The following is a 56433-nucleotide window of genomic DNA, read 5'->3' on the forward strand; positions in this document are numbered from 1 at the left end:
GAGATTTCCCATTACATTTGTAAGTAAGATCCCTCAAAGAAGATGAGGTGGATAGGTCCGGGGTGGAAGCGTGGCGACACGTGCAGCTGACGGATACTAATCGATCGAGGACTTAACCTTATAAGTTAATCTAGTACAGTTGAACTTGATGAAGTTCCGTAACAATGTTGGTTTTATCCGGTTTTGAACGAACAAACATCGTTCAAACAAGTTTTTTTAAAAAAAGACTTGTAAATTTCTACAGAATTGGTATAATCAATATTGTCTTGATTGAGAAGCCAATTGGTCTGGTGACGATGGCGAAGAGGTCACACCCGTTCCCATCCCGAACACGGAAGTTAAGCTCTTCAGCGCCAATGGTAGTAGGGGGCTTCCCCCTGTGAGAGTAGGACGTCGCCGGGCCAGCCAATTTCATTACATAAGTAAGAAGTGTACAAGCATACACAACTGACGGAATGAATGCGGATGACGCAGTAATGCGAAGCTTATCGCAACTCCCGTTAAAATTGGGAGAAGCGAGTAGAACAAGGAAGCGATTGAGAGAAGGAAGGAACGTACAAAAGTACGTGACTGACAGATCGAATGAAGCTGACGCAGTAATGCGAAGCTTATCGCAATTTTAACACGGAGGATTAGCTCAGCTGGGAGAGCACCTGCCTTACAAGCAGGGGGTCGGCGGTTCGAACCCGTCATCCTCCACCATAAATATCAATATTAATGATTTGCCGGTGTAGCTCAATTGGTAGAGCAACTGACTTGTAATCAGTAGGTTGAGGGTTCAAGTCCTTTCGCCGGCACCACTTTTTGAGCCATTAGCTCAGTCGGTAGAGCATCTGACTTTTAATCAGAGGGTCGCAGGTTCGAATCCTGCATGGCTCACCATTTCTTGACTCTCTGTCTTGATACAATATGCGGGTGTGGTGGAACTGGCAGACACGCTAGACTTAGGATCTAGTGCCGTAAGGCGTGGGGGTTCGACTCCCTTCACCCGCACTCTTAATGCGGAAGTAGTTCAGTGGTAGAATACGACCTTGCCAAGGTCGGGGTCGCGGGTTCGAATCCCGTCTTCCGCTCCATATAACTTGCCGGGGTGGCGGAACTGGCAGACGCACAGGACTTAAAATCCTGCGGTAGGTGACTACCGTACCGGTTCGATTCCGGTTCTCGGCACCAATTTAATTATTATAGAATGCGCCCGTAGCTCAATTGGATAGAGCGTCTGACTACGGATCAGAAGGTTGTGGATTCGAATTCTTCCGGGCGCGCCATTATTTTATGAGTAACGGGAAGTAGCTCAGCTTGGTAGAGCACTTGGTTTGGGACCAAGGGGTCGCAGGTTCGAATCCTGTCTTCCCGACCACTTCTTAACTTATGGGGCCTTAGCTCAGCTGGGAGAGCGCCTGCCTTGCACGCAGGAGGTCAGCGGTTCGATCCCGCTAGGCTCCACCAATTCTTTAATACTTTTCCCGGCGGCGTAGCTCAGCTGGCTAGAGCGTACGGTTCATACCCGTAAGGTCGGGGGTTCGATCCCCTCTGCCGCCATCCTAAAGGACCTTTAGCTCAGTTGGTTAGAGCAGACGGCTCATAACCGTCCGGTCGCAGGTTCGAGTCCTGCAAGGTCCACCACTATTTGAATAGTTATTACGGAGGAATACCCAAGCCTGGCTGAAGGGATCGGTCTTGAAAACCGACAGGGGTGTTAAAGCCCGCGGGGGTTCGAATCCCTCTTCCTCCGCCATTATTTTAAAACAACTATAGTGATTATGTTTAGGAATTAAATATTATTATCGCGGGGTGGAGCAAATCACATCACGTAGAATGTGATTTGTGTAATTTCCTAAAAGGAAATTACAACAAAGTCCCAAAGCAAAACTAAATGCGTAGGATTTAAACTTCCTATAATAATTATTATCGCGGGGTGGAGCAGTGGTAGCTCGTCGGGCTCATAACCCGAAGGTCGCAGGTTCAAATCCTGCCCCCGCAACCAAATGGTCCCGTGGTGTAGCGGTTAACATGCCTGCCTGTCACGCAGGAGATCGCCGGTTCGATCCCGGTCGGGACCGCCATCTTTTATTTATTACATATACATGTGGCTCAGTAGCTCAGTCGGTAGAGCAAAGGACTGAAAATCCTTGTGTCGGCGGTTCGATTCCGTCCTGAGCCACCATTCCTTGCGGGTGTAGTTTAGTGGTAAAACCTCAGCCTTCCAAGCTGATGATGAGGGTTCGATTCCCTTCACCCGCTCCATGGGCCTATAGCTCAGCTGGTTAGAGCGCACGCCTGATAAGCGTGAGGTCGGTGGTTCGAGTCCACTTAGGCCCATCATCATATTCCGCAGTAGCTCAGTGGTAGAGCAATCGGCTGTTAACCGATCGGTCGTAGGTTCGAGTCCTACCTGCGGAGCCAATTTTTATACGGGGAAGTACTCAAGAGGCTCAAGAGGCGCCCCTGCTAAGGGCGTAGGTCGCGAAAGCGGCGCGAGGGTTCGAATCCCTCCTTCTCCGCCATACTTATTGGCCCCTTGGTCAAGCGGTTAAGACACCGCCCTTTCACGGCGGTAACACGGGTTCGAATCCCGTAGGGGTCATACTACTAAGGAATCTGGAATAGATTCCTATCAAGAAAAACAGTTTGAGAAAAGAAATTTTTCTCAAACTGTTTTTTTGTTTTTTAGAAACACGTAACATAATGGAAGGTGCTCTTTGGACGTAGGAAAGCCTACATTGGTCGCAAGAAGGTCCATATTGGACGCAGAAGGTCCGATATTGGACGCGGGAGTGCGCTGCCCGTATTTGGCGCATTCCCGTCTACCTGGACGTCGAGAGATGCTCTTTCAGCCTTTCGCTGAGATAGCCAATTATAGTTAGACCGAACGTAATCTGGTATTCAAAATTCCTTTCCTGTATAGCTATCCTTTCGTCGATATGGAATATCTCCGATCGGTGATTCCAGCCCTTCATCATCCAGTGTCTCTTCATACTCCTCGGACGTTTCTGATCGAACGAATCCTCTCGTTTCTCCGGTGATGTCTGTACTCACGAATTCCTCCATCTCTTCTGTAGCGCCATCCATTAGTTCATTGTCATATAGGGTATTATAATCATGACGGTCTCCAAAGAAATCAGCAGGTGTCTCAGACGTACCGAATTTAGCTATTTCCTGAAAGCTGTCTTCACTGTCTCTTTCATTATGATCACGATCAGTGGCTTCTCTTCTTTCCGCGAAAGTGTTAGGGTTGGCCATGATTAAAACATCCTCTTCCGATGGTCGGTCGTTTGGCACATCCCGTTCCGGCGTATGCTCAATGCAGTATGTCGTGTAAGGAAGTGCTTCCAGCCTTTCGTATGGTATTTCGCTATTACATACTTCGCAATAGCCGTAAGTGCCATCCATCAAAGCATTTAACGCATGCTCTACTTTATCGGATTCATCACCTGCATGTGTATGCAATGCCAAGTCCTTCTGTCTTTCAAATAGCTCCGTACCCATATCCCCGGGATGATTGTCATACGTTGATAATTCTCCAACTTCTTCCCGTGCGGCGTCTCTTATATCCGTTTGACTTTCCGTTTTCTGAAATTGTGATTTCATTTCCAGTAGACTTGTCTTAAGCATTCTCTTCTGTTCAGCCGTTAACATGATCAGCACATCCTTTTATGTTAGTTACGTTAGTATGCTCATTGACTGATGACTTCATCATAGAAGCATTGTACCTTCACAATTCCTTTTGAATGGAAGAACTAAACATGGAATACAAATACAAAAAAATGAACTTGCCAAAAGGGCAAGTCCATCGAAGTAATTATAGTATGTGACCAATTAGGATGCTGATACCTAACAATAAACCGAATAATGTATTTGTAATTGCTGTGTTCTTCATAGCAGGCATTACTTCCAATGGAAGCAGATGTGCCCGGAATGTTCTGATCGCTTGTATCGGTTTACCAATACTTAGAAAGACGAGCAATGCCCAAGGTGTTACAATTCCTAAAACAATCAGTATGATAATCCAGACATACGCTACGATAAAAAATGAAGCGAGGATTGTAATTGCGTTGGATCTCCCGACAAGAATGGCTAACGTCTTCCTGCCACCTTCTTTATCACCCTCCAAATCGCGTATGTTGTTCGACATCATAATCGCAGCAACGAGAAGCATACTTGGAATGGAAATCAGAATAGCATTTGTCGTCACTTCGCCAGTTTGAATATAAAACGCGATAAGAATTAGTAGCATTCCCATTACAACGCCCGATATGAGTTCCCCGAATGGTGTGTAGGCGATTGGAATCGGGCCACCGGTATACAAGTAGCCGATGAGCATTGAGACGGCTCCTACGACAGCTAGCATCCAAGAAGTTTCCATGCAAATATATATTCCAATTAAAACCGAAATGGCGTACAATGCCAAAGCGATTTGAAGTACAGTTTTTGGCTGAACTCCATTACGGACAATTGTGCCGCCTATTCCAACAGAATGTTCTGTATCAAGTCCGCGTTTGAAATCATAATACTCATTGAACATATTTGTTGCCATTTGAATTAAAAGGCTCGCTACGAGCATTGCCAAAAATAGCGGAAAGTGAAGGTTTCCGTAAGTTAGGGCGATCATTGTTCCGAGGAAAACCGGAGCGAACGCTGCTGTAAGTGTATGTGGCCGTGTGAGCTGCCACCAAATGCGCCATCCGGAATCAGCTTTAATAGTTTGTTGCATTTTTTTCTCTCCTATCGTCATGTTTCCGTAATCCATTGTACTCTAAATTAGGAGAAAGAGGTATCCTTCCTGCATTATCTATGTCAGATTGCCGATATTCCGGTATAATGGAACTAAGAACTCGTTCTTCTAAAGTAAAGATAAAAACATCACATGGCAATCGATTATGAAGGAGAGAAAATGATGGGTCACAGAATGACGGATATTCGTGAAATGCAAAATGCGATCATATCCCCAAGTACTCGTTTTTTCACGGAAACAGTAGAAGTGGGAAGAATATCGCCTTTGTCATTTTTTGAAGCAGGCGCTTCCTTATATAGAGATAAACGTTTCTATTGGCAAAATGCTGATAAGACGTTGACGTTAGTAGGAGTAGGACATGCCTACATATTGGCGAACAGCAAAACAGACGACCGTTTTAAAGATATTTCGGAGAAATGGAAACAGCTATGCTCCATTTTAATTAAAGAGGAAAAGGATATTGCACCTGTCATATTCGGCGGGTTTTCTTATGACGAGAAAAATAGAAAAGAATCAGAGTGGAGTGGTTTTCCATCCGCATACTTCGTGATCCCTTCCTTCCAATTGAAAATCGAGGATGGCAGGACGATGGTATCGATCAATATGATTACAGACCAGAAGGAAGCTGCCGCTGATTTTGAAAGGCTTCGTGAGGAACGTGACAGACTCATTCACGTTGCACAGGTTGAGGAATTTGACTTTTCAAACCAAAATAACATTCTTTCTATGAATGAACGAGGAAAAGCGCAATATTTGAGTGCAGTCGAAAACTCAACCGAATTAATTCGAAGAGGCAAGGCGGATAAAGTTGTCATAGCCCGTGCCCTTGAGCTCTCATTCGAAGATGAAGTAAGCAGTGTTAATGCATTACATGCAATCACGAATGAACAGCAAGAAAGTTACCATTTCGGTCTCCAAAAAGGGAAATCACTCTTCTTTGGAGCAACACCAGAGCGGTTGATTGAAATTAGCAACGGAAAAGCATATTCCGCCTGTGTCGCGGGGTCCATCCGTCGAGGGAAATCTGCGATGGAAGATCGTCAACTTGGCGAAGAGCTTCTTGGTGACAGGAAAAACAGAGAAGAGCATCAGCACGTTGTCGACATGATTTCAAATGTCTTCAACAGCTACTGCAGTGAAGTGCACATACCGAAAACACCGAGATTAATGAAAATCCGAGATATCCAGCATCTTTTCACTCCTGTCGAAGGGACGCTCGCAGAGGAAATCGATATTTTCTCATTCGTTGAGGCTTTACATCCTACACCTGCATTAGGAGGTGTTCCTACGAACGTTGCTTTGGAAATTATCAGGCAAGAAGAAGGGATGGACCGTGGGTATTACGCAGCTCCAATCGGCTGGACAGATGCTGTCGGCAACGGGGAATTTGCAGTGGCGATCCGTTCTGCCTTAATTAATGAAAACCGTGCCTATTTGTATGCTGGCGGCGGAATCGTTGCGGATTCCGACGCGGAGCTCGAATATGAGGAAACTTGGGTGAAGTTCAGACCTGTATTAAGGGCGCTTGGAGGAAAGTTGAATGGATGAGCGAAGAATTTTGACAGACCATGTTTTACGAATGACGGACTCTTTATTGCAAGCAGGTGTCGAAAAAGCCGTCATTAGCCCTGGGTCGCGATCCACACCCTTGGCATATGCATTCGCTTCGTCCGACAAACTCGAAACGTATATGCAAGTCGATGAAAGGTCTGCAGCGTATTTCGCGCTTGGATTGGCAAAGGCATCCGGGAAACCGGTCGTTCTCTTATGTACATCAGGGACAGCTGCATCGAATTTCCATCCTGCGATCACCGAGGCTTATTACGCACGCATTCCATTGATCGTGCTCACTGCCGACCGGCCGCATGAACTGCGAGGCGTCGGTGCTCCTCAGGCGATCGACCAATTGGATATGTACGGCAAGCATGTGAAGTTTAGTGTGGATCTGCCTTTGGCGGAAGATAATGAAGAACTTGATTGGTTCTTGGAGCGGCATATTAGCCGTGCAGTTTCTGTTGCGATGACGAAACCGATGGGACCGATTCATTTGAATATTCCATTGCGGGAGCCTTTGCTCATTGATTTTGATAGGAAACCACGGACATCCACTTTTGTGGAAAGAGTTCATGGTGAATTGGAGCTGACAGCAAGCCAACAGCAATCGCTTGCAACTCTTTTATCGAAAGCGGAAAAAGGATTACTCATTGCAGGGGAATTGCCGATTGGATTTGATAAGGCTGCATTTTGGAGTTTTGCAAGGAAACTTCAGTGGCCTGTGTTGTGTGATCCTTTATCCAATTTGCGCTCAGAAGTACCGGATGACTGCAAGTCGTTATGCATCGTCCATTATGACGCCCTCTTGAAAAGCGGACAGTTCCAGTTGAAAGCCGTACCCGATACTGTCATCCGTTTTGGTGCACAGCCGGTTTCAAAGCCATTGAGTTTATTTTTGAAAAAATATCGGCCTAAAGTGTTCATCGCCGTCGATGAATCACCGGAATTCCGGGATTCGCTTGGCGTTGTGACACACCATCTTCAACTGTCTCCAGAGGCCTTGTATGCCGTTCCAAATGAGCAGGAAGCCACTCCTTATAGTCTAATATGGTCTTCAGCAGAGGACATCGCAGAAACTGCAACTCGCCGTTACGAGGGGATGGCAGGGGACGAAGGTGTCATTGTGAAAACATTATTCGAAATGCTTCCGGATCGAACAGATTTATTTAGCGGCAGCAGCATGCCAATCCGGGATGTCGATACATTTTTCTGCAAGACGGATAAAGACATCACGATATTTTCAAACAGAGGGACGAATGGAATTGATGGTGTCGTCTCCACGGCATTTGGAATTGATGCGGCGAGAAAAAGAACGACGTATCTACTAATCGGGGATCTATCTTTCTTGCATGATGTGAATGGGCTGATCGTATCCCGTTTTCACGAAACAAATTTGACGATCATAATTGTCAACAATGATGGAGGCGGCATCTTTTCTTATCTTCCGCAATCGACGGTTGAAAACCATTTTGAGGAGCTGTTCGGCACCCCGACAGGCTTGACTTTCGAGCATATCGGCGCCATGTATGACGCTCAATATGCAGCCGTACATTCAGTTGAGGAATTCAAAAAGGAATTCCAGAAGGAAAAGACGAAAGATGTCCGGATCATAGAAGTGTTTACGAGTCGACCGGTGAACGTTGAAGCGCATCGGGCGTATTGGGCTAGTGTCGTTGAGGAGCTGGAACGAAATGAATGAACTTCAAATTCCCGTTCGCGGGCTGTCAATTCATGTCGAGATGGAGGGTGAGCCGCATTTGCCGGCTGTCGTCTTTCTACATGGTTTTACAGGAACCTCAGCTACTTGGAAGGAAGTTCGAAACGAATTAAAAGGGAAATACAGGACGATTACCGTAGACTTGACAGGTCACGGAAACACAACTGTACCAGAATCACCCGAGCGCTATTCGATGGAAGAGCAGATTGAAGATCTTGAAGCGCTTTTCGTGCAACTTGGCTTGGATACGTTTTACGTAGTTGGTTATTCAATGGGCGGTCGCATCGCCCTGGCTTACACGATTCATTATCCAAAACGGGTGAAGGCATTGTTCCTTGAAAGTTCGTCTCCTGGCCTAAAGGAAGAGCGGGATAGAATAGAACGGCGAAAAGCTGACAAATTGCTTGCGCAAAAAATTATGGAGAACGGCATCGTTTCATTCGTTGATAAGTGGGAGAATATCCCCCTATTTGAATCTCAAAAAAGTCTTCCCGCTGAAAAAAAGCAGGCGGTTCGGAATGAAAGATTACAGCAAAGTGAAACCGGACTTGCGAACAGTCTGTTGGGAATCGGTACCGGCAGCCAGAAATCGTATTGGGAATCGCTTCATTCAATTCCAAATCCCGTTTTACTAATGACAGGGGAGCTAGATGCGAAATTTGTAGGAATTGCCCGGGAAATGCAAGCACTTTCTCCAATGTGGCGACATATTGTCGTTCCGGAGGCGGGACATGCAATTCATGTGGAAAAACCACGTATCTTTGCTACAATGATTATGGAGTATATGCAACATATTCAACAATTGGAGGAGGAAGAAAATGGCTCGTCAATGGGAAACAATCCGTACATATGAGGATATCAAATATGAGAAATACAACGGCATTGCAAAAGTGACGATTAACCGTCCAGAAGTGCGCAATGCATTTCGTCCGAAAACTGTTATGGAATTAATCGATGCGTTCTCACGTGCTCGCGATGATAACAGCATCGGAGTTATCATACTGACAGGTGAAGGTGAGAAAGCATTTTGTTCAGGTGGAGACCAATCTGTCCGCGGACACGGTGGTTATGTAGGGGATGACGAAATTCCACGTTTGAACGTACTTGACTTGCAAAGGTTGATTCGTGTCATTCCGAAGCCTGTCGTTGCGATGGTGGCAGGATACGCAATCGGTGGCGGTCATGTATTGCACGTCGTTTGTGATTTAACGATTGCTGCAGACAATGCACGATTTGGACAAACAGGACCTAAAGTTGGTTCATTTGACGCGGGTTATGGCTCTGGCTACTTGGCTCGTATCGTCGGTCATAAGAAAGCAAGAGAAATTTGGTACCTATGCCGCCAATACGATGCTCAACAAGCATTAGATATGGGTCTGGTCAACACAGTTGTCCCTTATGAGCAATTGGAAGACGAAACGGTCCAATGGTGCGAAGAGATGCTCGAAATGAGCCCGACTGCACTTCGTTTCCTGAAAGCGGCTATGAACGCTGATACAGACGGACTTGCAGGTCTTCAACAAATGGCTGGAGATGCAACATTGCTTTATTACACGACAGATGAAGCGAAAGAGGGAAGAGATGCCTTCAAAGAGAAACGTAAACCTGACTTTGGTCAATTCCCACGTTTTCCTTAATATTTCGAAGGCTGCTTATTCTAATAGACTGCTCAGATTGTAGACAAAGTCGTTTTTTGACTTTGTCTACAGTCAATTTTAAGGGGAAACACGATAAATAGGGATATCCTCAGCCTGATTGAAAACGCTTGTCAAGGAAGGCAACCTAAGAGCGCCACGTCCTGTGGCGACGGTTGCATGACTCGCCGCCTGCGAGCCCGCGCGAAGTGGAGCGAAGACGCGAATAGAACTAAAGTTCATGAGCGGACAAGCGACACGAGCAACAACGGATGCGAGCGTTTGTCAACAGGCTGAGGCAGCTTTTTTAATAGGAAGAAGGGTGTATCTATGATACCTAATTGGTTACTCCAAAGAGCTTATTTGACACCGGACAGGATGGCTCTTTCATTTGGCGATAAACGATGGACATTCCAGGAACTTTCAGAAGAAGCAACGTCGATAGCCCGGAAATTGAGATGGAACGGTTTACATGAAGGTGATCGAATTGCCTTGTTAGGACCGTCCACGCCTGAAATGGTCTTCGTTATCCATGGCTGTTTGTTGGCGGGGCTTGAAATCGTCATGCTGAATAGCAGACTAACGTCTAAAGAAATATCTTGGCAATTGAATGATTGCGATGCATCGATGTTGATTGTAGAAGATGAATTACTGAATCGAGTCAAAGGATTACCTAAGTCGAAGCTGACGTTTTCTGCAATTGATGCAAGCGGCGAACAACACTTCGACATAACAAAAATGTGGAAACCTTTCAGGACAATGACCATTATGTATACATCGGGGACTACCGGTTATCCGAAAGGCGTCCGTCAAACAGCAGGCAATCATACGTCTAGTGCAATATCCTCCGTATTGAATCTTGGACTTTCGGAAGATGATATTTGGCTATGTACGATGCCGTTATTCCATATAAGCGGTTTCTCGATTCTTGCGAGATCCGTCATATATGGAATGGGTGTAAGGTTATATGAAAAATTAGATGCCGAATCGGTCGTTGCGGAAATTCAAAGCGGTACAGTTACGAGAATATCTGTCGTTGCGACAGGGTTACATCGGATTCTCGAGCAGTTTGAGAAAAACAACGCTATGGCCCATCCTACATTTCAGTCGATGTTGGCTGGAGGAGGTCCAGTGCCGGATGATTATTTGCGCCGGGCGGAAATGCGGCGGTTGCCTGTTTTGCAGACGTATGGCATGACGGAAACGAGTTCACAAACAGCAACACTGTCCTCCGAGGATGCATTGCGGAAATCCGGTTCTGCAGGCAAGCCGTTATTTTTCAATCAAATTAAAATAAGGGATGCAGAGCACCCGGGACAATACGGAGAAGTGCTCGTTGCAGGCCCACATGTCACGCCTGGATACATTGGTCACGCCGCCGATAAGGATCCGCTAGAAAACGGATGGCTGCCGACAGGGGATATCGGCTATTTCGACGAGGATGGCTATTTATTCATCGTTGATCGGCGGTCCGATCTGATCATTTCAGGTGGTGAAAACATTTATCCTGCTGAAATCGAAAACGTGCTCATTTCACATCCTGACGTAAAAGAGGCGGGCGTGTGCGGAGTGGAAGATGCTGAATGGGGCAGTGTGCCGGTCGCTTTCATCATCGGCAATGAAACGCTGACAGCTGCTGATCTTGAACAATATTGTAAACAACAGCTTGCGGGCTATAAGATACCGAAAGTATTTCATTTTGTAGATGAATTACCGCGCAACGCTTCCAATAAGCTGCTACGCCGGGAATTGAAACAATGGGCTTCTGAAAAATAAAAAAGAGAGCGGCCCCTTGAAAAGGGGCCACTCTCTTCGTTATTTACTAAGCGCACGTTCAAAAACAGTCAAGTTTCGTTCCATCAACGTGAAGTATGTTTCTTCATTTTTAATATCTTCCTGGGTAAGGACTCCTAAATTATGAAGCGTCAATGATTCTGCGCCGACTTCATTTTTAATCACTTCGGCTAACTTCGAAGAAACATTTTGTTCGAATAAAATATATTGTACATTTTCGTCTTTTGCCTGTTCGACAATTGCTGCGAGTTGCTTTTGAGACGGTTCACTTTGGGAATTCAGTCCAGCAATGGCTACTTGATGTAGCCCATATTCATCCGCAATATAGCCAAATGCCGCATGCGAGACAAAGAAAGTCTTTGTCGCAGCTTGGTCGGCCATTTCCTTAAATCGTTCATCCAGTTCGATCAAATCATCTTCAAGAAGGTCAAAGTTCTTGACAAACGTTTCTTGCTGAGCAGGCATTTTTGAAATGAGCGCTTCCTTTATGGAGTTTGCGAGTTCGATGCTCAATTTTGGAGAAATCCAAACGTGCGGATCGAATTTTGAATGATTGTGACCATGTTCATCGCTGTCTTCTTGATCATTCTCATGTTCATCTTCATGCTCATCTTCATGCTGGTGCCCTTCTAGCTGCTCCTCCGAAATGGACGCAGCAGTCGCAACGAATTCAACATGCTCATTCTTTAACGTCTTTCCTGCGTTTTCGACGAAACCTTCCAGACCGAGCCCGATGTAAAAGAATAGATCGGCATCTGAAAGGGCGATCATGTCTTTCTGGGTAGGTTCAAATGAGTGTTCATCTGCTCCTGCTGGATAGATCGATTGGACGTTAACGAGATCTCCACCGATCCGTTCAGTAAAGTATTGGAGTGGATAGACTGTCGTGTACACGTTCAGTTTTTCACCTTCTCCAGCTTTCGTCTGTTTATTAACTTCCTTGTTCCCGCAGGCGCTGACAAGTAACATCAAAAAGAGTGCCAGAAAAACGAGTGATTTCTTCTTCATATTATAATTCCTCCACTATGGTAACAGTAATGATTACGATTTAATTGCTTTACCATAATACAAGATATAATTGTTTTTCGCAACATAAAAGAAAAAACCGGCACGATTGCCGGTACCGATTATTTCTTTTCATTCAATTTGTCCGGTACGGGATCGAAGCCGCCTTCATGGAAAGGGTGGCATTTTAAAATTCGACGAATCGTCAACCAACCGCCTCTTAACGTACCATGCTTTTGAATCGCCTCAACGCCGTAATGTGAGCATGTCGGATAAAAACGGCATGATGGCGGAGTGAGCGGAGAAATAACTTTTTGGTATATCTTTATCATACTAATTAATATTGTTTTCAATCATGAACACCTTGCTTTCTGCTATATGTTTATTTTATTTCTTCCAGTGGTAAATTAACAGGGAGAAGCATTATAAATATGAAAGAAGAGGGGTTTTTTTATGTCTAAGGAATTAATGGAAGAGTTAAATGTACAAGTATCCACTTGGTCGGTCATGTATGCCAAGTTGCATAATTACCATTGGTACGTGAAAGGAAAACAGTTTTTCACCTTGCACGCAAAATTTGAAGAGCTTTACAATGAGGCTACGGCTCATATGGACGAGATTGCAGAAAGGATTTTGACGCTAGGTGGGAATCCTACAGCAACATTGAAGGAGCATTTGGAGCAGTCCGTCGTAAAAGAGGCGAACGGTGATGAAACTGCCGAGGATATGGTGAAAACGATCGCTGACGACTTCGGCCGCATTATGAAGTCCTTGAAAAAGGGGATGGAAGCGGCAGCAAAAGACGGCGATGATATGACAGAGGATTTACTGAATGCGACATATCAAAGCATTGAGAAGCATCAATGGATGTTGAATGCATTTCTCGGTGAAGACAATAAATGATCATGAAGTATTGAATTAGTGTTTTTTTCTCCGATAATACCAGTGTAAAGGAGGAATCGTTTATGAACATGAACTCCATCATGGCGAGCCAATTGAGAAGTTTACAATCTACTGTCCAATTGAGCGTCATGAACAAGGCATTATCGGTGAATGCGACGGCAGTGACAGATATGCTGCAAAGTATGCAGGATCAACCAGCGGCACATCCTTATAAAGGCGCTGCTGTAGATATCAAAGCATGATTCAAAAGAGCGGGAATTCCTTGTAAAATAAGGAATTCCCGCATTTATTTTGTTGCTGGCGCTCGATACGTGTAAAATGGGGTACGGGAAGTAATGAGAATCATAGGAGGTACATTATGTCACAAATCCAATTCATACGGAATTTAATTATTGAAACGCCATCGTCGCCAGGAAACTTTGCAAAAGTTGCATCGGCAATCGGTGATCTGAAAGGTGATATAGGAGATATTCAAACAATCAAGGTTGGTACGTTATCTACGATTCGGGATGTGTCCATACAATGTACAAGCGTGGAGCAATTGGAGAGTATTGTATCTTCCATTAATGCCATCGGTGACGGCATTCAAGTACATGCTGTAACGGATGACGTTTTACATGCACATGAAGGCGGCAAGATTGGGATGAAGAGCCGTGCAGAAGTTCGTTCGTTAGGAGATCTCCGTAGGATCTATACGCCTGGAGTCGCCAATGTTTGTAAAGTGATTCAAAATGATCCGGTACAAGCGAACTATTTTACAGGGATTTCAAACACCGTTGCAATCGTGACGGACGGCACTGCCATTTTAGGACTAGGCAATATCGGTCCGGTCGCAGGCATGCCAGTAATGGAAGGGAAGGCTGTCTTGTTTGATCAATTCGCAGGCATTAGCGGAATTCCGATTTTGCTCGATACGAGTGATCCCGATGAGGTTGTGGAAACAGTTAAACATATTCATCAAAGTTTCGGTGGGATTTTGCTCGAGGATATCGGGTCGCCGCATTGCTTTGAAATTGAAGAACGGTTGAAAGCGGAATTGCAAATTCCGGTTATGCATGATGACCAACACGGGACAGCAGTCGTTACTCTCGCATCAGCTCTTTCGGCTTGCCGTCAATCCGGTGTGGAATTATCGAAATCCGTTGTCGGGCAAATTGGATTAGGCGCTGCAGGTCTGGCCATTAGCAGGATGTTCATGGCATATGGGGTGAAAGAAATGTATGGGGTCGACCCGAATCCGGCAGCTGTCGAAAGACTGACACAACATGGCGGAACGGCTTTGGATTCCATTGAAGAGATTATGCAAACTTGTGATATCGTCATTGCAACGACAGGTGTTCAAGGATTGATTAAACCAGAGATGGTCCGTAAAGGGCAAATAATCTTGGCATTGTCCAATCCGAATGCTGAAATTGAACCGGAAGTCGCTTTAAAAGCAGGGGCAGCATTTGCGGCAGACGGCAGACAAGTGAATAACATACTCGGTTTCCCTGGAATTTTCCGTGGTGCTTTGAATGCTCATGCAAAAGACATTACATATACGATGTTAATCGCCGCAGCACTCGCCATTTTGGATAGTACAAAACCGGGGGATCTCGTGCCGCATCCATTAGATCCCGCAGTACATGAGAATGTAGCAATTGCTGTCGAGCTCGTTGCAAACGAAGAAGCGAATTCCATCTAACCGGCGCATCGTTTTTCCAAAGTGACCTATACTACGTGAAAAAAGGATGGGACACATGGAAAATGAAAAAGTAAGAATGTACGTTTCGATTGCCAATCAACAAATCTACCCGTATAAGCATGACTCCCCATGGGAATACGAGGTTGAGATGAGCCGGGAATTCCTGCCGGTTTTCCAACGATTGTTTAGACAAATGGACCAGCAGGAATTCCGTAACTTTCTAAGATCTCATTTGCCTTACGTCCCTTATCATTATGATAGGGATAATGACGACATCGATCGTAGTACGATGAAAGTGTATGCTTTGATTCACGAATTTTCGGATGATGAAACGAAAAGATTTATTGAAAAGTTGCCGTATTTCTCAAGGCCGGCAAGTCAATAAGACTGATCAGTCACGAATTTCATCCAGAATTGAATGAAAGGGCGTGATGTCTAATGGTAACGACATTTAAGGATTTACAAGGAGCCCATGTTGAGCTGACATTCGGAGAAAATCGGATGGGGATGGAAGCGAGGCATGTGCTCGTTGTTTTGAAACATAAAGGAAGATGGCTCATGACACGCCACTCCATACGCGGTATCGAGTTTCCCGGAGGCAAAGCGGAGGATGGGGAAACGATTGCGGAGGCGGTGGTTCGCGAAACGATTGAGGAAACGGGTGTAACCATTACGGATCTTGTCAAGTTTGCTGAATACGTTGTCGTTAGTAATGTGACGTTTTGTAAAGCGGTATTTACAGGAAAGGTCCATTCCATCGAAGAAAATCCACAATTGTTCGAGACGGAAGGCGCACTGTGGCTGACGGATGAAGAATTGGACAACTGCACGGAGCTAAGCTTTCATATGAAAGATACCGGGATGGCAGAAATACGGAAGTGGGTGGATGTCAATGTTACGTAACGGTGAAATATTGCATCGAAAGGATTATCCATCCCCGAATCCCCATATCCGACTTGAAGAAATAACCTACTGGTCGGATGGATTCAAGGTCAAAGGAATGCTGGCTGAACCAGTCAGTGGCGGGAATTATGATGGAATCATATACTTACGCGGAGGGATCCAACATGTCGGCATGGTCCGACCTTCTAGAATCGCTCAATTTGCCTCACAAGGTTTTGTCGTATTTGCGCCATATTACCGTGGGAACAGAGGCGGGGAAGGGCGCGATGAGTTCGCCGGTGCCGATCGGCAAGACGCCGTCAACGCTGTGGAAATCCTCAAGCAGAATCCGAAGGTGAACAAAGAACGAATCCATCTCTATGCTTTCTCCCGTGGAGGCATCATGGCGCTTTGGACCGCAATATTGCGAGAAGATATTACGTCTGTTGTCACATGGGCCGGCGTCTCAGATGTCATCTTTACATATAATGAACGGAAAGATATGCGCAGGATGATGAAACGGGTCATAGGAGGAACTCCGAACAACATGCCCGATGCGTACAGAGAACGAACTGCTTTATTCCGTGTGGATGAAATCAATGCTCCTGTTTTAATTATCCATGGGATGAAGGATGAAAATGTTTCTTTCGAGCAAGCGATATTGCTTGAAAATGCACTGAGGCAGAAGGATAAACAGTACGAAACATGGTATTTCCCTGAATACAACCATTATTTCCCTCCAGCACATAATGCACAAATCGTGCGGGATTTATGTGATTGGATGAAGCAGCAGGGGGAATGAATAACAGCATGTAAAAAGTCGTTCAAAGAGCATACTTTGAACGACTTTTTGTTTATTATTCCTGAACACTACAAACAACTAATCCTACAGCTTTTGCTGCGACGAGGAGTGAATCTTCATCGATATCGAATTTTGGATGGTGGTTAAAATATGGTTTTTCCACACCTTTAGGAGTACAGCCGATATAGAAGAAACAAGCAGGGAATTTCTCCGCGTAATAGGCAAAGTCTTCGGAAGGTGCCATTGGAGGCACTTCCTTCACTTCTGTAATTTCCTTTACATTCGCGTTTTTAAGCGTTTCCGCTACTTTTTCCGTAACCTCAGGATCGTTGTACAATGGTGGATAATCCGGAGTATACGTCAAATCACATTGCACATCGAACTCTTCTTCGAGTCCTTTCACCATACGTTTGACTTCCCGTTCAATGATTTCTTTCGTTTCTATCGTCATATAACGGATATCACCTTCAAGCTCCACACTATCCTTAATGACATTAAACGTGCCCGCTCCATCAAACGATCCGATTGTTATAACACCAACGCTAAAAGGACTGAGTCTCCGGCTGATAATCGTTTGGATAGCAGTCACGAAGTGAGCACCCGCAACAATTGCGTCGTTTGCTAAATGAGGGGACGAACCGTGTCCGCCTCTACCTTGTATTTTCAGCTTCATGTATGCCCGTCCATTAAAAGCGTAGCCTTTATTGTAACCGACCATACCGGCAGGGGAAATCGGCAGCAAATGAATGCCATACACTTCATCCAAATCATCCAACAGTCCAGATTCTACAATGCTTTTTGCTCCGCCAGGCGGAACCTCTTCCGCATGCTGATGAATGATTTTAATCGTGCCGGATAGCTCGTCTTTCAATTGAATTAAGCAATCTGCAAGGACTAACAAATAGGCTGTATGCCCGTCGTGTCCACATGCATGCATGACGCCTTCATTTTTAGATTTGAACGGCACATCCGCTTCTTCCACAATCGGAAGTGCATCAAAATCTGCACGCAATCCAATCGTTTTTCCGGGCTTTCCACCTTTAATCGTAACGATGATTCCGTACCCATTCCCGACATTCGTTTGGATATCAACGTCCTTGCCTTTATAGAAATCAGCAATATATTGAGCCGTTTTCTCTTCCTCAAATGATAATTCTGGATTTTCATGTAAATAACGGCGAATTTCAATCATTTCATCTTTACGCTCATCAAGCATTTGCATTAGTTTTTCTCTCACGAAATCCACACTCCCTTATTTAGCTTCGCTTTTACCAGCATTATTTGGAACCATGAAGATAATGGATACCAATGCAATTGCCGCGAAAATGACATTAGCAATGATCCCTCCAGTGGCAGCTGCGTGTACGCCGATATTATCAGAAATCATGGCATAGACAGTGGCTGAGATGGCAACCCCAAAAGCTGAACCGAGTGAACTTGCCATTTTATAGATTCCCGAAGCTGCACCAATTTTTTCGTCCGGCGCATTCGAAACGGCAGTGTCTGTAGAAGGTGTTGCATAGATCCCTAACCCAAGTCCGAACACAGCGAAACCTAAAAATACTACGACTGTATAAGCGAAATCCGGTAAAAACGTTAGACCCATAACACCAACTCCGATGAGTGTGAATAAAGTACCCCAAACCATTGGTTTTTTTGCACCGACCTTTTGAAGAATCTTTTCTCCGACGCGGATCATGGAGAGTACGACAACTAAATAACCGATGGAAAGCATACCTGATTGGAAAGATGTAAATCCTCGTCCTTCTTGTACGTACGTATTTGCAACGACAAGCGTTCCAGCCACAGCATTTAGCAAGAAGTTTGAAATAGTTGCCCCTGTATAGGGCATGTTTTTAAATAAATTAAAATCGATTAAAGCGTTTTCCTTGCCATTCTCTACTTTAATGAAGGCAAACGCCCCAATTATTGAAACGGCAATCAAGATAATCGTAACCCAGTTTGTCCAACCTAGTTGGTCACCTTGTGTGATAAAAATATTCAACGCTAACATTGTGATGATGAAGACAATCAGACCGCTAATATCAAACTTGGAATTTCCCGTTTGTTTTGCTTTACTTTCTGGTGTGTCCTTAATTAGCCATAAAGCAAGTATTGCAAAGATAATGGAGAAAATAAAAATCCATTTCCATCCCATATATGTTGCAACTGCTCCACCGAATAACGAACACACTCCAGATCCACCCCAGGAACCGATTGACCAGTAACTTAGTGCCCTTTGACGTTCAGCGCCTTCAAAATAATCTTTCATTAATGCAATCGTCGCAGGCATAATGCAAGCAGCAGATACTCCTTGAATGATCCGACCAACAATGAGTAAAAATGAACCTGTTGCTAAAACTAAACATAGAGACCCGATAATACTTAAAAAAAGTCCGATATTTGTCAGTTTTTTTCGTCCGAACTTATCGGCAAGGCCACCTGCCGCTACGATAAAAATTCCGGAAAATAATGCAGTTAAACTAATGGCGATGTTTAATGTCCCTGACGAAACGCCTAAATCCGTTTGTACCGCAGGAACAACGTTCACCATTGCTTGAGCGAACAGCCAAAATGTCAATACCCCGAATACAATCCCGGTAATTAATTTATTTGTACCTTTGTAGGCAGTTGTCATAATATGCTCTCCCTTATTTTTATTTCTTGATTTATTGTTTGCAGTGCTGTTGAATCTATGCACAAATGAAAATGGACGAATAGAAGGGAAAGGGGATATGACTGTGGGATTGTAAGGAAAAAAGGAAGAAATAAAAAAATCCAGATGCCTTTCAGCACCTGGATTGCAATTTATTAAGCGATGGGTCCGCCTTTTTGAGTGATTTCTTCAGAAACATGACCGAATTTCTTGAAGTTCTCGCGGAAGAGATCTGCCAATTCTTTCGCTTTTTGATCGTACGCCGCCGGATCGCTCCATGCATTGCGAGGGTTCAACACTTCAGTCGGCACGCCCTCTACTGCTTTTGGCATTGCAAGACCAAAGATTGCGTTCTCCTCGAATTCGACATTATTCAATTTGCCAGCAATTGCTGCACGAACCATTGTGCGAGTATGCTTCAATTCCATACGTTTGCCGACTCCATATTCGCCGCCAGTCCAACCTGTGTTGACGAGGAATACTTGCGCGTTGTGCTCATCGATTTTCTTCCCGAGCATTTCAGCGTAAACTGTCGCTGGAAGCGGAAGGAACGGAGAGCCGAAGCATGTCGAGAATGTAGCTTCCGGTGAAGTGACACCGCGCTCAGTTCCAGCAAGCTTCGAAGTGAAGCCGCTGAGGAAGTGATACATTGCTTGTTCCTTCGTCAATTTAGAAATCGGAGGCAATACGCCGAATGCATCCGCAGTCAAGAAGACGATTGCTTTAGGATGTCCTGCGACAGAAGGCGTCACAATGTTATCGATATTGTGAATCGGATATGCTGCACGTGTATTTTCAGTTAAGGAATTATCATCATAGTCCGGTACGCGTGTTGTTGGATCAAGCACAACGTTCTCAAGAACAGAACCGAATTGGATCGCTCCAAAGATTTCAGGCTCTTTCTCCTCGGATAAATTGATGCATTTCGCATAGCAACCGCCTTCGATATTGAATACGCCGTTATCTGACCAGCCATGCTCATCATCACCGATCAGCTTACGGTCTGCATCCGCAGAAAGTGTCGTTTTTCCAGTACCGGAAAGACCGAAGAATAATGCTACGTCTCCATCTTCACCAACGTTTGCAGAGCAGTGCATTGGTAGAATTCCATGCTCTGGGAGCAAGTAGTTCATGACGGAGAAAATTGATTTTTTCATTTCTCCAGCATATTCCGTTCCACCAATCAACACAATTCGCTTCTCAAGTGATACAATGATGAAGGTTTCGGAATTCGTTCCGTCTACTGCCGGATCCGCTTTGAATGTCGGAGCAGAAATAACCGTGAATTGCGCTTCATGCGCTTTCAGTTCTTCTGCTGTCGGACGGATGAATAGATTGTGAACGAATAGGTTTTGCCAAGCGAATTCATTGATAACTTGGATAGAGAGCTGTGAGTGTTTATCCGCGCCAGCAAAGCCTTTGAAAACGAAAAGCTCATCTTTTGTTTTTAAGTGGTTAAGAACTTTCTTATATAATGAATCAAAGATTTCAGATGAAATCGGGCGGTTCACTTTGCCCCAGTCAATTTTGTCTTTAGAAGAATCTTCTTCGACAATATATTTGTCCTCGGGAGAACGACCTGTATACTTTCCTGTCTCCGCAGAGAGTGCGCCGTCTGCAGAAAGTTTTGCTTCTCCACGTGAAGTCGCTTTTTCAACCAGTTCTGCAACAGAAAGTTGGATGTTGACATTGCTGCCTGAAAGTAACTCGTGTAATCCGTTTTCAATTTTAGCTGAAATCATTTATCGTACCGTCCTTTGCATGTAATCCCATTTGATGGGTAACAACACATTTCGTAAATAGTATAACACATTTAGAATAATAATCTATACTAATTAAAAACTCAAGCATATATGTCAAAAAAGATTTGACAAAGTGCATATTATTTCGTAGGATTGTTTATTGAACGGATACTCTTATCCCGAGCTGGCGGAGGGACAGGCCCTATGAAGCCCGGCAACCTGCGCATAATACTTGCGAGAAGGTGCCAAACCTGGAGCAAGGTGAACTCCTTGGACGATAAGAGTGAAAGGTGCTGCTTTTGAAATTCTGCCTTTCCTCATGTATATTTACGTGAGCGAAGGGCTTTTTTATTGATTTTATTTGGGCCCTTAATCCTTGTGTATGTTGACGTCGACTCTCTAGGCGCTAAACTGACTGGGACAAACAGAGTACCGTATCAATATTTGCAAGCCTTTAAGGAGGAAATTACAATGACAAATCGCCGATTGTTCACTTCAGAATCGGTAACGGAAGGACATCCAGACAAAATGTGCGATCAGATTTCAGACGCCATTTTGGATGCAATTCTAGAGGAAGACCCGAATGCACGCGTCGCGTGTGAAACGACAATTACGACAGGCCTCGTTTTAGTCATCGGGGAAATTACGACGACAACATACGTTGACATCCCGAAAGTTGTACGGGACACAGTGAAAGAAATCGGATATACTCGTGCGAAATTCGGATTCGACTGGGAGACTTCATCGGTATTGACATCGATCGACGAACAATCCCCTGATATCGCAGCGAGCGTTGACCAGGCACTCGAAGCACGCGAAGGGACAATGAGTGATGAAGAGCTTGAAGCGATCGGAGCGGGGGACCAAGGGCTAATGTTTGGTTATGCTTGCAATGAAACGCCAGAGCTGATGCCAATGCCGATCAGTTTATCTCATAAGCTTTCCCGCAGACTTGCGCAAGTGAGGAAAGATGACACGCTTGACTATTTGCGCCCTGATGGTAAAACGCAAGTGACCGTCGAGTACGATGAAGACAACCGACCTGTTAGAATCGATACGATTGTCATTTCGACGCAACACCATCCTGATATTACACTCGAACAAATTCAGCAAGACATTAAAGATCATGTCATCTATCCGGTTGTGCCAGCAGAGCTATTGGATGAAGAAACGAAATACTTCATTAACCCATCTGGTCGTTTCGTCATCGGTGGACCACAAGGAGACGCCGGTTTGACAGGAAGGAAAATTATCGTCGATACGTATGGCGGCTATGCGCGTCATGGCGGCGGCGCGTTTTCCGGAAAAGACGCAACAAAAGTTGACCGTTCTGCATCTTATGCAGCTCGGTATGTAGCGAAGAACATCGTTGCTGCAGGTCTTGCAGAACGTTGTGAAGTCCAACTTGCATATGCAATTGGTGTGGCAAAACCGGTTTCGATTTCAATCGATACATTCGGAACAGGAAAAGTCGAGGAAAGCAAACTGGTGGAAATTGTACGTGAGCTCTTCGACTTACGCCCGGCAGGCATTATAAAAATGCTTGACCTTCGCCGTCCGATCTACAAACAGACAGCGGCATACGGCCATTTCGGACGCACTGACGTCGAACTCCCTTGGGAGCAGACAGATAAAGCGGCAGACTTGATTGCAAGAGCAGGTATGACCGTATAATTATGTATATGAGAAACAGCAGCAATCCATCGTGGTAATCGATGAGTGCTGCTGTTTTTTGTCGTTCATTGGCACAAACGCTTAATGAACTGGACGCAATAATGCTGAACTGAGAAAGGAACCTAACAAGATTGATAGCGTTTTTATATAATAATAGTAAGGCAGGTGAATCAGCAATGAGTCTTCTAGTAGCGCTTATCGGTCTAGTTATTTTTGTCGTGTTGGTGGGTATTATCATTTTAATTGTTTCGAAAAATAAGTAAGGTGCTGCCAATTTACGCAGCACCTCAGCCTGTTAGACTTTTTTATTTTTGCATTTCCTTATAGATTTGTCCTTTTTCAATATAGCTGTTCACAACGCGTTTCATTTCAGCTCGGTCGTCATCGTTTAATTCGCGAACGACTTTTGCGGGTGAGCCGAGGGCAAGGCAGCCTGGTGGTATTTTCTTTCCAGGGGGGACAAGGGCTCCGGCTCCGATAAATGCCCCTTCGCCGATTTCTGCGCCATCCAAAATGATCGACCCCATTCCGATGAGTGCTCCTTTTCGGACGGTGCAACTATGTAGAAGCGCCTTATGCCCGACGGTTACGTCATCTTCGATCAATAATGTCTTCCCAGGGCTTTGGTGTAGGCAGCTCAAATCTTGGATGCTGACACGTTCTCCGATAATTGTTGGAGCGACGTCGCCCCGAATGACCGTGTTGAACCAGATGGACGAGTTTGCTCCGATCGTTACATCACCTGTAATTGTTGCATATTCCGCTACATAGACGGATGCATCGATTTTTGGTGTTTTTCCGTTGTATGAATAAATCATGAACGTCTCCTCTTTTCTAGAAATCATGTATAATTTATCGTATCATAAAACTTTCAATTATATAAAGGGGAGGTGAGTGCCATGTGGAAATGGGAAGCGGAAGGGCAGCCGAAAGCAGTTATCGCGATTGTCCATAATGCTTATGAACACCATCGACGATATGCGTGGCTGATCCAGAAGCTCCGAAACGGCGGATTCCATGTAGTCACGACCGATCTACCGGGGCATGGCTCTGCAAACGGCAGAAAAATCCATGATGAATCGTTCGAGTCATATGTGAACCACGTAAAAAAGATGATTGACATTGCATTGCAAGATAATTTGCCGTTATTCGTCCTAGGGCACGGTCTTGGTGCAACTCTTGTCATGCATATTTTACAACGTGAAAAACTAGAATGTGCTGGCTTCATTTTCAGTTCACCTTGGCTCTCCCTGAAGCATCAGCCTTCCAAGTTTTCAGGGGTATTAACAAAGCTATCGAGCTCTATGAAAGTGAATCATGACATTACAATCGAAATGTTAACGCGGAACTATGATATGTACATAGAATTTCAAAATGACCGAGATTATAGCTCCGTCGTCCTCACTTCCTGGTATCGTGAGTTGCTTGCGATGATGAAATCGATTACGAGTCATGAAGATAGTATTTTCGATGTTCCGGTCCTCATTCATACGGGGGAGAATGATAACATCACCGATGTTTCATTGGCAAAAAGATGGCTGTTGAACCAACATCTGTCGGAATTTCAATATAAGGAATGGAAAAGGCTTTACCACGATCTGTATCAAGAGCCAGAGAGGGAGGAAGTCTATTTGTACATCGAATCTTTCATGAACAATGTGCTCCGCTCGCTCGGCTATATTGTATAAAGCAAACTATAAGGGGGAGTGGTTGTTTTGACGATCATAGGATTTGTAAGACATGGTGTGACCGCGTGGAATAAAGAAGGTAGAGCGCAAGGCAGTTCGGATGTCCCTTTGGATGAAGAAGGGATTGAAATGGCGAAGCGCGTGGCGGACAGATTGTCGAAGGAGCCGTGGGATGTCATTTACACGAGCCATTTGCAAAGGGCAAAGAAGACGGCAGAAATCATTGCGGAACAAATGCCGGGCATTGAACTCGTGGAAGATGCACGATTGCGAGAAATCGGCGGAGGAAAGATTGAAGGGACGACCGAGGCAGAGCGCGTTGAAAAGTGGGGGAAAGATTGGAAACTGCTTGATATGGGGTTTGAAACACATAAGGCCATCGTTTCCCGCGGAATGGAATCCATTGAGGAAATCCAACAGAAACATGCCGGAAAACGGGTGTTGGTCGTCAGTCACGGTAGTTTCATTAAACATATGTTAAACGAACTCATAAAAGATAACGGCTATGAGCAAAGCCTAGATAATACATCACTGACTATCATCGAACTAAAAGACGATAAAAACCTTTGCCATCTATTCAATTGTACTGCGCATTTACAAAAGACGGCGGAGTCTTAATCAACCTCAGCCTGTTGACAAACGCTCGCATCCGTTGTTGGGGCCTACAGGAAGTAGGTCATGCATCCGTTGCCGCAGGACGCAGCGCCCTTAGGATGCCTTCATTCGCTCGTCCGCTCATGAACCTTAGTTCTATTCGCGTCTTCGCTCCACTTCGCGCGGGCTCGCAGGAGGCGAGTCATGCAACCGTCGCCACAGGACGTGGCGATCTTAGGTTGCCTTCCTTGACAAGCGTTTTCAATCAGGCTGAGGATATGTATTCTCTTAAATAATGAATCTTTGAAACGTAACCAATCATACCGGAAATGGTTTATACTATATACTATAGAAATTGTAAGAACGGGGGCTTTCACTTGAGAAAAGAAACAACAGCAGAAATTATGTCATGGATCAAAGCTATTGCAGTCGCTTGCGTCCTCGTATTCGTCGTTCGCCACTTCCTCTTTTCACCTGTCATTGTGTCTGGCCAATCGATGGAACCGACGTTTGAATCGGATAATCGCGTGATCATATCGAAAATCCATAAGCTCGACCATTTCGATTTAGTCGTCTTTCATGCACCGGGATCGGAAGACGATTATATTAAACGGGTGATCGGCCTGCCAGGGGATACGGTTGTCATGAAGGATGATCGACTTTTCATAAACGGGAAAGAGTATGAAGAAGAGTATATTCAAGCGAATAAAGAACGACTTTTTAAAGATCAAAAATTGACAGAGGACTTTGAAGTGACTGTACCACAAGGGCAGCTTTTCGTGTTAGGCGATAACCGGAGAAACAGCACGGATAGCCGGGATATCGGCTGCATCGATCAGGATTCTGTCGTTGGTAAAGTCGGATTCAGATTTTATCCATTCAATTCAATCGGAATCCCTAAATAAATGAACGCCATTTCAAACGCCCGACTTATTGGTATTGACGGTTTAGGTGGTTCAGGAAAAACAACTTTGGCACGAACATTGGAGAAGCACCTTGGAAATGTAATGGTTTTTCATCTCGATGACTTTATCCATCCGAAGAACGTTCGATACGATGAAACTGTCTCAGAGTGGGAAGCCTATTACTATAAACAATGGCGATATGATTATTTAATTCAACGTTTATTGCAGCCAGTAAAGAAAGGGTTATCTATAAACGACAACATTGAGTTGTATGATAAAGAGCAAGATGATTATATACGAAAGCAGATCTTCATCCCAACAGGCACTCAAATACTCATTGAAGGTGTATTTCTTCAACGAGCCGAGTTACGAAAGTTTTTCGATTTTGTCATCTATCTCGACATAGACAAAGAAACGAGACGGAAGCGTGTGCTCAAAAGAGATTCCTATATCGGAACGCAGGAAGACATACTTACAAAATATGAACAACGCTATTTTCCCGCGGAGGAAAGGTATGTGAAAGAGTACGACCCGATTCGTCTCGCGAACCAAGTCATCACGGAGAGTACGATGAATAGCTGGAATCGACTCTTTCGTGATTAACTCTTCTTTATTCGGGTATTCCTATACAGACTACCGAAAAAAGGAGCGATGACATTGTCTAGAGATGAAAAGAACAAAAAGAAAAACAACAATGACAATACGAACAGAGCCCAATTAGCGGAAACCGAGTATACCGACGAACAACGGCATACGAACGAAGTCGCTTCAACTGCCTATAAGGGCAGCAAGAAGGAAAAAGTGGATATCCAAAACGACAGGCTTGAATCCGGCGGCTTTTAGTATGTACAACCTCTGCGCAGTAAAATGCAGGGGTTGTTTTTTCTTGTCCGATGAGCCGACTCTACAAATACGTATTCATATGATAAATTAAGTACAACGTAAGAAGAAGGAGCACCAACGCAATGACTGATTTTTTTACAAGGAAAAAGAAAGAATTACATATAGAATTAAACGATGTCCAGAAAAAGGCTGTATTGCATTCGGAAGGTCCGATGCTTTTATTAGCCTGTCCGGGGTCGGGGAAAACGACTACGATGATCATGCGGATCGGCTACTTGATCGAGGAAAAGAACGTTAACCCGAATCGAATAAAAGCGATTACGTTCAGCCGGGCATCTGCTCTCGATATGACGGAACGATTCAAACGTTTTTTCCCGCAGCATCCCCCAGTCGATTTTTCAACCATTCATAGTCTCGCATTCACAATTACCCGCATCTATTTGCAAAAGACTGGTGTCTCATTCGATTTAATCGAAGGCGGTGGAAAAGAGAAACACGCTCTTACGAAATCGATGTTACTGAAACGCCTTTACAAAGAAGCGCTCCGGGAAGATGGCACGGAAGATGAATTGACCGCTCTTTCTACATTTATTTGAAAAATAGGATGATCCCATTCAATGAATGGAAACAAGTATCGGCTCCTTTTGACAAAGCAGGCACGATTGCGTTGAACTATGAACAGATGAAATCGAAGACGAAAGGGCATCTTCTCCTCGATTTTGACGATATGCTGTCAATTGCAGAACAAGCTTTACGCGTGGATGAGCAGCTTGCCGAACAGTTCCGCAGTCGGTATGACTATATTCTGACCGATGAAAGCCAAGATACATCGCTCGTGCAGCATCGGATTGTCGAACATCTTGTTGCCCACCATGGCAATCTCTGTGTCGTAGCGGATGACGATCAATCGATCTATACGTGGCGAGGGGCAGATCCCGCCTACCTACTGAATTTTATAGACGTATATCCGGATGCGAAATTGCTGCGAATGGAGCAAAATTATCGTTCATCAAAAGAAATTGTGGAGACCTCTGCCCAATTCATTACGCGCAATAAGCATAGGTATTTAAAAGAGATGAGAACAGTCAATAAAGAAGCAGGACCGATTGTCATTAAACAATTTGAAGACCCAAAACGGCTTCTGGAATATGTCACGTATGAATTATTGGATGAGCAAAATCTCAACGAAGTCGCTGTTTTATTTAGAAATAACGCCTCATCAACGATGTATGTCAACGAGCTCCATAGAAGAGGAATCCCATTTTACATGAAAGATGCGGATGATAAATTCTTTTCTCATTGGGTTGTCGAAGATATTTTGAATTTCATGCGACTCAGTTTTAATGTCGAACGAAAAGACATTTTCGCAAAAATCATTATGAAAATGAATTTGTTCATCTCTCGAGATATGTTGTCTTCGTTTCTTAATAAAAATACGTCCGGAAATGTATTTGAGGCGTTCATCCAATCTGTTCAATTGAAAAGTAGTCAAATTGAACGATTGGATGCTTGTATCGACGTTTATAAAAAAATCCCTAACATGCGTCCTGCCCAAATTATTAGGATGATCCGCTATGAGCTGGAATATGAGGAAGCATTGAAAAGCCGGGCAGCAAAGTTCGGCTATCGAATCGATCAACTTCTCGGCATCCTTGACACGCTGGAAGGCATTGCATCACAAGTGCGGACGATGGTCGACTTTGCGACACGGTTAAAAGAATTGGAACATGCGGTGCAGCAGGCGAAGTTCAACCCGCCAGCGAATGCATTGACGTTGTCTACTTTCCATAGTGCGAAAGGGTTGGAATTCAGGCGCGTCTTTATGATCGATTTAGTGAAGGGAATCATCCCATCCGAGGAAGATGAAACAGATCCGCTATTGCTTGAAGAAGCAAGGCGCTTATTTTACGTCGGAATGACACGGGCTAAAGAGCGGTTGGAATTGTTGTCATACCGAGAGGCGAATGGAAAATCGAAAGAGGATTCAAGATTTTTGAATGAAGTGCGGGGGATTATAATGAAGCCTGAAGAACGGAAATCGGAAATATTGAAAAAAGCAGATTTGTCGATTCCGCTAGATCCAGATGGCATTAGTAAGCGGACAGGATTATCTTTAGGCATGCACGTCTCGCATAGAGTTTTCGGAAGAGGAGTCATTAAGTCAATCGGTGATGACGATATTCAGATCTTGTTCGGGGAGAATGAAAAACGTCTGTCGCTCGAAACCATTTTATCTCGTCGGCTTCTGAAAAAGGTCGAGCTATGAAACAAGTCCTTTACGTTGGGTTTGCTGGGGCAGTCGGAGCCATTTGCCGCATAGGGATTGGAACACTCATTGGCTCATCGGACTTTCCATTGGCGACGTTAACTGTCAATCTAATGGGGACGTTCATTCTTTGTCTTCTTAGTGCAGGTGTTCTCCACCGACTCATTTCGGATCAGGAGCTTCAAACTGCTATCACAACAGGTTTTTTAGGCTCGTTTACAACGTTTTCCGCATTTAGCATGGAAACGGTAGACCTCATTCAAACTGGACAAGCGACGTTCGCTATTCTGTACATGATCCTCAGTGTTATCGGCGGGCTTGTAGTAGGAATCATCGGTGTACGAATTGGCCGTAGGATGGTGAAAGCATGACAGTCGTCGATGCAATTGTTATCGGTTTAGGTGGTTTCATCGGAGCAGTCCTACGACTTTTAATTTCCGCAAGGATGAATAAAAAGGAAGGAATTCCGATTGGGACATTGGTCGTCAATTTGACAGGCTCATTGCTGATCGGTTTTCTGATTGGATTGGAATTGCCAAAGCTTTGGACGATCTTTCTTGTGTCCGGCTTCTTAGGAGCGTTTACGACTTTTTCAACGTTGATGAAAGAGTTGCTTCAGTTATGGAGAAGTGGCAAAAGAAAGGAATCACTACTTTATTGCACATTGTCTTTCGTTTTAGGAGTTGTTTTAGCTTACGGTGGATATGTCATCGGCCAATAATACTAATTTGCTGTTTGTTTGGGAAATCTCTTGACGGGAATAGAGTAGGAGACTACAGAAACCGAATGGAGGAAATGAAATGGATAAAAACCATTCCGTAGACGCCAACAGCAAGGATAAACAATTGGAACATTACCGTTCTATCGACAAAGGGAAGAAATTGACGACCAATCAAGGATTGAAAGTTTCGGAGGATGAACATTCATTAAAAGCAGGATACCGCGGACCGACCCTAATGGAAGACTTCCATTTTCGTGAGAAGATGACTCATTTCGACCATGAGCGAATTCCAGAACGGGTCGTTCATGCGAGAGGATATGCAGCCCATGGGGAATTCGAATTGTATGAGTCAATGAGGAAATATACAAAAGCAGCCTTTTTGCAGGAAGCAGGTTCGAAGACTCCAGTTTTCACACGATTTTCGACTGTGGCGGGAAGTCGCGGATCCGCAGAGACTGTACGAGATGTCCGCGGATTCGCCGTGAAATTTTATACCGAGGAAGGTAATTATGACCTTGTCGGAAATAATATCCCTATTTTTTTCATCCAGGATGCCATAAAATTCCCGGACCTTATTCACGCTGTGAAGCCTGAGCCACATAATGAAATGCCACAAGCCGCATCCGCGCATGACACATTTTGGGATTTCGTTGCAAACAATCAGGAATCAGCACATATGATTATGTGGCATATGTCCGACAGGACGATTCCGAGAAGCTTCAGAATGATGGAAGGCTTCGGAGTGAATACGTTCAGATTGATTAATGCGGAAGGAATTGCGCACTTCGTGAAATTCCATTGGAAGCCGAAGCTCGGTGTACACTCATTAGTATGGGATGAAGCCCAAAAGATTAACGGAAAAGACCCCGACTTCCATCGTAGGGACTTGTGGGAAGCGATTGAAAAAGGGGACTTCCCGGAGTATGAATTAGGGGTACAGATCATCGAGGAGAAAGATGAATTTGCATTTGATTTCGATATATTAGATCCAACGAAGATATGGCCTGAAGAACTAGTGCCCGTTAAAATTATAGGCAAGATGACATTGAACCGGAATGTGGACAATGTATTTGCGGAAACCGAGCAAGTCGCCTTTCATCCGGGCAATGTCGTACCGGGCATCGATTTCACGAATGATCCATTATTGCAAGGGCGTTTGTTCTCGTATACGGATACACAGCTGATCCGATTGGGCGGACCGAATTTCCACGAACTCCCGATCAACCGTCCCGTCTGTCCATTCCATAATAACCAGCGGGATGGATATGGGAGGCAAACAATTAATGTTGGACAGGTGAGCTATCACAAGAATTCTTTGGCGGACAACACACCTTCACCTGCAACCGAAGACGAAGGCGGTTATGTACATTATCAAGAAAAAGTCGAAGGTCGAAAAATTCAAGCTCGCAGCGAATCATTCGCGGATCATTTCTCACAAGCGAGGCTCTTCTGGAACAGCATGTCCATTCCTGAGAAAAAGCATATCGTCGATGCCTTCAGTTTCGAACTCGGCAAGGTGAAAAGTATGAGTGTTAGACAGCAAGTCGTTGACATGTTTGCCAATGTGGATGTCGGATTGGCAACAGCGATTGCTGAAGCGATCGGAGCAGAATTTCCGACAGAAGCGAAAGAATCGACCGTGACACAATCTTCACCAGCTTTAAGTCAACTGAATACAGTCAAACGTCCAGACACTCGTAAAGTAGCTGTCCTGATCGGCAGTAGTTTCGATGGGGATGAAGTGGAAACGGTCGTCTCGTCTTGTGAGAAGGCGGGGATGAATGTCGACCTGGTAAGTGATAAATTCGGAGTCCGATACGGGAAAAATGAGTTAGCGGCTGAAATCGATGAGACCTTTTTGACTGTCCATCCGACACTCTACGATGCCATTTATGTAGTAGGAGGCGAAGCGGACAATCAAAAGAAATTCACGATGGATATTGTCGATTTCATCAACGAAGCTTATAAGCATTATAAGGCGATCGGCATTGCATCCACAGGAAAAGAATTCTTTGAGGCGTCAAACGCCGAAGTGGGACCAGGAATTATTATGAACGAGAATTCCACTGCATTTGCCGATGAATTTATTAATGCCATAGCGGAACACCGCCATTGGGACCGTAAAGTCTACGGTTGGGAATAAATAGTGCATTGAGGTGCCATACCTATTAAAGCAATGAGTATGGCGGCTTTTTGCGTAATTTGTAAAATCAGACGGAAGGACTGTTGACATATTCGTCATGGCTGGTAATATACAAACATGATCAATCATCAAGTATTGAATAAGTAACGGAGAGTCGGCATAGTAATCCTGTTGTGGGCAGTAAAAAGAGACTGAATGGACAGTGCGAATTCAGGCAGCGGCAGGCATGAAGTACACCGGCGAAGAAATTCTCCGATTTGAAATGAAGTGGACATCAGGTTTGCCTGTTGTCAATCAGGGTGGTATCGCGGAGAGCTCCTTCGTCCCTTGTCCAAGGGATGGAAGGTGCTTTTTTTGTTAACGATAGATTTAGGAGGAATGCATATGTTTCAAATAAAAGCGATTCATTCGCCTAAGTTATGGGAGTCGATCCTACTAGTTTTCGTTATCGTGGCGATGATCAGCGTAAGTTTAACCAAATTCGATGCCGTCCCCCATTTGCCGATTCTATTTTCAATTTTATTATTAATTGGATACGGTCTACTGAAAGGGATTCCTTTCCGTCTACTTGAGAAAGGATTAGTGGAAGGGGCAGGGGCCGGTATGGGTGCGGTCTACCTCTTTTTCTTCATTGGCATCTTAATTAGCAGCTGGATGATGAGCGGGACGATTCCGTCGTTAATATATACAGGTTTCCATTTAATTACACCTACATTCTTTTATGCGATTGTCTTCGTAATTACTGCCATTGTCGGTGTCTCCATCGGAAGTTCCCTTACAACTGTAGCAACGGTCGGTGTTGCGTTTATCGGGATGGCTGGTGTACTTGAGCTCTCGTTGCCAATCGCGGCAGGAGCAATCGTTTCTGGAGCGTTCTTTGGGGATAAAATGTCGCCGCTGTCGGATACGACAAATCTTGCTTCCTCGATAGTGAGAGTCGATTTGTTCGAGCATATCCGTAATATGGGGTGGACTACGGTTCCAGCATTCATATTGTCATTACTTTTCTTCGGATTGTTGTCACCAACTGTCACGGCGGGTGAATTCGATCAGATTGCAGTTTTTCAAAAAACACTTATGGAAACAGGGATGATTCATTGGTATACGGTTATTCCGCTTGTCGCATTATTTGCATTGACGATTGCCAAAGTGCCTGCTACTTTAACACTCGCAATCAGCTCAGCAGTTGCGGTCATTATTTCTTTTTTTCATCAAAGCTTTGAATTCTCGGAAGTACTTGAAATACTCTTTAGCGGGTTTGTCCCCATGACTGGAGTTGAGGACGTAGATATCCTGTTGAAGGGTGGCGGCATGGAAAGTATGATGTTTACAATCGCTCTCGTATTATTGGCGCTAAGCATGGGAGGATTGTTGTTCACGTTAGGGATTGTCCAAAATATATTAGCCCAGTTTGAGCGGCTATTGAAAAAAGTGTCTTCCGTCATTTTGGCATCGGCAATGACAGCGATCGGCATCAATGTGCTGATCGGCGAGCAATATTTATCGATTTTATTGACAGGACAGGCATTCCAAACGCAATATGCAAAGCTCGGCTTGGCTAATAAGAACTTAAGCAGAGTTATGGAAGATGCGGGGACAGTTGTGAATCCGCTCGTACCGTGGAGTGTTTGCGGCATCTTCATAACGGATGTGCTAGGGGTTGCAACAATAGAGTATTTGCCTTTCGCGTTCTTCTGTCTGTTATCACCGATACTGACCGTGCTGTTTGGTTATATGGGCAAGACATTGACAAGAACGACTTAAGAAAGAGAAACACCGAGGATAAGTGTCCTCGGTGCTTTGTCATTTATTCAATTGAAATTCTTCGGTATAGTTTGTCGCTTCCTTAAGCGCTCGTTCCTCCGCAGGAATCCGAATGGTCATCATCCATATGTTCAGAAGTGAAAATAAGACGGCAGTGAAAAATGCGTTAAACAATAATGGCAGGACAAGCAGCTCTGTTGCGACAATGATGTAATTCGGGTGACGTACCCATTTGTACGGTCCTCGCTTCACCACTTTGGCATGGGGTAGGACAATGATTTTCGTATTCCAAAACTTTCCTAAGGAAGCTAAGCACCAAACCCTTGCAATCTGCGCTGCCAAAAAGATACCGAGCAAAATCTGCCAAATGGTGGATAGCTGGCGATGGAAGAAAAGCACTTCCGCAATGAGTGTAATGAAAAAGAAAATATGCATCGCGACCATGAAAGGATAGTGTGACGAACCAGCTTCAAAAGCACCTTGGCTCTTCATCCATTTTTCGTTTCGCTTTGCAATGAACAATTCAATGATTCTTTGCAAAATGACAATCGTAAGTACAATGCCCAAAATCAATGCAACCACCTCAATCCCACTTTAACAGCAGCAATTCACCACAAAATCCTGGACCTAGCGCTGCCATCAATCCGTATTCTCCTTCGGAAGGATCCGATTCCATAAACTTCTTGAGTACATAAAGGACGGTCGGCGAAGACATATTACCGTGATTCCGCAACACTTCCCTCGATATTTCCGTTTTTGAACTGTCGAATCCTAATGCATCCTCGTACGCTGTTAATACTTTTTTGCCGCCGGGGTGTGCGACGAAGTGAGTGATATCGTCTTTTCCTAAATTATAGGAGTCAAGGAATTCATGGACGAACGGCCCTAACCAATTGGTAATGATCGATGGGATGCTTTTCGAGAATATAACATAGAGCCCGTTGTTTTTAATGTCCCAGCCCATGACGTCCTCTGAGTCGGGCATCCATTTCGACGTCGTGCCGATAATAGACGGGACAGGAATGGTAACGCCGATTTCAGATCGATCTCCCGAAATTAACGCACAGGAGATGCCGTCGGAGAACAAGGACACCCCGACGAGATTGCTTTTCGAATAATCATCTTTTTGGAATGTCAGACTGCAGAGCTCAATCGATAACACTAATACATTCGCCTTTGGATTCGCTTTACAATATTCAAAAGCACGGCTGACACCTGCAGCCCCTCCGGCACAGCCGAGTCCCCATATCGGAACCCGTCTCACATCGTCCCGGAAAGGTATTCTATTCATAATGCGTGCTTCAATGCTGGGTGTTGCAATACCGGTACTGGAAATGAAGAAAATGGCGTCGATTTCCGTTGGGTCCACTCGTTCAGCAAGTGTACGCGATTCGCTGAGGCATGCTTGTACAGCTTGAACTCCGAAATCTATAGCGTGGCGGATATACAAGTCATTCCGTTCTTCAAAATCATGGGTTTGCCCATACCACTCAAGTGGCATGCAAACATCCCGCTTCTCAATATCGCCGTTTTGAAAGATTTTCAAAAGTCGTTCGATATCTTTGAATTTACGGCTGAATAGGGAACGGGTTAATTGAACAGCTTCCTCCTGTTTCACTTCATGAGGAGGGAGAATCGTACTGACAGACAAAATTTTTGGCATGGATAGACCTCCGATATCTTTATCAATCTCTTTTCCTTGAATGGTAGTCGTTAAACATTTCTATATCTGTCAATAGATGAAATAGGGAGTTGTCATTACAGTAGTTTATGAAGGGAGGAAATCGAATATGAAAGCCCGGCAAAAGGGCGGGCTTCAATCGGTTGGAGAGAGTATCGTTTTACACAAGTTACGGAAGTTTTCCTTGAATCTTTCATTGCTTTCTTTCGATCGTTTTTTTGGACCGCGGAGTCGTCCTCCCGCCATCCTGATTTTCTGTGCTGTATGTCTTGCGAATAGAAGCTGATCGATATTTTCATTTGTATACAATCTGCCGTTCTGATCAATCGGATGTCCTTGTTTCGCTAATACCATGGCCGCTAACCCATAATCTTGAGTCACAACAACATCCCCTTTTCGTACTTTATTAACAAGAACAAAATCGACAGCATCTGCTCCTTTTGAAACGATGATCGTTTCAGCACCTTCACGATGCATTTCATGGGCGGTATCACAAATGAGCGTACAAGGTAGATTGAATTGCTTTGCAATGGAAATCGTTTCATTGACGACGGGACAGCCGTCTGCATCTACAAAAATCATCACCATGGCAGGACCTCTTTTCAGTTTGAGTATGAAGCGTTTACCCATAATCATACTATACATAGATTAGAGCCGTACTATATCATATTCAATCGTATTCGTTTCATTCAAAGAGGGTAAGGTATTGGAAATAGTGGTAAATGAGTGGGGTAGGCATGGATAAGGAAGAAGAAGTACGAATGACGTTGGAGGAATCCGAAAGCTATGGCCGTGCAATCAATGCCCGAAATGCGGCTGTCGAGAGGAATCAAGTATATGAAGAGGAAGAGATCATCCCAGCACTCGAGCTGCCGCCGCCATTGAGCGAGGAAGAGATTAAGAAACGGGTTGGCGAAGCGAATTACAACTACATGAAAGACGAAAAAACGATGAACTCCATAAACAGTTAATAGGCTAAAGTATAAGAGGATCTATGTTCAATCTATGAACATAGGTCCTCTATTTTTTATCCATACGTTGTTTGTGGGGGAGATTATGTATAACAGTTAATGATCGTTACTTGTTTTTAGAATATTATGTTATTATTTAAATAGACTTAATGCACAACTCATTAGGGGGAATTCCATGCAAACTATTAAGGAAAGATTAATGAATCACGTAAAAGTCCTATCAAATGAGATTGGATGTCGTCCTGTGGGAACACAAGCGAATAGTGCTGCATCCGCTTATATTGAAAAAGTGTTTAGGGATTCAGGTTTAGAAGTAGAATTACAAGAGTTTGAAGTTCCAGTTTGGCAACTAAATGAGGCTTTTATAGAATTTAATAGTGAAAGGCTTGAAGCAAGAGGTAATAGTTTTACAGAAGCATGTGAGGTTTCAGGTGAAATCATACCCTTCTGTACGATGGAAGAGCTTGCATCTTCATCGAATTTAGAAGGAAAAATAGCCTTCTTATATGGAGAATTATCGAAGGAAAATTATGTTCCAAAAAGTTTTACCATTTACAATCCAGACCATCATAAAAAAACAATACAACTATTTGAAGAGAAAAAACCATCAGCAATTATATTTGTACGAATGGAAACAGAAAAAAACTTACCAATCATCAATGACTGGGACTTCTCTATTCCTTCCTTAACGGTTACTCCAGAAGTAGGTTTGAAAATAATAGATAATCATCATGACTCATCAGCAGTTTGCACTATTAATAGCACGAGTAGTCGGGGAAGCACAAAAAACATTATCGGGAGAATGCAAGGAGATGGGGAAGAAAAGATTATTCTTGTTGCCCATTATGATACTGTATTTGAAACGAATGGAGCGTACGACAATGCATCGGGGATTGCTCTTCTACTCTCGTTAGCTGAGGAATTAGCAAATGGAAAAAATCGGAAGAACGGATTCGAATTTATTGCATTTAGTTCTGAAGAATTCCTTGCTCTCGGAGATGAATACTATTTAAAAGAACATAAAGGAAACCTGCAAAATATAATAGTAGCAATGAATTTTGACGGAGTGGGACAATCACTTGGGACAAACAATATCACGCTTATGTCAGGTTCAAAGGAATTAGAAGCTGATTTAAGAGAGATCAAGAGGGCATTCCCTTCGGTTCACTGGACATCTCCTTGGTATGAAAGTAATCATTATACTTTTTTCTCAAATGGAGTTCCAAGTATTCCTTTTAGTAGTACCGGCGTGTCTGATCTATTACATACAAAAGAGGACACGGATCGATGGTTAAGTAAAGACAAATTATATGAAGTATACTTACTTGCTTTTGAAATAATAAAGAGCTTGCAAGGTAAAACGAGTAAGTGGACAAGGGATTCCTAGGTCTTGTTGAACTACGAGCACTTCGTTTAAATAAGAGAGGGCATACCATCGCATAAAAACGTTATGCCCTCATCTAGTGAAAAACGATTCAATAAAGAATTATCGAACTGTTATTCTTCCGTTATCCGACTTCAACTTAATTTGGTGCAATTCCGCACCAAAACGGCTGCGTGAATTGCGCTCACCATAAATATCGATTCTCCCATGTCCTGTTTTCGCGAGGATGGTTGCATTGGTAGCTTTACGCTTTGTCGTGATTTCGATGCTGCCATTATCCGTTTGGAAATCAATATTGCGATCCAAATGTTCCCCAGCGAGGACAATCCGACCATTGTCCGTAATTGCCGTTATTTCTCCATCGACTTGGTCGAACTCGATGCGCCCGTTATCTGATTCCGCGTAGATGGCATCTGCTTCGACATGTCTCATCGTCACCCGTCCATTATCCGTTTTAGCCTTCAGACGGTCCGTCTGTACTTTTGACATTTCGATTCGCCCGTTATCTGTTTCCGCTTCTAGCGAAGTTGCAGCAAGTTCGGACAATTCAATGCGCCCGTTATCGGTGCGACACTCGATCTGTTTCCCAATCAATTTTTCGGCGTTGATTCGACCATTATCCGATTTCATGGAAATGGATTGATACAATTTCTTTGGAATGAACACGTTCAATGCCACACCTTTCGTATTGAAATTGAACAAGAATAACCAATGCATTTTGTTTTTCAGTTTGACCCTTAGCGTATCTCCGAAGACTTCTGCGGTAAGTTCCAGTTTATCTTTTGGTCCGGTCAACTCGATCCTCGTTTCATCATTGTCGGAAGGGAAGACCGTCAGTGAGCCGTGCTGGACTTCAATATCCACTTTCGTGAAGCTGTTATCTTGAATGGTAACTAATTCGCTCGTCGGGTTTGTGATGATTTCATTGTGATCATCTTTAAAAGGATAGGCTTCTAACAAATCCGCTGCGATTTTTGCAGGAGAGCCTAGTGATGCGGCAATTTCATCTTCAGCTTTTCCATCTTCCCGGCCATCTGAAAAGTATTCGCGGATATCTTGGAGAATATCGTTTCTTTCATCTACAGGCAAACGTCTTAACGCGTGTTCAAGTTCACTGATAAATTGGTTTTCAGTCATGGCGAACGCCCTCCTCGATCAATTTATTAACCCCATCCGTAAAACTACGCCATTCATCCAATTGCTCATGCAAATACTCCCGTCCGGCATCCGTCAGCTTGTAATATTTTCGGGGAGGGCCTTCTGTCGATTCCTGCAAGTATGTTGTGAAATAACCTTCCTTCGTCAAGCGGCGAAGCAAAGGATAGACGGACCCTTCCGAAATGGAAATCTGGTCTGAAATCTTCTGAACCAGCTCATATCCGTAACGATCCTGTTTATCCAAAAGAACAAGGACACAAAGATTTAATACGCCTTTTTTGAATTGGATATTCATGAATCAATCTCCTTTCAGTATTGTCTATTGAACACTACTGATTGATCAAACATACTGATTAAGAACAATATATCATATGGTATTATTCAATGCAAGGTACTGTGATAAATTTATTTTCGGAACTTTTTCATCGTTTAGACGTATAGAAAGGCAGACATCGAAGTGAGGAGGAAAAGGTATGGAAGGAACCTATTTCGTTGGATGGGGAACGCTTGCATTAATTAACGCGGGAATCGCGCAAGGAAAAAATAGAAGTGGCTTGAATTGGTTTTTATTATCGTTAGTATTAGGCCCTGTGGCCACATTCTTCCTAGTTATAGTTGAAAAAAGATAAGTCTTTTCAAAACGCACACTTATGGTAAACTATTTCTGTAATCGAAATATATAGTCGTAGGGGGAATGGAAATGTCGGAAGTGAAAATAATCTTTGCAAATGATGAATTGATTAACGGTAACGAAGCACGGAAAAACTTCGTTGCACAACAGAAGGCTGGCCATAGTTCAGTTTTGATCGATGATACGCATTATGTGGTCATCAAGGAAGTTGAAAAGGCAAGTTTAGAAAAAGTCCGTTCAACAGCAGGAGACATTGCGCGTGATTTGGCAGCGCAAAAAGTGGAGAAGGCGACTGTGCAAGAAGGAGTTTTAAATAATGTATTCGCTGACTTGGATAAAGAGGCTGTCTACACTGCTTTTGCAGAAGGTTGGGATCTCGGTTCCTATCAATTCCTATCGTATAAATCAGAGGCAGAGCGATTCAATACTGAACTTCAAGTAAATAACGGCGAAATGGAAGCAGCTGTTCAAACGGGTAAAATCCGTGCTGCCGCTACTGCGTTCTCACGCGATTTGATGAATGAAGTGTCGGACGTCCTGAACCCTGAAACGTATCCGGATGTATTGAAGCAAAAGTTCGAAGGCAAAGGCGTGGAAGTAATTGTTCACGGTAAAGAGCAACTTGAAGAGATGGAAATGAACGGTCTCCTGACAGTTTGCCGTGGTAGTAAATACAAGCCATCTTTCGTGGAGCTTCATTACAAAGGCGATGCTTCAAAACCACTCGTCGCACTTGTCGGGAAAGGTGTCACGTTCGATACAGGCGGAATCAGCCTGAAAAGCGGCAAAGACTTGAGCAGCATGAGAATGGACATGGGCGGTTCTGCGGCAGTTGCAGGAGCTATGCAGCTTCTTGTTGATTCAAATGCGAAAGTGAATGTTGTTGCTTTGATTCCGATGGTTGAAAACACACCGGATGCAAATTCCGTATTCCCAGGCGAAGTGATCCGATATAAAAACGGTAAAACCGTGCAAGTGGGGAACACAGACGCAGAAGGACGCCTCATCTTGGCGGACGCATTGATCCGTGCCGGTGAATTGAATGCAGAGTATATCGTCGATATCGCAACATTGACAGGAGCTATCGTAGCCGCATTAGGTTCTGAAATCGGCGGTGTCTTTGGTGATGAAGACCTAGCTTTCGTCATGAAAAAAGTCGGTGACCAAAACGGTGACTTCGTCTGGCCGATGCCGTTGGTCGAAGCATACGACAAATCATTAGCAAGCGACTACGCAGACATGAGCAATATCAGTTCATTGAACTTTGCCGGTTCTATTACAGCAGGTCTATTCCTACGCCGTTTTGTGCCGGAAAACAGCAAATGGCTGCATGTTGACATGGCAGGTATGATGAGCAAGTCAAGCGCATCAGGCTACTACGCAAAATCAGCTACAGGCTACGGTGCAAGGCTATTGGCTGACTACACTGTGGAAATTTCAAAATAAGATAAAAAAGAGGATAGTATGTTCAATTTGAACGACTATCCTTTTTTTTTGTACCAAGACATTGAAAATTTTGTCTACTATGGATAGAATGAATGGAAATAATTGTTTGATGAGGGGCGATTTTTCAAATGACTGAAATCAAGGATTCGACACAATTACTGAGGATGCTCAACGAATTATATCCTGTAGAGCTACTAACAGTACAAGCAGTAACAAATGAGATGTTCAGATGTACTGCCAAACAAGACGTTTATTTCGTCCGAATCACCAATTATAAGTCTTACGAAGAACAGCTTGAGGAAGTGACATATACGAACTTCTTGTGTAGGGAAGGTTTAGCGGTTTCACCAACAATTTCTTCATTGAAACGAAACGTCGTAGAAAAAATAACACTTAACGGCAAAGAAGTGTTGACGGTTTTATATAAAGCAGCGCCTGGTATCCATTTACCAAGAGAACAGTGGAATGCTGATGTATTAAAAGAATTAGGATGCCAAATCGGTAGATTGCATCGTTTTTCGCAGAAATTTGAAGAGATCCATCCTGTAAAATATATCAACGATTGGCATGACAATGAGGAATATGATTTTCTCAAATATATTCCGAATGAAGAAACCGCTATTCGAGAGATTGCACAAGATGTCTTATCAACGATTAAAGGGTTGCCAAAAATTCGTTCGAATTACGGATTATTGCACGGAGATTTATGGTTAGAAAACATCCTTGTGGATGATTCGAAATTATCAATGGTCGATTTTCAAGATTGCGAGAAGAACTTTTATATTTTTGATTTGGCAGTTCCGATCTATAGTGCGATTGAGTACTCGTTTGTAGGGGGAGGCAACATCGTTGAATACGGACGAAGTATCACCAAAGCAATTCTTGACGGATACCGAGAAGAACATGACCTACCCGCAGAAATGGTAGAACTACTTCCTCTGTTCATTAAATTAAAGGAAGTATTTGAATACAGCCTAATGCATATGTATTGGAATAAAGAAAAGTTAACGGAAGAGCAAATTCGAATCATGAATCATTATAGGATGAGAATTGAACGAAATCATTTGCTTCTAGATATGTAGCACAACTACTATGGGGGATTCTCTATGATCTATGTAGTAAGACATGGCCAAACAGATTTGAACAAAGATAGAAAAATGCAAGGAAGAATGGGATTGCCGCTAAATGAGTATGGAATCGAACAAGCAAAAGCCGTAAAAAAAGAATTAGAGAAAGTAAAGTTTGATTTTGTATTTTCATCCCCACAAGTAAGAGCTGTGCAAACAGCAGAAATTGTTACCGGGGTACGAGCTGTATTGGATGTATTTGATTTAGGTGAAGCGGACGGTTTACCTATTAGTGAAGTAATGATGGTTGGAGCATTACCGGATTCTTCTATTTACAATGGGGTTGAAGAACCATCTGACTTTGTTAGAAGAGTGTTTGATTTCATGAAGGAGCTTGAAAAACATTACGGGGATAATGAAGTAAATGTTCTTATATCCGGTCACAGATGTACAACCGGTTGTATCGGCTCCTATTTCAAAGGGATCCCTACCGATGGAAATGTATTGAAATTTTCCTCTGATACGGGTGATTATAAGACATATTATTTTTAAAAAGTTTAGAGTGACTGAACTAACACAAAGAGGGGGCAATGACTTTGGGACAAAATACAACACATGTTTACACACCGCCTAAACATTTTGTTTCAGCTGCAACGATTGTACTCAATGATCAAAATGAAATTTTGTTAATAAAAGGACCTATGAGAGGTTGGGAAATGCCAGGTGGAATCGTTGAGGAAGGCGAGTCTTTGAAAGATGCAGCAATTAGGGAAACTAAAGAGGAGTCGGGTATCGATATTGAAGTTCTGAAATTCTGCGGGATTTTTCAAAACGTGAACAAATCAATTTGTAATACGCTGTTTCTAGCTAAACCAATTGGAGGCAAATTAACAACTTCAACAGAGAGTTTAGAAGTGGGATTCTTTCCTATAAAACAAGCTTTGGAGATGGTGACATTGGTAAACTTCAGGCAAAGAATAGAGTACTGTCTTAATGACAGCATTCAACAGTTTTATGTAGAATTTTGAGTTTATTTATGAGCAGGTAAACAAACTATTACATAAATAATTACATTGGAAGGGAGACAGGTTGTATGATGGAGAAGGGGGCTTTTTCAGTAGAAAAAGATAAAGGTGATATTAAATTTTCAATAATAATACCTGCTCATAATGAAGAAAATTATATTGGGAAATGCTTGCAGTCTATATTGAAAGCCTCAAAACCATATGAAAATCAAGTTGAAGTCATCGTCGTGTTAAATCGGTGTACGGACGGAACGAAAGAAATCGCAGAATCATACAATTGCTTCACGATTGAGAATGTCGATAAAAACCTATCCAAGATTCGTAACGCTGGCGTTGATATTGCGAGAGGTGAGATGATCGTCACAATTGATGCGGATTCCCAGATGAACGAGAATTTATTGTCCGAAGTGGAACGGTTTCTAACAAGTGGAAAGTATATCGGTGGCGGAGCGGCAGGGAAATTCGAAAGAATGTCTATGGGGATATTTGTTTCAACCTTATTACTCATCGTCCCACTACTTTTTAAATATGGAGCAATCTCCGTAGGGATATTTTGGTGTTATAAAAAGGACTTTAAGGCGATCAACGGGTTTAATGAGAAAATGCTTATGGCGGAGGATGCCGATTTTGCGAAGCGATTAAAAGATTGGGGAAAGAAGAATGGAAAAAAATACGGTACGATAAAAAATGGGATGATTACTTCTTGCAGAAAGTTTGATAAACATGGAGACTGGGCTTTGCTTAAACGTCCGAAGTTAATCCTAGCCTATCTAAAAGGGACTGATCAGAAATATGCGGATGAGGCATATTATGAAAATCAAGATAGATAACAAAGTAGTGTAATACAATGTCTGGGTTAGCATTCTATTTTATGTAGAAGGCGAGGTTTTTTTATGAAAAAAATAATTATTGAAGATAGTACAATAAAGGACATACCAATAATAAGCATTTATCAAGCAAATATACGTAAGTCCCCATTGGTCTTTTTTTTACATGGGTACGGGGGAAAGCGTGAACAAGCGTTGGATTTTGGATATATGCTTGCAAAAAAAGGGTTTTATTACGTTAGTATGGACTGCAAAGGTCATGGTGAGAGAACACTAACCAACGAAAGTTTCAAGTTTTCCGCGGTTTTTCCACCAGATACTGGATTGGATACATATGTCCGCATGCATGAAGTTATTGAACAAACAGCCACTGATATCCAAAGTTTAATTGATTACTTTAAAAGTAAAGACGAGATTGACTCCAATAAAATTGGAATATCAGGTTTTTCTATGGGAGGATATGCATCATTTTATATAGCAGCAAATAACCCCAATATTAAGGTCGCTGTTCCAATAGCCGGAAAACCAGCCTTTACTAAAGCATGGCAAGATTCTATCGCTTCCACAGTTACTTATGACAAGTGGAGTCCTCAACTTCAAGAAGCAGTTGAAGAAATAGAAAGACGTACAGATTATTTTCAGAAAATAGACCCTTTCGATAAAATGAGTAACTTTTCTCCAAAACCATTGCTAATAATTAATGGCGATCAAGACACTGATTCTCTATACATTTATTCATTAGAGCTTTATAACAAGTTATTACCTTTGTACACTGATAACCCGGATAAGCTTAAGCTCAGTATGCCTTTTGTTAATCATCAATTTAACTATAGTGTGAAACTTGAAACATGCAATTGGTTTGAAAAACATCTTGTTTAAGTGTTAATTTGGAATAATCAGGTGCTAGAATGAGAAATGACATAAGGTTGTTTAGGGACAAATTATTAAAGAATTATACATGTTGTCGGAATATTCATTTAACAAATTAACGCAAAATGTGATGAGGGTATAAAAATGGATAATGGAACAGCCAAAAATATTAGAGAAGGATTAACAGCTGACTGCTCGAAGTGCTTTGGCCTGTGCTGCACAGCGCTTGCAATTGTAGCATCAACTGATTTTCCAATAAACAAGCCAGCAGGTACGCCTTGTGTCAATTTACAATCTGATTATAGTTGTCAAATTCACAGTAACCTTCGGGGAAGAGGTTTTAAAGGCTGTACTGTTTTTGATTGTTTAGGTGCTGGACAAGTCGTTTCTCAGGTGACTTTTAAAGGTCAAAGTTGGCGAGATAATCCTGAAATTGGAGATAAGATGTTCCGCGTGTTTCCGATCATGGAACAAATACATGAAATGATAGCTTACATATCAGAAGCCTTGTCGTATGACATTCCCCATAAATTATCTGATAGATTGAATGTGCAGTTAGTAGCCTTACAGAACTTAACAAGACTCGATGCTGAACAATTACTAGTTCTTGATTTAGCGAAGTATAGAATTCCAATAAATAATTTGCTTTCTGAAACTAGCAAGTATATTCGAGAAAGCTTACTCGCAAAGTTGCCTGGCAATAAAAATGCTACGAACTATAATCATGAAAGAGCTGATTGGATTGGCAAAAAATTAAGAGGTAAAGATTTAAGAGCGATGAATTTTAGGGGAGCATATTTGATAGCTGCAGATTTGAGGAATACAGATCTAAGAAGTGCCGATTTTATTGGCGCTGATTTGCGTGATGCTGATGTAAGCGGAGCGAACTTATCTACGAGTATGTTTTTAACTCAAATGCAAATTAATTCGGCTAAGGGTGATGTAAAGACAACGTTACCATCTCAAATAGAAAGACCCTCTCATTGGGTTAAGTGATGTTGTTCATGTTTGTCCATTAAAGGAGATAGTTAGATAGCATTTCCATTTCAAAGTGCGCTACTGGAAAAAATGCACCATTTATGAATTAACTTATGATATTGATATTTAGCTGTTTGAAAAAGTTTTTTGCATAAATAGGGAAGGTTTAGTTAAAAAGAGGTGAGTTAAATATATGTATCAATATTTCAATGGCCTAGTAATTAGGGAAGGCACTGAGGGAGTTCCAGCTGACTATGTAGAATATCTTTTTGAAGATGCAGGATGGGCGAGAAATACTCCATCTTGGCAGAAAGAAAAGTATTCCATAATATTTAGAAACTCAACCTGGGCATTTACTGTTTGGGATAATAACAAAATGATTGGTATGGTTAGGGTCATATCAGACAAAGTTATGGTTGCCAACATACTGGATTTAGTAGTTTTATCAGAATATCGAGGAAAAGGTATAGGCAAAAAACTTGTGGAACTTTGTGTTCAAAAACTTCCCCACGGTGATTGGTTCGCACACACTTCTGCTAACAATTTTAAATTCTATGAAACATGTGGCTTTGAAGTAAAAGACTTAACTATGAATGGTACTTGTGCTTATTACGGATATATTCAAGCACGTAAAGATGGACAAAGGTAAATAATCTTGTTATTGTTTATCGGCTAACGATAGTATTTTTTTGGGTTATTTCGCAATCGGGCGCGTTGCCCTAACAAGGAGAGCACAAATGAAACAAATAACATTTGATAATATTTATACACTTGGAAACATAACGGATGAAAATGCTCTTTATCGACATTTTCATTACCCTGAGATGTTAATCAGGTACGATAGTAATTTCATTAAGTTTAAAACTTTACCGTCACTAACTGAATTTAAAGAAGTTGAAAATTACCTTAAGGATTTCCATATGAATAATGGCCAAAATCATGTAAAATTCTCTTTTCCCGCAAATAGTAAGCCAACAGAAGAACTATTTGCTTATCTACATACTAAGGGGTATGAAATTAGTTTTCTAGAATTGTATGCTATTGAGCCAAAACACTTTCCTCTCGTGACAAACAACCCAGATATAGATATTCAAGTAGTGACTGATAATAACTTAAATGCCCTACTTGACCTACAATATAAGCACGACCTAGAGATTGGAACTGAATTTGCAGAGAAGAAGACCGACCTCATAAAGCGTCAGTTCAATGATCCAGATATTCTACAAATATTAGCTGTTTATAAAGGTTCTCCTGCAGGCTATGTAGATGTCATTATCTCCAATGAAATAGTAGAGATCGATAATTTTACTGTTGACGAGGAGTTTCGGAAAAAAGGAATAGGAAGCCGACTACAAAAATTTGTAATGGATTCATTTCCAGAGAAGGTCGTAATATTAGTTGCCGATGGAGAAGATACCCCAAGAGAAATGTACAAAAAACAAAACTACCAGTATCGGGGATTTACATACGAAATACTAAAAATATATGAAGATTAGTTTTAATTACCCTCTCATAAACAATGCCCCTTACATTGGATCTACTTTTTGTTCGTAATCATCCGCTAAACTTCAACCATTTGAAATTTTTTTCAGGGAATCCGTATAATTCTCCCATACTTATTCGTTATACATATGAAAGAAATAGAGGGGGCTATACTTTGGAGGAACAGAAAATGAATCACGTCATTGAGCTATCACGGGAATTTCAGAAAGAATTTGAAACAGTCATTGCTGATTTAGGGGAAGGATTATGGAACTACTGTCGCTATTTAACGGGATCTCCCTGGGATGGTGAGGATTTATATCAGGAAACGATGTTAAAGGCTATGGGAGGGTTATATCAACGTTGGCATGTAACAAATCTTAAATCTTATCTTTATCGGATTGCAACGAATACATGGATTGACCATTGTCGTAAAGAAAAGCGTAACCTTGGAACGTTGTCTGAAGAAGATATGCCTTCCACAGATTTTGCTGATAATCTCGATCTTGAAGAAGCTTTGGAACAATTGTTTTACCTTTTCACACCAAGGCAGACAGCTGTTTTTCTGTTAAAGGAGATTTTCGAGTTCACGGCAGACGAAGTGGCAAGTATAGTAAAAACAACACCTGGCGCTGTGTATGCTACAACAAGAAGGATGAAAAATAAGCTGAAAGAAGTGCCTGAGGGAATGAGATTGAAAACGGAGCCTACTGAAAGTGAGAATTTAGTCATCCAGGCATATTTGAAGGCACTAACCAATGGCGACGTGGAAGGAATTCTTAAGTTGTTCAGCGACCAGCCCCATTATGAAGCTTCCCTTGGCTTTCTGGAAACGACGAAGGATGAAATTAGAAACGGGTCGTTACAATTTGGATTGCCGGGCCACAGAGTGGAGCAATATATGTTATGGGGCAGGCCAATCATTGTCGTCCTAGCAGAATCAAAAAATGGGCCACTCATTCATGATATTCAGTACCAAGAGATTGAAAACGGAAAAATTGTAATGTCCAGAAGCTACTTTTTTCGAAAAGAGTTTATCTTTGCTGCATCAAAGGAGTTAGGGTTTGCTCCACAGCTCAATAAACCGCCAGTGAATTGGGAGAAGGATTAATTTGGAAAAGTAACCACACTTGCAAGAGAAAAGGGCGCGCTAATTATAGCGTGCCCTTTGTAGTAGCTATTTACTTTTAAAACTCTGCTGTAATTGGCAACTTGATTTGCAGGCTCTCCACATCAATGTCACCTCTCACCATGAGAAAATCCACATCTTCATATTCGACAGCAGAAAACCCCTCACCCAATAAATCCGGAGGGAAGTACAAATTCACTTTGTTAAATGATTGTGGTATGACAGAATAAATCTGCTCAAGAGTCGGTAACTCCGGTCCAATGATGTCATACAGTTCTAGAGTCTCTTCATCGATTTCAAAGATAAGTATGACATTTAAGTCAGGTGAGAAGTAAAGCATCTCGCGCAACATTGGGTTATACATATTCAAATAAAAAGACGGCGCGTAAGCCGGTGGGTAAAACCGTACTGATGTAGGCGTATTATTCTTGAACGCCCATCGTATCTTTTGCATGTCAGCTGGATCAAAAATGGTTAGACGTTCAAGCTTGTTCTCGACTTTTTCAGCATCATGAAGATGTAGTTTTGTGAAAAAATGCTCCTTGATTACTTTAAACCCATACTTCGTGTACAGTACTGGGTTTGAAGTCATTAGAAATGAATATTCATAGTTGGTATCTATATATTCCAATGCCTTATGCATCAAAGATTTCATTAACCCTTTACCCCGATAATCAGGATCTGTCATGACAGACTGGATGCCAGCTACTAGTACCTTTTCGCCGTTTATCATCAAAGGCATCTCAAATACGGAAACGTTTGCAACAGCTGTATCCCCATTGAAAAAGGTAAAAGGAATATAAGTTGGATCCCAAAAACCTCTAGCATAAAAGTCTTTGAATGTATCAACTTGAATACCAAACACCTTTTCAAACAGTGGATAGAGCCTCTCACGTAATTCATCATTTCCTGCGTATTTCATTTCAAATGTTAACTGGTTCAATTTTTAATCCTCCCAAGTGTATTAGTTTAATGGTTGGATTGTAAATGTTGGCATATGTAGACCTCCTTTCCAATTTAGTTTAATATTATATTTACTATTGTCAATACATTCTGAAGGAAATGCAAATAGTGAGGTGGTGTGATTTTTATGGATGCATTGCGATTAAAACTAGAAACATATCTTGAAAAATATCTAGAATTATGGGACTTTTACGGAGTTATTCAAGTAACTAACAAAGGGGAAGTGCTATTTGAAGATGCATACGGCTATGCAAGTATCGAGTTTAGAATCAAAAATGATATAAACTCGCGCTTCTCTATCGCCTCGATGTCAAAGCAATTTACAGCCTTTGCGATTATGCTCCTCTACGATAAGAAACTGCTGGACATCGATAAATCTGCACAATACTACCTCCCTGCTCATATGAAAATTGACGAATTAATCACTGTCCATCATTTATTATCACATACTTCCGGTTTATATAATTTCACAAACTTCGAAGATGACTTCTTTGCTCGTTACAACAGAATGGATTATTCGCGAAACGATTTCTTCCACAGATATATTAATAAAAAGCCTACAAAGCAAGCGGGTACGGTATTTGATTACAATAACTCGAATTATAATCTGCTTGCGTGGATCATTGAAAATGTTTCAGGAGAAACATACGGTGATTTTGTAAGAAATCATATATTCCTACCTTTACAGATGATGAACAGCGAAATTGATGACGGTTGTAAGCCGATTAAAAACAGATCATGTAATTACGTGAAAGACTTTGATGCAACGATCAAAAGTCCGTATTTTAATGAGAAATTTAGCATCGGTGCAGGTGCAATTGTTTCCAACTGTGGGGATTTGTACAAATGGTATACCTGTTTACGGGATCGGAAGCTCCTGTCCAGCAAAGTGTATGCTAGGTTTTTTAGCGTGAATGAAAACAATTACTGCTATGGACTGGAGCATCAATATGTTTACGGCACAGATAGATATTCACATGGAGGCGATCACCTAGGGATCAGCACGTATATGCAGAATTTTTTTGATGAAGATCTTTGCATCATCATACTTTCTAATAATGAAGCGATAAATCAGTACAGATTGGGCAATGCAATTTCGGATATTCTGCATCATGTTGAGGTAGCGGCTCCGACAAAACATAAAGAGCTCCCTTCTAGCGAAAGTGAGCTTGAAAAGTATTGCGGAACATACTTGAAAGATAAGATCGTAGTGGAATTAATAATTGGAAAATTATATTTTACGAGGTTCGCTGGCAATCTTCATATTGAAATCTACCCAGTAGGTGAAGGGAAATTTGCTAGAAGATACTTTGATCAAATCGAGCCATACAGCATTGTTGAGAACGAAAACGGTAAAATGTCGTTTTTCGGATATACGAGGGGAAACTCCATAAATTAGGGCTCTATCAGTGCGAAAAGCAAGGGGGAATTTACTTGAAAGTCAGATTGTCAGCGTATGATGAAAATTGGATTCAAATGTTTCATGAGGAAGCTCTTTTTTTGAGAGGGATACTCGGGGATGAAATCATTAAATTTGAACATTTTGGGAGTACTTCTGTACCGGGCATGAAAGCAAAACCTGTCATTGACATGATGTGTCTCGTAAAAGATATCAAGAAAATCGATACGTTTAATGAGAAGATGCGTTTGTTTGGATATGACGTTGCTGGCGAGTGGGGAATTCAAGGCAGACGATTATTTCGTAAGGGCGGAGAAAACAGAACTCACCACATTCATGTTTATCAGCATGATAACTTACAAATCCATCGACATCTAGTATTGCGAGATTATTTGAGAAATCGTCCGGAAGAAGTTGAACGATATACAAATTTCAAAGAAGAATTAGCTCAACGATATGATGATACAGCTTTTTACAGCAAAGCAAAAAAGCCTTTTGTTATGGAATTGGAAAAACGTGCATTGAGTTGGTTTGAAAACCAATGACCATAGACTGGAGGGATTTTCGTGGAGCTTTGGGATATTTATGATAAAGATAGAATTAGGACTGGAAGGATCCATGAGCGAGGAAAACCTCTTCCTGCTCGAGACTATCATTTGGTCGTCTCAATCTGGATTGTTAATAGTAAACAAGAGGTTTTGTTAGCGAAACGACATCCGGATAAGCATTATCCGAACATGTGGGAATGCCCTGGAGGCTCTGCTTTAGCTGGAGAAAGTAGTCTGGACGCTGCATTGAGGGAAGTAAGAGAAGAAATCGGGATCAATCTACCAAGTGACAAAGGGAAATTGATAAAAAGCGATAGACGCAAAAATGATTTTCGTGATGTCTGGTTATTTCATCATGATTTTTCGATTGAAGAAACCGTGCTTCAGCCGGAAGAGGTAATAGATGCTAAATGGGTTTCAATCTTGGAACTCAAAAGTATGTTTAACGATGGTTTAGTGGTTCCGACTCTAGGATATTATAAAAGTTTCTTCACTGAAAAAGTTTTGCCATAGGCGGAGCTAATGGGGGGAGCAATGTGATCAATAACCTACAAAGCGAAAGAATCACTCTTCGAGAAATGGAAGAAAAAGATTGGATAGATGTTCATAAATATGCCTCACAAGAAAAGGTTTGTCAGTACCAGCCTTGGGGACCCAATACAGAGCAACAATCCAAGGATTTCGTGAAACAAGTTCTCATAGATGCAAAAAAAGAACCGAGGAGCCGATTTGTCTTCGCAATCATTGTTAGAGAAAGCGGAGATATGATTGGTGCTGGTGAGATAACTATTCGAGACTATTCCAATAAAGTCGGTGAGATCGCATACATAGTGAATCCTCAATATTGGGGGAAGGGATTTGCGACAGAAGTAGCGAAATTATTAATAGCATACGGCTTTAATGATTTACGTCTACATCGCATTTTTGCGACTTGTGACCCGAGAAATATTGGTTCATCAAAAGTATTAGAGAAGGTGGGAATGAGTAAGGAAGGGAGGATACGTGAGAATTTATTACTAAAAGACGGTTGGCGTGATTCTCTCTTATACAGCATTTTAGAACATGAGTGGGGAAAAACCGGACAAGGAGGTATAGAGATTGGTTGAAGCAAAATATACAGGTGTTTTGTTATATCCCCGATTTAGTGAATATGAACTTTCAGTGCTGCTGTCCGTATTACAACAAGGTGGAAAGCAAGTGGTCTATATCGGTTTAGATAGTGAAGTGGTAATAGGAGAAGCAGGATTACGTTGTGTACCCGAAACGACTATCTATGATTTTGATCTAGAAATGCTCGATAGTATTGTGTTACCTGGCGTCGATGATTTTGAACACCTCGTTAACCACAAAGAGCTTTCTTCTTTTTTACGTAAGGTTAACGATGGAAGACGTTTAATTGGTGCGATTTCTAGTGCCCCATACTTCTTATCAATGAGTGGTGTTTTGGCCGACAAAAAGTATACGACGGGGTTAACTGCAGACCAAAGAGAGTTTTTAGGCACATTTATCGAAGAGAACTTTGTGGATACCAATGTAGTTGTAGACGATACCATTATTACAGCAAGGGGTTCAGCGTTTATTGAGTTCGCTTTCAGTTTTGGTGATTACATGAATATAACGTATCAAAAGGGATGGTACCAAACTATATTTACAAAGGGGAATACGCATGAAAAACTTTCGTTATGAAATAGTGGAGATACCTGCATATCGTGCAATCGGCTTAAAATGGGACGGCCCGTACTCAGAAGTAAGTACGTTGAAAAACATTATTATGGGCATGAGCAATAGAGTAGAGGAGTTAGAATATGCAATCAATCCAAAAATGCAATTAGGACTGTCCTATCACCTAAGGCCTGATGGGTTTGTTCATTATTCTGTATATGAGGTAAGCGAAGAACAACAGCTCCCTGAGGGAATGATTGAAATTAATGTACCTAAAATGACGTATGTAATGATTCATCATGAAAAAGATCAAAACATTGGACAGTCGTATGACAACATCTTTCAATGGCTGCAGGAAAGTGACTATGAACTGTATAGGGAGCCTAATGTTGAATATTACGATCGTTTGCCGATCAAACACGAAAGATACCCGTATGATCGAGATGTTAATAAACCTCATTTTGACATCTTAATCCCGATAAGCAAGAGAGCGTAATTGAGGTGATTTACATCAAAAGAACAGCGTTGGCAGTGATCATCGTTTCACTCGTAACCGTTTCGGGATTTTTTCTTTTCAAGAAAAATGAAGCAGAAACACTAATCCTAAAGTCTATCGAATATCAAAAATCACATAAGTGGGATGAATATGTGGAGCTCCACAATTTCGATTCAGAAGACAAGGAGCATTTGTTATCATTTTTAAAAGACAGTGAAAATCAAGCTAGCAAGGAAGGGATTCATGAGATTCAGGACATCAAACTGGTAGGCATGGAATTGACGAGTGATCCAGAGTTTTGGTCTAAAGGCGACTACGTGTATGATGTGTTGTTGGATATGAAAGTGCTTACTCCTTCCGATATCTATATGAATGGTATTTCACGTCATATTTTTGTTTTAAACAAGACAAGCGACGGTCTAAAAATCGAAACCGTCTATTTGGATAGATTGTATGAGCATAAATAATAAGCATTGTGAGGACGTATTAATGGACCCATTAACATTTCAAGCCTATCAAAGTTATTTAGCAGTAAAATACAAAGAAGGTCGCACGTCATCGGGATTGTTTATGAAACTAGTGGAAGAAGTAGGTGAAGTGGCAGAGGTCCTAAACCAGTTAGAAGGCCGAAAATCAAGTACATCGAATACTTCGCTAGAACAAGAGTTAGTTGACGTCATACATTACGCAGTAGCCATTGCCAGTATCAATGAAATTGATTTAACAAAAGCCATTATCGAAAAAGACAAGCAAGCTGCGATTAAATATAATCAATCTCCCAATTTAGGAGAGTTTTTAGTTATACAAAATAAACTAGAAAAATGACGTTCCGCAGGAAAGATTAAAACTCTTCTTTTCGAGATTATATGGTGGCGTGAAAATAGGGTGGAGGAAGAGGAACATCAGTATTGAATTGATTGGGGGGAGGATAGATGGAAATTTTAATTGAGAAGTTAAAGGACACAGATGAGAAGGACTTATATACATTTGAACTTGAAAATAGAATCTTTTTCGAGGAAATGGTACCAACTCGTGGAGATGACTATTATAACCCAGACGTATTTAAAAATAGGCATAAAACCTTACTAGTAGAACAAGCTGATGGAATTTCGTTGTTCTATCTTATTAAAGATAAAAACGATTGCATCCTTGGCAGAATCAATTTGATAGATATTGATCTGTCCCAAAAAATCGGTCATCTGGGATATAGAGTTGGACAACACCATACTGGAAAAGGCGTTGCTAAAAAAGCATTGAAATTGTTATTAGGAACAATGACAGAGTTAGGTATAAATCAAGTTAAGGCGAAAACAACAACCAATAATATAGCATCTCAAAAAGTGTTAGAGAAAAACGGATTTAAGCACACGGAAACCAGTGATGAAGAATTTGAAATGAATGGTAAGAAGTGTAGATTTGTTAATTATACATGGACAAATAAATTATCATATTAATCAACGAAAGAGAAGCAATAACGGTAGAGTCCTTTTTTCATGATTTGCGGAAGTCGGTAAGTCGATTCCAGTAAAGGCGGTTGAAATTAAATGAAACCAACAGTCCAAATACCTGTAACTCCCTTAGCTAATCTGCATGAAGAGCTTAAACAAGCGACTCCGCTTTCAATCGCAATCGGCCATCATAACGATATCTTTGTATTGCTGGCGAAAGAGCAGCCGCCTTTAATCAACGGCAGTTTCCCTGCGACGGTTACAGAAGAAAGCTACAGTTACCAAGTCATCCATCTGAAGGACGGGCAGAAGACGGTGCTGCATTTGCCAGAAGAGACATGGAATTATCATTACATACTGCCGATTGACGACGAGCATATAATGCTGGTATGTGCGCGGTCGTATTACCATAATGCGGAGAACATTGAAGAAAACGCACGTGTGTATGATAAGAATGGGCATTTGATCCGATCATTTTGTTTAGGCGATGGGATTGAGCATGTGTACGTGACAAAGAACCAGGAGATTTGGACAGGGTATTTTGACGAAGGTGTTATTGGTAATTATGGCTGGGAAGAGCCGATTGGCCGCAGCGGGCTCGTTGGCTGGGATGCATTTGGCCATAAGTTAGATTCGCTAGAAGAGGACAAGGAATATTCCATTTTTGAGTGTTTGGCGCTAAATAGTGACGCGGACGGAAGGATTTGGTTTTATTTCAGTATTGATTCGAAGATTGGTGTACGAAAAGAAGGGCGGACAGTCTATTATTCACTTGAAGGTATGGGTTTTCAGTCGTTTGCGGTAGACGGGGAGACGGTCGTTGGGTATCAGGGTAGATGGGGACGGCGGTTCCTTTTTGAGTTGCAACTTGAAGGCGATGAATTTAAGATTGTCCAGAACATCGAGCTGATAAAGCCGAATGGTTTGCCTGTCGAACCGCAATTAGTTAACAACCGGGAGAATATGCTGCTGTTTTTGGACGATGATGAACTGTATATGTATGAAGTTAAATCGGAAGCTTGAAAAAAGTAATACTAAAAAGGCAAGAATAGATATTTTATCAATACTTGCCTTTCAGTAGATAGATTTACTTAATAAATATCTCTATCTCATCCTTATTTTCTTCCACTAATTGATCCAATACCTGATTTCCTTTTGCATTATATTCATTAATATCAAAGTCTTCATCGTAAAGCATTGGTTCGCCTATCATTTTGTCCACATAGGCAAGTAGATAAACACCTGACTCGCGGTATGCTAGGGTATGCTTTACAAAATACTCACTTGGCTCCATTCCCAGCTTTTTAGCTTGGGATTCATTTAAATTTCGAATATTTTTTGCCGTTTCGGAATCATCGTCTTCAGGCGGATAAAAATCACGAATTGAACTCTCGGAGGCCTGTACTTCCTGAAGCTTCTCAGAGACATCAAGCTTCATTCTCATCACTTCTTGTTCGACTAATTTTGCTTTGATCATTCCATCAAGACTATCTAGAATTTTATCGTCAGGATATAAAAAACGCAGTTCACCGACCGTTATTTCTTCTCCTCGAACAATGGCT

At 42.3% G+C, this 56433-nt stretch carries 62 protein-coding genes, 20 tRNA genes, 2 rRNA genes and 1 riboswitch (1 of these 85 only partly in view); of the genes, 69 read left to right on the forward strand and 15 right to left on the reverse strand.

All coding sequences use genetic code 11. The features are described from left to right. The 23 genes from MHZ92_RS00005 to MHZ92_RS00115 form a co-directional block, all read left to right on the forward strand. Positions 1-120, forward strand: a 23S ribosomal RNA gene (locus MHZ92_RS00005); the annotation flags it as partial. 166 nt (positions 121-286) lie between these two features. Next, a 5S ribosomal RNA gene (gene rrf, locus MHZ92_RS00010) occupies positions 287-402 on the forward strand. Positions 403-626: 224 nt separating this feature from the next. After that, positions 627-702, forward strand: a tRNA-Val gene (locus MHZ92_RS00015). Between the two features lie 22 nt (positions 703-724). Beyond that, positions 725-800 (forward strand) — tRNA-Thr (locus MHZ92_RS00020). A 6-nt stretch (positions 801-806) separates the two neighbouring features. Next, a tRNA-Lys gene (locus MHZ92_RS00025) sits at positions 807-882 on the forward strand. Between the two features lie 29 nt (positions 883-911). Next, positions 912-993 (forward strand) — tRNA-Leu (locus tag MHZ92_RS00030). An 8-nt stretch (positions 994-1001) separates the two neighbouring features. Further along, a tRNA-Gly gene (locus tag MHZ92_RS00035) sits at positions 1002-1076 on the forward strand. 8 nt (positions 1077-1084) lie between these two features. Beyond that, a tRNA-Leu gene (locus tag MHZ92_RS00040) sits at positions 1085-1173 on the forward strand. Positions 1174-1191: 18 nt separating this feature from the next. Beyond that, positions 1192-1268, forward strand: a tRNA-Arg gene (locus MHZ92_RS00045). 15 nt (positions 1269-1283) lie between these two features. Beyond that, positions 1284-1360: transfer RNA gene (locus tag MHZ92_RS00050), tRNA-Pro, on the forward strand. Positions 1361-1373: 13 nt separating this feature from the next. Beyond that, positions 1374-1449, forward strand: a tRNA-Ala gene (locus MHZ92_RS00055). Positions 1450-1468: 19 nt separating this feature from the next. Beyond that, positions 1469-1542 (forward strand) — tRNA-Met (locus tag MHZ92_RS00060). 7 nt (positions 1543-1549) lie between these two features. After that, a tRNA-Ile gene (locus MHZ92_RS00065) sits at positions 1550-1626 on the forward strand. Between the two features lie 19 nt (positions 1627-1645). Continuing rightward, positions 1646-1738: transfer RNA gene (locus MHZ92_RS00070), tRNA-Ser, on the forward strand. Positions 1739-1912: 174 nt separating this feature from the next. Continuing rightward, positions 1913-1987 (forward strand) — tRNA-Met (locus MHZ92_RS00075). A gap of 3 nt (positions 1988-1990) precedes the next feature. Then, positions 1991-2066 (forward strand) — tRNA-Asp (locus tag MHZ92_RS00080). A gap of 25 nt (positions 2067-2091) precedes the next feature. Beyond that, a tRNA-Phe gene (locus MHZ92_RS00085) sits at positions 2092-2167 on the forward strand. 6 nt (positions 2168-2173) lie between these two features. Next, positions 2174-2247, forward strand: a tRNA-Gly gene (locus MHZ92_RS00090). 1 nt (position 2248) lies between these two features. Beyond that, positions 2249-2322: transfer RNA gene (locus tag MHZ92_RS00095), tRNA-Ile, on the forward strand. Between the two features lie 9 nt (positions 2323-2331). Further along, positions 2332-2406, forward strand: a tRNA-Asn gene (locus MHZ92_RS00100). A gap of 10 nt (positions 2407-2416) precedes the next feature. Further along, a tRNA-Ser gene (locus tag MHZ92_RS00105) sits at positions 2417-2507 on the forward strand. An 8-nt stretch (positions 2508-2515) separates the two neighbouring features. Then, positions 2516-2587, forward strand: a tRNA-Glu gene (locus MHZ92_RS00110). Between the two features lie 115 nt (positions 2588-2702). After that, entirely contained in the window at positions 2703-2867 is a 165-nt protein-coding gene (locus MHZ92_RS00115) for a hypothetical protein (RefSeq protein WP_239429466.1), read from the forward strand. 19 nt (positions 2868-2886) lie between these two features. Here MHZ92_RS00115 and MHZ92_RS00120 read toward each other — a convergent pair whose 3' ends face one another. Further along, positions 2887-3639 (reverse strand): TraR/DksA C4-type zinc finger protein, encoded by a 753-nt coding sequence (locus MHZ92_RS00120; RefSeq protein WP_239429467.1) that lies wholly within the window; start codon positions 3637-3639, stop codon positions 2887-2889. Between the two features lie 163 nt (positions 3640-3802). Further along, positions 3803-4714 carry a 1,4-dihydroxy-2-naphthoate polyprenyltransferase gene (locus MHZ92_RS00125; RefSeq protein WP_239429468.1) on the reverse strand — a complete coding sequence of 304 codons (912 nt, stop codon included), beginning with the start codon at positions 4712-4714 and terminating at the stop codon, positions 3803-3805. 153 nt (positions 4715-4867) lie between these two features. Between MHZ92_RS00125 and MHZ92_RS00130 the strand changes: the two genes are divergently transcribed. The 5 genes from MHZ92_RS00130 (at position 4868) to MHZ92_RS00150 (ending at position 11416) form a co-directional block, all read left to right on the forward strand. Continuing rightward, complete coding sequence (locus tag MHZ92_RS00130; RefSeq protein WP_370644510.1) at positions 4868-6283, forward strand: isochorismate synthase; 1416 nt, start codon at positions 4868-4870, stop codon at positions 6281-6283. Beyond that, entirely contained in the window at positions 6276-7988 is a 1713-nt protein-coding gene (gene menD, locus MHZ92_RS00135) for a 2-succinyl-5-enolpyruvyl-6-hydroxy-3-cyclohexene-1-carboxylic-acid synthase (RefSeq protein WP_239429469.1), read from the forward strand. The genes MHZ92_RS00130 and menD overlap by 8 nt, the downstream gene beginning before the upstream one ends. Then, positions 7981-8859, forward strand: a complete 879-nt coding sequence (gene menH / locus MHZ92_RS00140; RefSeq protein WP_239429470.1) for a 2-succinyl-6-hydroxy-2,4-cyclohexadiene-1-carboxylate synthase — start codon at positions 7981-7983, stop codon at positions 8857-8859. The genes menD and menH overlap by 8 nt, the downstream gene beginning before the upstream one ends. Further along, a complete protein-coding gene (menB, locus tag MHZ92_RS00145; RefSeq protein WP_239429471.1) occupies positions 8825-9643 on the forward strand; it encodes a 1,4-dihydroxy-2-naphthoyl-CoA synthase in 819 nt (272 codons plus the stop codon). The genes menH and menB overlap by 35 nt, the downstream gene beginning before the upstream one ends. 327 nt (positions 9644-9970) lie before the next feature. Beyond that, entirely contained in the window at positions 9971-11416 is a 1446-nt protein-coding gene (locus MHZ92_RS00150; RefSeq protein ID WP_239429472.1) for an o-succinylbenzoate--CoA ligase, read from the forward strand. A 39-nt stretch (positions 11417-11455) separates the two neighbouring features. Here MHZ92_RS00150 and MHZ92_RS00155 read toward each other — a convergent pair whose 3' ends face one another. Both MHZ92_RS00155 and yidD read right to left on the reverse strand, forming a co-directional pair. Next, positions 11456-12442, reverse strand: a complete 987-nt coding sequence (locus tag MHZ92_RS00155) for a metal ABC transporter solute-binding protein, Zn/Mn family (protein ID WP_239429473.1) — start codon at positions 12440-12442, stop codon at positions 11456-11458. Positions 12443-12561: 119 nt separating this feature from the next. Beyond that, positions 12562-12792 (reverse strand): membrane protein insertion efficiency factor YidD, encoded by a 231-nt coding sequence (gene yidD, locus MHZ92_RS00160; RefSeq protein ID WP_239429474.1) that lies wholly within the window; start codon positions 12790-12792, stop codon positions 12562-12564. A gap of 100 nt (positions 12793-12892) precedes the next feature. Here yidD and MHZ92_RS00165 point away from each other — a divergent pair, with 100 nt between their 5' ends. The 6 genes from MHZ92_RS00165 (at position 12893) to MHZ92_RS00190 (ending at position 16710) form a co-directional block, all read left to right on the forward strand. Continuing rightward, positions 12893-13342, forward strand: coding sequence for a Dps family protein (locus tag MHZ92_RS00165; RefSeq protein WP_239429475.1), 450 nt, complete (start codon positions 12893-12895; stop codon positions 13340-13342). A 62-nt stretch (positions 13343-13404) separates the two neighbouring features. Beyond that, positions 13405-13584 (forward strand): putative motility protein, encoded by a 180-nt coding sequence (locus MHZ92_RS00170; RefSeq protein ID WP_239429476.1) that lies wholly within the window; start codon positions 13405-13407, stop codon positions 13582-13584. 116 nt (positions 13585-13700) lie between these two features. Beyond that, entirely contained in the window at positions 13701-15026 is a 1326-nt protein-coding gene (locus MHZ92_RS00175) for an NAD-dependent malic enzyme (RefSeq protein ID WP_239429477.1), read from the forward strand. 55 nt (positions 15027-15081) lie between these two features. Further along, positions 15082-15411, forward strand: coding sequence for a transposase (locus tag MHZ92_RS00180; protein WP_239429478.1), 330 nt, complete (start codon positions 15082-15084; stop codon positions 15409-15411). 53 nt (positions 15412-15464) lie between these two features. Further along, on the forward strand, positions 15465-15929 hold the full coding sequence (locus tag MHZ92_RS00185) for an NUDIX domain-containing protein (protein WP_239429479.1): 465 nt from the start codon (positions 15465-15467) through the stop codon (positions 15927-15929). Next, positions 15919-16710, forward strand: a complete 792-nt coding sequence (locus MHZ92_RS00190) for an alpha/beta hydrolase family protein (protein WP_239430046.1) — start codon at positions 15919-15921, stop codon at positions 16708-16710. The genes MHZ92_RS00185 and MHZ92_RS00190 overlap by 11 nt, the downstream gene beginning before the upstream one ends. 55 nt (positions 16711-16765) lie before the next feature. On the opposite strand, the gene MHZ92_RS00195 is transcribed toward MHZ92_RS00190, so the two are convergent. From MHZ92_RS00195 to pckA, 3 genes are all read right to left on the reverse strand, one after another. Then, positions 16766-17947 carry an amidohydrolase gene (locus tag MHZ92_RS00195; protein WP_239429480.1) on the reverse strand — a complete coding sequence of 394 codons (1182 nt, stop codon included), beginning with the start codon at positions 17945-17947 and terminating at the stop codon, positions 16766-16768. Between the two features lie 15 nt (positions 17948-17962). Continuing rightward, entirely contained in the window at positions 17963-19351 is a 1389-nt protein-coding gene (locus tag MHZ92_RS00200; protein ID WP_239430047.1) for an MFS transporter, read from the reverse strand. 170 nt (positions 19352-19521) lie between these two features. Beyond that, positions 19522-21108, reverse strand: a complete 1587-nt coding sequence (pckA, locus tag MHZ92_RS00205; protein ID WP_239429481.1) for a phosphoenolpyruvate carboxykinase (ATP) — start codon at positions 21106-21108, stop codon at positions 19522-19524. 171 nt (positions 21109-21279) lie between these two features. Further along, a riboswitch (SAM riboswitch) is annotated at positions 21280-21392 on the forward strand. Positions 21393-21579: 187 nt separating this feature from the next. On the opposite strand from pckA, the gene metK reads away from it, so the two are divergent. Further along, on the forward strand, positions 21580-22782 hold the full coding sequence (metK, locus tag MHZ92_RS00210) for a methionine adenosyltransferase (protein WP_239429482.1): 1203 nt from the start codon (positions 21580-21582) through the stop codon (positions 22780-22782). A gap of 305 nt (positions 22783-23087) precedes the next feature. Here the strand turns inward: metK and MHZ92_RS00215 are convergent, their stop codons facing one another. Then, on the reverse strand, positions 23088-23600 hold the full coding sequence (locus tag MHZ92_RS00215) for a gamma carbonic anhydrase (RefSeq protein ID WP_239430048.1): 513 nt from the start codon (positions 23598-23600) through the stop codon (positions 23088-23090). A gap of 81 nt (positions 23601-23681) precedes the next feature. Here MHZ92_RS00215 and MHZ92_RS00220 point away from each other — a divergent pair, with 81 nt between their 5' ends. The 11 genes from MHZ92_RS00220 to nhaC all read left to right on the forward strand — a co-directional run bounded on the left by MHZ92_RS00220 (position 23682) and on the right by nhaC (position 33706). Continuing rightward, entirely contained in the window at positions 23682-24470 is a 789-nt protein-coding gene (locus tag MHZ92_RS00220) for an alpha/beta hydrolase (protein ID WP_239429483.1), read from the forward strand. A gap of 18 nt (positions 24471-24488) precedes the next feature. Beyond that, positions 24489-25088 carry a histidine phosphatase family protein gene (locus MHZ92_RS00225; RefSeq protein WP_370644511.1) on the forward strand — a complete coding sequence of 200 codons (600 nt, stop codon included), beginning with the start codon at positions 24489-24491 and terminating at the stop codon, positions 25086-25088. Positions 25089-25441: 353 nt separating this feature from the next. Next, complete coding sequence (gene lepB, locus MHZ92_RS00230) at positions 25442-25969, forward strand: signal peptidase I (RefSeq protein ID WP_370644512.1); 528 nt, start codon at positions 25442-25444, stop codon at positions 25967-25969. Beyond that, the gene (locus MHZ92_RS00235; RefSeq protein WP_255723300.1) at positions 25970-26572 is read left to right on the forward strand and encodes an AAA family ATPase; all 603 of its coding nucleotides are present in this window, start codon (positions 25970-25972) and stop codon (positions 26570-26572) included. A gap of 54 nt (positions 26573-26626) precedes the next feature. Next, positions 26627-26812, forward strand: a complete 186-nt coding sequence (locus tag MHZ92_RS00240) for a hypothetical protein (RefSeq protein WP_239429486.1) — start codon at positions 26627-26629, stop codon at positions 26810-26812. Between the two features lie 122 nt (positions 26813-26934). Further along, positions 26935-27408 (forward strand): UvrD-helicase domain-containing protein, encoded by a 474-nt coding sequence (locus MHZ92_RS21525; RefSeq protein ID WP_370644513.1) that lies wholly within the window; start codon positions 26935-26937, stop codon positions 27406-27408. After that, a complete protein-coding gene (locus MHZ92_RS00245; RefSeq protein WP_370644514.1) occupies positions 27405-29078 on the forward strand; it encodes an ATP-dependent helicase in 1674 nt (557 codons plus the stop codon). Before MHZ92_RS21525 ends, MHZ92_RS00245 begins: the two co-directional genes overlap by 4 nt. Next, complete coding sequence (locus MHZ92_RS00250) at positions 29075-29449, forward strand: fluoride efflux transporter FluC (RefSeq protein ID WP_239429487.1); 375 nt, start codon at positions 29075-29077, stop codon at positions 29447-29449. Before MHZ92_RS00245 ends, MHZ92_RS00250 begins: the two co-directional genes overlap by 4 nt. Further along, on the forward strand, positions 29446-29799 hold the full coding sequence (gene crcB / locus MHZ92_RS00255) for a fluoride efflux transporter CrcB (RefSeq protein ID WP_239429488.1): 354 nt from the start codon (positions 29446-29448) through the stop codon (positions 29797-29799). Before MHZ92_RS00250 ends, crcB begins: the two co-directional genes overlap by 4 nt. Positions 29800-29878: 79 nt before the next feature. Next, positions 29879-31942, forward strand: a complete 2064-nt coding sequence (locus tag MHZ92_RS00260) for a catalase (protein WP_239429489.1) — start codon at positions 29879-29881, stop codon at positions 31940-31942. A gap of 384 nt (positions 31943-32326) precedes the next feature. After that, positions 32327-33706, forward strand: coding sequence for a Na+/H+ antiporter NhaC (gene nhaC / locus MHZ92_RS00265; protein ID WP_239429490.1), 1380 nt, complete (start codon positions 32327-32329; stop codon positions 33704-33706). Positions 33707-33745: 39 nt separating this feature from the next. Here the strand turns inward: nhaC and MHZ92_RS00270 are convergent, their stop codons facing one another. The 3 genes from MHZ92_RS00270 to MHZ92_RS00280 all read right to left on the reverse strand — a co-directional run bounded on the left by MHZ92_RS00270 (position 33746) and on the right by MHZ92_RS00280 (position 35975). Continuing rightward, positions 33746-34279, reverse strand: a complete 534-nt coding sequence (locus MHZ92_RS00270) for an isoprenylcysteine carboxyl methyltransferase family protein (RefSeq protein ID WP_239430050.1) — start codon at positions 34277-34279, stop codon at positions 33746-33748. 10 nt (positions 34280-34289) lie between these two features. After that, on the reverse strand, positions 34290-35369 hold the full coding sequence (locus tag MHZ92_RS00275) for a type III polyketide synthase (RefSeq protein ID WP_239429491.1): 1080 nt from the start codon (positions 35367-35369) through the stop codon (positions 34290-34292). A gap of 153 nt (positions 35370-35522) precedes the next feature. Beyond that, the gene (locus MHZ92_RS00280; protein WP_239429492.1) at positions 35523-35975 is read right to left on the reverse strand and encodes a YaiI/YqxD family protein; all 453 of its coding nucleotides are present in this window, start codon (positions 35973-35975) and stop codon (positions 35523-35525) included. A gap of 149 nt (positions 35976-36124) precedes the next feature. On the opposite strand from MHZ92_RS00280, the gene MHZ92_RS00285 reads away from it, so the two are divergent. Together MHZ92_RS00285 and MHZ92_RS00290 are read left to right on the forward strand one after the other, a co-directional pair. Continuing rightward, positions 36125-36358, forward strand: coding sequence for a hypothetical protein (locus tag MHZ92_RS00285; RefSeq protein ID WP_239429493.1), 234 nt, complete (start codon positions 36125-36127; stop codon positions 36356-36358). Positions 36359-36533: 175 nt separating this feature from the next. Further along, the gene (locus tag MHZ92_RS00290) at positions 36534-37745 is read left to right on the forward strand and encodes a M28 family metallopeptidase (protein ID WP_239429494.1); all 1212 of its coding nucleotides are present in this window, start codon (positions 36534-36536) and stop codon (positions 37743-37745) included. A 99-nt stretch (positions 37746-37844) separates the two neighbouring features. Here MHZ92_RS00290 and MHZ92_RS00295 read toward each other — a convergent pair whose 3' ends face one another. Together MHZ92_RS00295 and MHZ92_RS00300 are read right to left on the reverse strand one after the other, a co-directional pair. Continuing rightward, positions 37845-38879, reverse strand: a complete 1035-nt coding sequence (locus tag MHZ92_RS00295; RefSeq protein WP_239429495.1) for a DUF4097 family beta strand repeat-containing protein — start codon at positions 38877-38879, stop codon at positions 37845-37847. Continuing rightward, the gene (locus MHZ92_RS00300) at positions 38872-39195 is read right to left on the reverse strand and encodes a PadR family transcriptional regulator (protein ID WP_239429496.1); all 324 of its coding nucleotides are present in this window, start codon (positions 39193-39195) and stop codon (positions 38872-38874) included. Before MHZ92_RS00300 ends, MHZ92_RS00295 begins: the two co-directional genes overlap by 8 nt. 178 nt (positions 39196-39373) lie before the next feature. Between MHZ92_RS00300 and MHZ92_RS00305 the strand changes: the two genes are divergently transcribed. The 11 genes from MHZ92_RS00305 (at position 39374) to MHZ92_RS00355 (ending at position 48337) form a co-directional block, all read left to right on the forward strand. Continuing rightward, positions 39374-39529, forward strand: a complete 156-nt coding sequence (locus MHZ92_RS00305; protein WP_239429497.1) for a hypothetical protein — start codon at positions 39374-39376, stop codon at positions 39527-39529. 71 nt (positions 39530-39600) lie between these two features. Beyond that, a complete protein-coding gene (locus MHZ92_RS00310; RefSeq protein WP_239429498.1) occupies positions 39601-40977 on the forward strand; it encodes a leucyl aminopeptidase family protein in 1377 nt (458 codons plus the stop codon). Positions 40978-41141: 164 nt separating this feature from the next. Beyond that, a complete protein-coding gene (locus tag MHZ92_RS00315) occupies positions 41142-42059 on the forward strand; it encodes a phosphotransferase enzyme family protein (protein WP_370644600.1) in 918 nt (305 codons plus the stop codon). Positions 42060-42083: 24 nt separating this feature from the next. Beyond that, a complete protein-coding gene (locus MHZ92_RS00320; protein ID WP_239429500.1) occupies positions 42084-42596 on the forward strand; it encodes a histidine phosphatase family protein in 513 nt (170 codons plus the stop codon). Between the two features lie 38 nt (positions 42597-42634). After that, positions 42635-43072 carry an NUDIX hydrolase gene (locus MHZ92_RS00325; protein ID WP_370644515.1) on the forward strand — a complete coding sequence of 146 codons (438 nt, stop codon included), beginning with the start codon at positions 42635-42637 and terminating at the stop codon, positions 43070-43072. 65 nt (positions 43073-43137) lie between these two features. Continuing rightward, a complete protein-coding gene (locus MHZ92_RS00330) occupies positions 43138-43899 on the forward strand; it encodes a glycosyltransferase (RefSeq protein ID WP_239429502.1) in 762 nt (253 codons plus the stop codon). 63 nt (positions 43900-43962) lie between these two features. Beyond that, entirely contained in the window at positions 43963-44775 is an 813-nt protein-coding gene (locus MHZ92_RS00335) for an alpha/beta hydrolase family protein (RefSeq protein WP_239429503.1), read from the forward strand. A 135-nt stretch (positions 44776-44910) separates the two neighbouring features. Then, positions 44911-45762, forward strand: a complete 852-nt coding sequence (locus tag MHZ92_RS00340) for a pentapeptide repeat-containing protein (protein WP_239429504.1) — start codon at positions 44911-44913, stop codon at positions 45760-45762. A gap of 175 nt (positions 45763-45937) precedes the next feature. Then, entirely contained in the window at positions 45938-46393 is a 456-nt protein-coding gene (locus tag MHZ92_RS00345; protein WP_239429505.1) for a GNAT family N-acetyltransferase, read from the forward strand. A gap of 88 nt (positions 46394-46481) precedes the next feature. Beyond that, positions 46482-47240 carry a GNAT family N-acetyltransferase gene (locus MHZ92_RS00350; RefSeq protein ID WP_239429506.1) on the forward strand — a complete coding sequence of 253 codons (759 nt, stop codon included), beginning with the start codon at positions 46482-46484 and terminating at the stop codon, positions 47238-47240. A 161-nt stretch (positions 47241-47401) separates the two neighbouring features. Beyond that, positions 47402-48337: an RNA polymerase sigma factor gene (locus MHZ92_RS00355; RefSeq protein WP_239429507.1), complete on the forward strand. Its 936-nt coding sequence runs from the start codon at positions 47402-47404 to the stop codon at positions 48335-48337. Positions 48338-48413: 76 nt separating this feature from the next. Here the strand turns inward: MHZ92_RS00355 and MHZ92_RS00360 are convergent, their stop codons facing one another. Further along, positions 48414-49298: a GNAT family N-acetyltransferase gene (locus MHZ92_RS00360; protein WP_239429508.1), complete on the reverse strand. Its 885-nt coding sequence runs from the start codon at positions 49296-49298 to the stop codon at positions 48414-48416. A 147-nt stretch (positions 49299-49445) separates the two neighbouring features. Here MHZ92_RS00360 and MHZ92_RS00365 point away from each other — a divergent pair, with 147 nt between their 5' ends. The 10 genes from MHZ92_RS00365 (at position 49446) to MHZ92_RS00410 (ending at position 55894) form a co-directional block, all read left to right on the forward strand. Further along, positions 49446-50717, forward strand: coding sequence for a serine hydrolase domain-containing protein (locus tag MHZ92_RS00365; protein ID WP_239429509.1), 1272 nt, complete (start codon positions 49446-49448; stop codon positions 50715-50717). Positions 50718-50752: 35 nt separating this feature from the next. Further along, positions 50753-51262, forward strand: a complete 510-nt coding sequence (locus MHZ92_RS00370) for a GrpB family protein (protein WP_239429510.1) — start codon at positions 50753-50755, stop codon at positions 51260-51262. Between the two features lie 21 nt (positions 51263-51283). After that, entirely contained in the window at positions 51284-51778 is a 495-nt protein-coding gene (locus MHZ92_RS00375; RefSeq protein WP_239429511.1) for an NUDIX hydrolase, read from the forward strand. Positions 51779-51801: 23 nt separating this feature from the next. Continuing rightward, complete coding sequence (locus MHZ92_RS00380; protein ID WP_239429512.1) at positions 51802-52371, forward strand: GNAT family N-acetyltransferase; 570 nt, start codon at positions 51802-51804, stop codon at positions 52369-52371. Next, positions 52364-52951, forward strand: a complete 588-nt coding sequence (locus MHZ92_RS00385; RefSeq protein ID WP_239429513.1) for a DJ-1/PfpI family protein — start codon at positions 52364-52366, stop codon at positions 52949-52951. The genes MHZ92_RS00380 and MHZ92_RS00385 overlap by 8 nt, the downstream gene beginning before the upstream one ends. Then, complete coding sequence (locus MHZ92_RS00390) at positions 52932-53423, forward strand: GyrI-like domain-containing protein (protein WP_239429514.1); 492 nt, start codon at positions 52932-52934, stop codon at positions 53421-53423. The genes MHZ92_RS00385 and MHZ92_RS00390 overlap by 20 nt, the downstream gene beginning before the upstream one ends. 5 nt (positions 53424-53428) lie before the next feature. Beyond that, a complete protein-coding gene (locus tag MHZ92_RS00395; RefSeq protein WP_239429515.1) occupies positions 53429-53890 on the forward strand; it encodes a hypothetical protein in 462 nt (153 codons plus the stop codon). 22 nt (positions 53891-53912) lie between these two features. Further along, positions 53913-54248 (forward strand): MazG nucleotide pyrophosphohydrolase domain-containing protein, encoded by a 336-nt coding sequence (locus tag MHZ92_RS00400; protein ID WP_239429516.1) that lies wholly within the window; start codon positions 53913-53915, stop codon positions 54246-54248. A 107-nt stretch (positions 54249-54355) separates the two neighbouring features. Next, positions 54356-54877 (forward strand): GNAT family N-acetyltransferase, encoded by a 522-nt coding sequence (locus MHZ92_RS00405; protein WP_239429517.1) that lies wholly within the window; start codon positions 54356-54358, stop codon positions 54875-54877. A 90-nt stretch (positions 54878-54967) separates the two neighbouring features. Continuing rightward, a complete protein-coding gene (locus MHZ92_RS00410; RefSeq protein ID WP_239429518.1) occupies positions 54968-55894 on the forward strand; it encodes a hypothetical protein in 927 nt (308 codons plus the stop codon). A 64-nt stretch (positions 55895-55958) separates the two neighbouring features. On the opposite strand, the gene MHZ92_RS00415 is transcribed toward MHZ92_RS00410, so the two are convergent. Then, positions 55959-56433: the 3' portion of a hypothetical protein gene (locus MHZ92_RS00415; protein ID WP_239429519.1), read on the reverse strand. It continues 92 nt past the right edge of the window; 475 of the gene's 567 nt are visible here — the last part of the coding sequence; the start codon falls outside the window, past its right edge — the gene reads right to left on this strand; the stop codon is at positions 55959-55961.

The sequence above is a fragment of the Sporosarcina sp. ACRSL genome, from assembly GCF_022346605.1.
In the GTDB taxonomy this organism is placed as follows: Bacteria; Bacillota; Bacilli; order Bacillales_A; family Planococcaceae; genus Sporosarcina.

Coding starts and splice junctions, on each gene's coding strand:
- MHZ92_RS00120 (WP_239429467.1), bottom strand. CDS start 3,639: ATGTTAACGGCTGAACAGAAGAGAATGCTTAAGACAAGTCTACTGGAA.
- MHZ92_RS00125 (WP_239429468.1), bottom strand. CDS start 4,714: ATGCAACAAACTATTAAAGCTGATTCCGGATGGCGCATTTGGTGGCAG.
- MHZ92_RS00130 (WP_370644510.1), top strand. CDS start 4,868: ATGGCAATCGATTATGAAGGAGAGAAAATGATGGGTCACAGAATGACG.
- menD (WP_239429469.1), top strand. CDS start 6,276: ATGGATGAGCGAAGAATTTTGACAGACCATGTTTTACGAATGACGGAC.
- menH (WP_239429470.1), top strand. CDS start 7,981: ATGAATGAACTTCAAATTCCCGTTCGCGGGCTGTCAATTCATGTCGAG.
- menB (WP_239429471.1), top strand. CDS start 8,825: ATGGCTCGTCAATGGGAAACAATCCGTACATATGAGGATATCAAATAT.
- MHZ92_RS00150 (WP_239429472.1), top strand. CDS start 9,971: ATGATACCTAATTGGTTACTCCAAAGAGCTTATTTGACACCGGACAGG.
- MHZ92_RS00155 (WP_239429473.1), bottom strand. CDS start 12,442: ATGAAGAAGAAATCACTCGTTTTTCTGGCACTCTTTTTGATGTTACTT.
- MHZ92_RS00165 (WP_239429475.1), top strand. CDS start 12,893: ATGTCTAAGGAATTAATGGAAGAGTTAAATGTACAAGTATCCACTTGG.
- MHZ92_RS00170 (WP_239429476.1), top strand. CDS start 13,405: ATGAACATGAACTCCATCATGGCGAGCCAATTGAGAAGTTTACAATCT.
- MHZ92_RS00175 (WP_239429477.1), top strand. CDS start 13,701: ATGTCACAAATCCAATTCATACGGAATTTAATTATTGAAACGCCATCG.
- MHZ92_RS00180 (WP_239429478.1), top strand. CDS start 15,082: ATGGAAAATGAAAAAGTAAGAATGTACGTTTCGATTGCCAATCAACAA.
- MHZ92_RS00185 (WP_239429479.1), top strand. CDS start 15,465: ATGGTAACGACATTTAAGGATTTACAAGGAGCCCATGTTGAGCTGACA.
- MHZ92_RS00190 (WP_239430046.1), top strand. CDS start 15,919: ATGTTACGTAACGGTGAAATATTGCATCGAAAGGATTATCCATCCCCG.
- pckA (WP_239429481.1), bottom strand. CDS start 21,108: ATGATTTCAGCTAAAATTGAAAACGGATTACACGAGTTACTTTCAGGC.
- metK (WP_239429482.1), top strand. CDS start 21,580: ATGACAAATCGCCGATTGTTCACTTCAGAATCGGTAACGGAAGGACAT.
- MHZ92_RS00215 (WP_239430048.1), bottom strand. CDS start 23,600: ATGATTTATTCATACAACGGAAAAACACCAAAAATCGATGCATCCGTC.
- MHZ92_RS00220 (WP_239429483.1), top strand. CDS start 23,682: ATGTGGAAATGGGAAGCGGAAGGGCAGCCGAAAGCAGTTATCGCGATT.
- MHZ92_RS00235 (WP_255723300.1), top strand. CDS start 25,970: ATGAACGCCATTTCAAACGCCCGACTTATTGGTATTGACGGTTTAGGT.
- MHZ92_RS21525 (WP_370644513.1), top strand. CDS start 26,935: ATGACTGATTTTTTTACAAGGAAAAAGAAAGAATTACATATAGAATTA.
- MHZ92_RS00250 (WP_239429487.1), top strand. CDS start 29,075: ATGAAACAAGTCCTTTACGTTGGGTTTGCTGGGGCAGTCGGAGCCATT.
- crcB (WP_239429488.1), top strand. CDS start 29,446: ATGACAGTCGTCGATGCAATTGTTATCGGTTTAGGTGGTTTCATCGGA.
- MHZ92_RS00260 (WP_239429489.1), top strand. CDS start 29,879: ATGGATAAAAACCATTCCGTAGACGCCAACAGCAAGGATAAACAATTG.
- nhaC (WP_239429490.1), top strand. CDS start 32,327: ATGTTTCAAATAAAAGCGATTCATTCGCCTAAGTTATGGGAGTCGATC.
- MHZ92_RS00275 (WP_239429491.1), bottom strand. CDS start 35,369: ATGCCAAAAATTTTGTCTGTCAGTACGATTCTCCCTCCTCATGAAGTG.
- MHZ92_RS00280 (WP_239429492.1), bottom strand. CDS start 35,975: ATGGTGATGATTTTTGTAGATGCAGACGGCTGTCCCGTCGTCAATGAA.
- MHZ92_RS00285 (WP_239429493.1), top strand. CDS start 36,125: ATGGATAAGGAAGAAGAAGTACGAATGACGTTGGAGGAATCCGAAAGC.
- MHZ92_RS00290 (WP_239429494.1), top strand. CDS start 36,534: ATGCAAACTATTAAGGAAAGATTAATGAATCACGTAAAAGTCCTATCA.
- MHZ92_RS00295 (WP_239429495.1), bottom strand. CDS start 38,879: ATGACTGAAAACCAATTTATCAGTGAACTTGAACACGCGTTAAGACGT.
- MHZ92_RS00300 (WP_239429496.1), bottom strand. CDS start 39,195: ATGAATATCCAATTCAAAAAAGGCGTATTAAATCTTTGTGTCCTTGTT.
- MHZ92_RS00305 (WP_239429497.1), top strand. CDS start 39,374: ATGGAAGGAACCTATTTCGTTGGATGGGGAACGCTTGCATTAATTAAC.
- MHZ92_RS00310 (WP_239429498.1), top strand. CDS start 39,601: ATGTCGGAAGTGAAAATAATCTTTGCAAATGATGAATTGATTAACGGT.
- MHZ92_RS00315 (WP_370644600.1), top strand. CDS start 41,142: ATGCTCAACGAATTATATCCTGTAGAGCTACTAACAGTACAAGCAGTA.
- MHZ92_RS00320 (WP_239429500.1), top strand. CDS start 42,084: ATGATCTATGTAGTAAGACATGGCCAAACAGATTTGAACAAAGATAGA.
- MHZ92_RS00325 (WP_370644515.1), top strand. CDS start 42,635: ATGACTTTGGGACAAAATACAACACATGTTTACACACCGCCTAAACAT.
- MHZ92_RS00330 (WP_239429502.1), top strand. CDS start 43,138: ATGATGGAGAAGGGGGCTTTTTCAGTAGAAAAAGATAAAGGTGATATT.
- MHZ92_RS00335 (WP_239429503.1), top strand. CDS start 43,963: ATGAAAAAAATAATTATTGAAGATAGTACAATAAAGGACATACCAATA.
- MHZ92_RS00340 (WP_239429504.1), top strand. CDS start 44,911: ATGGATAATGGAACAGCCAAAAATATTAGAGAAGGATTAACAGCTGAC.
- MHZ92_RS00345 (WP_239429505.1), top strand. CDS start 45,938: ATGTATCAATATTTCAATGGCCTAGTAATTAGGGAAGGCACTGAGGGA.
- MHZ92_RS00350 (WP_239429506.1), top strand. CDS start 46,482: ATGAAACAAATAACATTTGATAATATTTATACACTTGGAAACATAACG.
- MHZ92_RS00365 (WP_239429509.1), top strand. CDS start 49,446: ATGGATGCATTGCGATTAAAACTAGAAACATATCTTGAAAAATATCTA.
- MHZ92_RS00390 (WP_239429514.1), top strand. CDS start 52,932: ATGAAAAACTTTCGTTATGAAATAGTGGAGATACCTGCATATCGTGCA.
- MHZ92_RS00400 (WP_239429516.1), top strand. CDS start 53,913: ATGGACCCATTAACATTTCAAGCCTATCAAAGTTATTTAGCAGTAAAA.
- MHZ92_RS00405 (WP_239429517.1), top strand. CDS start 54,356: ATGGAAATTTTAATTGAGAAGTTAAAGGACACAGATGAGAAGGACTTA.
- MHZ92_RS00410 (WP_239429518.1), top strand. CDS start 54,968: ATGAAACCAACAGTCCAAATACCTGTAACTCCCTTAGCTAATCTGCAT.